Annotated in this window: 59 protein-coding genes, 10 tRNA genes and 1 riboswitch (1 of these 70 running past the window's edge); of the genes, 17 read left to right on the forward strand and 52 right to left on the reverse strand. The window is 35.2% G+C overall.

All coding sequences use genetic code 11. From position 1 onward, the window contains the following. Positions 1 to 196 precede the first annotated feature (196 nt). Positions 197 to 2,038 (reverse strand): DUF262 domain-containing protein, encoded by a 1,842-nt coding sequence (locus BFS35_RS11635; RefSeq protein ID WP_099576779.1) that lies wholly within the window; start codon positions 2,036 to 2,038, stop codon positions 197 to 199. Positions 2,039 to 2,234: 196 nt separating this feature from the next. Here BFS35_RS11635 and BFS35_RS11640 point away from each other — a divergent pair, with 196 nt between their 5' ends. Next, entirely contained in the window at positions 2,235 to 3,020 is a 786-nt protein-coding gene (locus BFS35_RS11640) for a putative hydro-lyase (protein ID WP_099576777.1), read from the forward strand. A gap of 48 nt (positions 3,021 to 3,068) precedes the next feature. Here the strand turns inward: BFS35_RS11640 and BFS35_RS11645 are convergent, their stop codons facing one another. The 13 genes from BFS35_RS11645 to BFS35_RS11705 form a co-directional block, all read right to left on the reverse strand. Beyond that, a complete protein-coding gene (locus BFS35_RS11645) occupies positions 3,069 to 3,338 on the reverse strand; it encodes a zinc ribbon domain-containing protein (RefSeq protein ID WP_099576775.1) in 270 nt (89 codons plus the stop codon). Continuing rightward, complete coding sequence (gene fmdA / locus BFS35_RS11650) at positions 3,338 to 4,525, reverse strand: formamidase (protein ID WP_099576773.1); 1,188 nt, start codon at positions 4,523 to 4,525, stop codon at positions 3,338 to 3,340. The genes BFS35_RS11645 and fmdA overlap by 1 nt, the downstream gene beginning before the upstream one ends. A gap of 130 nt (positions 4,526 to 4,655) precedes the next feature. Then, positions 4,656 to 4,859, reverse strand: coding sequence for a hypothetical protein (locus BFS35_RS11655; protein WP_099576771.1), 204 nt, complete (start codon positions 4,857 to 4,859; stop codon positions 4,656 to 4,658). A gap of 172 nt (positions 4,860 to 5,031) precedes the next feature. Next, positions 5,032 to 5,784 carry a ZIP family metal transporter gene (locus tag BFS35_RS11660; RefSeq protein ID WP_099576769.1) on the reverse strand — a complete coding sequence of 251 codons (753 nt, stop codon included), beginning with the start codon at positions 5,782 to 5,784 and terminating at the stop codon, positions 5,032 to 5,034. A gap of 106 nt (positions 5,785 to 5,890) precedes the next feature. Then, positions 5,891 to 6,253 (reverse strand): hypothetical protein, encoded by a 363-nt coding sequence (locus tag BFS35_RS11665; protein WP_099576767.1) that lies wholly within the window; start codon positions 6,251 to 6,253, stop codon positions 5,891 to 5,893. Positions 6,254 to 6,342: 89 nt separating this feature from the next. Then, positions 6,343 to 7,989 carry an FAD-binding dehydrogenase gene (locus BFS35_RS11670; RefSeq protein WP_099576765.1) on the reverse strand — a complete coding sequence of 549 codons (1,647 nt, stop codon included), beginning with the start codon at positions 7,987 to 7,989 and terminating at the stop codon, positions 6,343 to 6,345. A gap of 90 nt (positions 7,990 to 8,079) precedes the next feature. Further along, complete coding sequence (locus tag BFS35_RS11675) at positions 8,080 to 9,294, reverse strand: NRAMP family divalent metal transporter (protein ID WP_099576763.1); 1,215 nt, start codon at positions 9,292 to 9,294, stop codon at positions 8,080 to 8,082. A gap of 19 nt (positions 9,295 to 9,313) precedes the next feature. Beyond that, positions 9,314 to 10,066, reverse strand: coding sequence for a LamB/YcsF family protein (locus BFS35_RS11680; RefSeq protein ID WP_099576762.1), 753 nt, complete (start codon positions 10,064 to 10,066; stop codon positions 9,314 to 9,316). 2 nt (positions 10,067 to 10,068) lie between these two features. Then, on the reverse strand, positions 10,069 to 11,418 hold the full coding sequence (accC, locus tag BFS35_RS11685; RefSeq protein ID WP_099576759.1) for an acetyl-CoA carboxylase biotin carboxylase subunit: 1,350 nt from the start codon (positions 11,416 to 11,418) through the stop codon (positions 10,069 to 10,071). An 11-nt stretch (positions 11,419 to 11,429) separates the two neighbouring features. Beyond that, positions 11,430 to 11,861, reverse strand: coding sequence for an acetyl-CoA carboxylase biotin carboxyl carrier protein (locus BFS35_RS11690; protein ID WP_099576758.1), 432 nt, complete (start codon positions 11,859 to 11,861; stop codon positions 11,430 to 11,432). Next, a complete protein-coding gene (locus BFS35_RS11695; protein ID WP_099576756.1) occupies positions 11,861 to 12,832 on the reverse strand; it encodes a 5-oxoprolinase subunit C family protein in 972 nt (323 codons plus the stop codon). The genes BFS35_RS11690 and BFS35_RS11695 overlap by 1 nt, the downstream gene beginning before the upstream one ends. Beyond that, positions 12,832 to 13,539 carry a 5-oxoprolinase subunit PxpB gene (gene pxpB / locus BFS35_RS11700; RefSeq protein WP_099576754.1) on the reverse strand — a complete coding sequence of 236 codons (708 nt, stop codon included), beginning with the start codon at positions 13,537 to 13,539 and terminating at the stop codon, positions 12,832 to 12,834. Before pxpB ends, BFS35_RS11695 begins: the two co-directional genes overlap by 1 nt. 177 nt (positions 13,540 to 13,716) lie before the next feature. After that, positions 13,717 to 14,427: a transaldolase gene (locus tag BFS35_RS11705; protein ID WP_099576752.1), complete on the reverse strand. Its 711-nt coding sequence runs from the start codon at positions 14,425 to 14,427 to the stop codon at positions 13,717 to 13,719. A gap of 182 nt (positions 14,428 to 14,609) precedes the next feature. Here BFS35_RS11705 and BFS35_RS11710 point away from each other — a divergent pair, with 182 nt between their 5' ends. From BFS35_RS11710 to BFS35_RS11725, 4 genes are all read left to right on the forward strand, one after another. Continuing rightward, the gene (locus BFS35_RS11710) at positions 14,610 to 14,909 is read left to right on the forward strand and encodes a hypothetical protein (RefSeq protein WP_099576750.1); all 300 of its coding nucleotides are present in this window, start codon (positions 14,610 to 14,612) and stop codon (positions 14,907 to 14,909) included. A gap of 40 nt (positions 14,910 to 14,949) precedes the next feature. Continuing rightward, a complete protein-coding gene (locus BFS35_RS11715) occupies positions 14,950 to 15,300 on the forward strand; it encodes a fluoride efflux transporter FluC (RefSeq protein ID WP_099576748.1) in 351 nt (116 codons plus the stop codon). Next, a complete protein-coding gene (locus BFS35_RS11720; protein WP_240628438.1) occupies positions 15,297 to 15,620 on the forward strand; it encodes a fluoride efflux transporter FluC in 324 nt (107 codons plus the stop codon). The genes BFS35_RS11715 and BFS35_RS11720 overlap by 4 nt, the downstream gene beginning before the upstream one ends. A 103-nt stretch (positions 15,621 to 15,723) precedes the next feature. After that, the gene (locus BFS35_RS11725) at positions 15,724 to 17,838 is read left to right on the forward strand and encodes a 5'-nucleotidase C-terminal domain-containing protein (RefSeq protein WP_240628440.1); all 2,115 of its coding nucleotides are present in this window, start codon (positions 15,724 to 15,726) and stop codon (positions 17,836 to 17,838) included. A 39-nt stretch (positions 17,839 to 17,877) separates the two neighbouring features. Here the strand turns inward: BFS35_RS11725 and BFS35_RS11730 are convergent, their stop codons facing one another. Next, positions 17,878 to 18,792, reverse strand: a complete 915-nt coding sequence (locus tag BFS35_RS11730; protein ID WP_099576746.1) for a nuclease-related domain-containing protein — start codon at positions 18,790 to 18,792, stop codon at positions 17,878 to 17,880. A gap of 244 nt (positions 18,793 to 19,036) precedes the next feature. Here BFS35_RS11730 and BFS35_RS11735 point away from each other — a divergent pair, with 244 nt between their 5' ends. After that, positions 19,037 to 19,225, forward strand: a complete 189-nt coding sequence (locus BFS35_RS11735; protein ID WP_099576743.1) for a hypothetical protein — start codon at positions 19,037 to 19,039, stop codon at positions 19,223 to 19,225. 176 nt (positions 19,226 to 19,401) lie between these two features. Here the strand turns inward: BFS35_RS11735 and metK are convergent, their stop codons facing one another. Continuing rightward, positions 19,402 to 20,595 carry a methionine adenosyltransferase gene (gene metK / locus BFS35_RS11740; protein ID WP_099576741.1) on the reverse strand — a complete coding sequence of 398 codons (1,194 nt, stop codon included), beginning with the start codon at positions 20,593 to 20,595 and terminating at the stop codon, positions 19,402 to 19,404. A gap of 108 nt (positions 20,596 to 20,703) precedes the next feature. After that, a riboswitch (SAM riboswitch) is annotated at positions 20,704 to 20,815 on the reverse strand. Positions 20,816 to 21,004: 189 nt separating this feature from the next. Between metK and pckA the strand changes: the two genes are divergently transcribed. Next, positions 21,005 to 22,594 carry a phosphoenolpyruvate carboxykinase (ATP) gene (gene pckA / locus BFS35_RS11745; protein WP_099576739.1) on the forward strand — a complete coding sequence of 530 codons (1,590 nt, stop codon included), beginning with the start codon at positions 21,005 to 21,007 and terminating at the stop codon, positions 22,592 to 22,594. 178 nt (positions 22,595 to 22,772) lie between these two features. Here the strand turns inward: pckA and BFS35_RS11750 are convergent, their stop codons facing one another. Next, on the reverse strand, positions 22,773 to 23,522 hold the full coding sequence (locus tag BFS35_RS11750; RefSeq protein ID WP_099576737.1) for an alpha/beta hydrolase family protein: 750 nt from the start codon (positions 23,520 to 23,522) through the stop codon (positions 22,773 to 22,775). After that, on the reverse strand, positions 23,506 to 23,976 hold the full coding sequence (gene ytkD / locus BFS35_RS11755) for an RNA deprotection pyrophosphohydrolase (RefSeq protein WP_099576735.1): 471 nt from the start codon (positions 23,974 to 23,976) through the stop codon (positions 23,506 to 23,508). The genes BFS35_RS11750 and ytkD overlap by 17 nt, the downstream gene beginning before the upstream one ends. A 44-nt stretch (positions 23,977 to 24,020) precedes the next feature. Here ytkD and BFS35_RS11760 point away from each other — a divergent pair, with 44 nt between their 5' ends. Both BFS35_RS11760 and yidD read left to right on the forward strand, forming a co-directional pair. Continuing rightward, the gene (locus BFS35_RS11760) at positions 24,021 to 24,794 is read left to right on the forward strand and encodes a hypothetical protein (RefSeq protein ID WP_099576733.1); all 774 of its coding nucleotides are present in this window, start codon (positions 24,021 to 24,023) and stop codon (positions 24,792 to 24,794) included. A 9-nt stretch (positions 24,795 to 24,803) separates the two neighbouring features. Beyond that, positions 24,804 to 25,034, forward strand: coding sequence for a membrane protein insertion efficiency factor YidD (gene yidD / locus BFS35_RS11765; protein WP_199798128.1), 231 nt, complete (start codon positions 24,804 to 24,806; stop codon positions 25,032 to 25,034). Between the two features lie 47 nt (positions 25,035 to 25,081). Here yidD and BFS35_RS11770 read toward each other — a convergent pair whose 3' ends face one another. From BFS35_RS11770 to BFS35_RS11800, 7 genes are all read right to left on the reverse strand, one after another. Next, on the reverse strand, positions 25,082 to 26,062 hold the full coding sequence (locus tag BFS35_RS11770) for an enolase C-terminal domain-like protein (protein ID WP_099576729.1): 981 nt from the start codon (positions 26,060 to 26,062) through the stop codon (positions 25,082 to 25,084). Further along, positions 26,043 to 27,446, reverse strand: coding sequence for an o-succinylbenzoate--CoA ligase (gene menE, locus BFS35_RS11775; protein ID WP_099576727.1), 1,404 nt, complete (start codon positions 27,444 to 27,446; stop codon positions 26,043 to 26,045). The genes BFS35_RS11770 and menE overlap by 20 nt, the downstream gene beginning before the upstream one ends. A gap of 168 nt (positions 27,447 to 27,614) precedes the next feature. Then, complete coding sequence (locus tag BFS35_RS11780) at positions 27,615 to 28,622, reverse strand: nuclease-related domain-containing protein (protein WP_099576725.1); 1,008 nt, start codon at positions 28,620 to 28,622, stop codon at positions 27,615 to 27,617. 110 nt (positions 28,623 to 28,732) lie between these two features. Continuing rightward, a complete protein-coding gene (gene menB / locus BFS35_RS11785) occupies positions 28,733 to 29,551 on the reverse strand; it encodes a 1,4-dihydroxy-2-naphthoyl-CoA synthase (protein WP_099576723.1) in 819 nt (272 codons plus the stop codon). Next, a complete protein-coding gene (menH, locus tag BFS35_RS11790; protein WP_099576721.1) occupies positions 29,544 to 30,338 on the reverse strand; it encodes a 2-succinyl-6-hydroxy-2,4-cyclohexadiene-1-carboxylate synthase in 795 nt (264 codons plus the stop codon). The genes menB and menH overlap by 8 nt, the downstream gene beginning before the upstream one ends. After that, entirely contained in the window at positions 30,325 to 31,998 is a 1,674-nt protein-coding gene (menD, locus tag BFS35_RS11795) for a 2-succinyl-5-enolpyruvyl-6-hydroxy-3-cyclohexene-1-carboxylic-acid synthase (RefSeq protein WP_170137313.1), read from the reverse strand. Before menD ends, menH begins: the two co-directional genes overlap by 14 nt. After that, positions 31,985 to 33,289 carry an isochorismate synthase gene (locus BFS35_RS11800; protein ID WP_099576717.1) on the reverse strand — a complete coding sequence of 435 codons (1,305 nt, stop codon included), beginning with the start codon at positions 33,287 to 33,289 and terminating at the stop codon, positions 31,985 to 31,987. The genes menD and BFS35_RS11800 overlap by 14 nt, the downstream gene beginning before the upstream one ends. A 143-nt stretch (positions 33,290 to 33,432) precedes the next feature. On the opposite strand from BFS35_RS11800, the gene BFS35_RS11805 reads away from it, so the two are divergent. After that, positions 33,433 to 34,353 (forward strand): 1,4-dihydroxy-2-naphthoate polyprenyltransferase, encoded by a 921-nt coding sequence (locus BFS35_RS11805; RefSeq protein ID WP_099576715.1) that lies wholly within the window; start codon positions 33,433 to 33,435, stop codon positions 34,351 to 34,353. Between the two features lie 48 nt (positions 34,354 to 34,401). Here the strand turns inward: BFS35_RS11805 and BFS35_RS11810 are convergent, their stop codons facing one another. From BFS35_RS11810 to BFS35_RS11875, 14 genes are all read right to left on the reverse strand, one after another. Next, positions 34,402 to 34,662 carry a hypothetical protein gene (locus BFS35_RS11810; protein WP_099576714.1) on the reverse strand — a complete coding sequence of 87 codons (261 nt, stop codon included), beginning with the start codon at positions 34,660 to 34,662 and terminating at the stop codon, positions 34,402 to 34,404. Between the two features lie 15 nt (positions 34,663 to 34,677). Next, positions 34,678 to 35,145 carry a PH domain-containing protein gene (locus BFS35_RS11815; RefSeq protein WP_099576712.1) on the reverse strand — a complete coding sequence of 156 codons (468 nt, stop codon included), beginning with the start codon at positions 35,143 to 35,145 and terminating at the stop codon, positions 34,678 to 34,680. Between the two features lie 216 nt (positions 35,146 to 35,361). Continuing rightward, positions 35,362 to 35,450 (reverse strand) — tRNA-Ser (locus BFS35_RS11820). 45 nt (positions 35,451 to 35,495) lie between these two features. Further along, positions 35,496 to 35,567, reverse strand: a tRNA-Glu gene (locus BFS35_RS11825). 4 nt (positions 35,568 to 35,571) lie between these two features. Further along, positions 35,572 to 35,646 (reverse strand) — tRNA-Asn (locus tag BFS35_RS11830). Between the two features lie 7 nt (positions 35,647 to 35,653). Next, positions 35,654 to 35,727 (reverse strand) — tRNA-Gly (locus BFS35_RS11835). Positions 35,728 to 35,735: 8 nt separating this feature from the next. Further along, positions 35,736 to 35,811: transfer RNA gene (locus BFS35_RS11840), tRNA-His, on the reverse strand. Between the two features lie 18 nt (positions 35,812 to 35,829). Further along, positions 35,830 to 35,902 (reverse strand) — tRNA-Phe (locus tag BFS35_RS11845). 4 nt (positions 35,903 to 35,906) lie between these two features. Continuing rightward, a tRNA-Asp gene (locus BFS35_RS11850) sits at positions 35,907 to 35,982 on the reverse strand. 7 nt (positions 35,983 to 35,989) lie between these two features. Beyond that, positions 35,990 to 36,063, reverse strand: a tRNA-Met gene (locus BFS35_RS11855). 226 nt (positions 36,064 to 36,289) lie between these two features. Continuing rightward, the gene (locus tag BFS35_RS11860; RefSeq protein ID WP_099576710.1) at positions 36,290 to 37,210 is read right to left on the reverse strand and encodes a ketopantoate reductase family protein; all 921 of its coding nucleotides are present in this window, start codon (positions 37,208 to 37,210) and stop codon (positions 36,290 to 36,292) included. Positions 37,211 to 37,452: 242 nt separating this feature from the next. After that, positions 37,453 to 37,541: transfer RNA gene (locus BFS35_RS11865), tRNA-Ser, on the reverse strand. Between the two features lies 1 nt (position 37,542). Beyond that, positions 37,543 to 37,617: transfer RNA gene (locus BFS35_RS11870), tRNA-Asn, on the reverse strand. A 79-nt stretch (positions 37,618 to 37,696) separates the two neighbouring features. Beyond that, entirely contained in the window at positions 37,697 to 38,254 is a 558-nt protein-coding gene (locus BFS35_RS11875; RefSeq protein ID WP_158554314.1) for a competence protein ComK, read from the reverse strand. Positions 38,255 to 38,498: 244 nt separating this feature from the next. Between BFS35_RS11875 and BFS35_RS11880 the strand changes: the two genes are divergently transcribed. Next, positions 38,499 to 38,708 carry an IDEAL domain-containing protein gene (locus tag BFS35_RS11880; RefSeq protein ID WP_099576706.1) on the forward strand — a complete coding sequence of 70 codons (210 nt, stop codon included), beginning with the start codon at positions 38,499 to 38,501 and terminating at the stop codon, positions 38,706 to 38,708. A 75-nt stretch (positions 38,709 to 38,783) separates the two neighbouring features. Here the strand turns inward: BFS35_RS11880 and BFS35_RS11885 are convergent, their stop codons facing one another. The 4 genes from BFS35_RS11885 to hemE all read right to left on the reverse strand — a co-directional run bounded on the left by BFS35_RS11885 (position 38,784) and on the right by hemE (position 43,209). Next, entirely contained in the window at positions 38,784 to 39,770 is a 987-nt protein-coding gene (locus BFS35_RS11885; protein WP_099576704.1) for a lipoate--protein ligase, read from the reverse strand. A gap of 67 nt (positions 39,771 to 39,837) precedes the next feature. After that, entirely contained in the window at positions 39,838 to 41,214 is a 1,377-nt protein-coding gene (gene hemY, locus BFS35_RS11890; protein ID WP_099576702.1) for a protoporphyrinogen oxidase, read from the reverse strand. A 15-nt stretch (positions 41,215 to 41,229) separates the two neighbouring features. Then, a complete protein-coding gene (hemH, locus tag BFS35_RS11895; protein WP_099576700.1) occupies positions 41,230 to 42,150 on the reverse strand; it encodes a ferrochelatase in 921 nt (306 codons plus the stop codon). Beyond that, positions 42,151 to 43,209 carry a uroporphyrinogen decarboxylase gene (gene hemE / locus BFS35_RS11900; RefSeq protein WP_099576698.1) on the reverse strand — a complete coding sequence of 353 codons (1,059 nt, stop codon included), beginning with the start codon at positions 43,207 to 43,209 and terminating at the stop codon, positions 42,151 to 42,153. Between the two features lie 139 nt (positions 43,210 to 43,348). On the opposite strand from hemE, the gene BFS35_RS11905 reads away from it, so the two are divergent. Continuing rightward, the gene (locus BFS35_RS11905; protein WP_099576696.1) at positions 43,349 to 43,867 is read left to right on the forward strand and encodes a hypothetical protein; all 519 of its coding nucleotides are present in this window, start codon (positions 43,349 to 43,351) and stop codon (positions 43,865 to 43,867) included. A gap of 22 nt (positions 43,868 to 43,889) precedes the next feature. On the opposite strand, the gene BFS35_RS11910 is transcribed toward BFS35_RS11905, so the two are convergent. Both BFS35_RS11910 and BFS35_RS11915 read right to left on the reverse strand, forming a co-directional pair. Further along, positions 43,890 to 45,107: an ABC transporter permease gene (locus BFS35_RS11910; RefSeq protein WP_158554315.1), complete on the reverse strand. Its 1,218-nt coding sequence runs from the start codon at positions 45,105 to 45,107 to the stop codon at positions 43,890 to 43,892. Further along, complete coding sequence (locus BFS35_RS11915; protein WP_099576781.1) at positions 45,100 to 45,834, reverse strand: ABC transporter ATP-binding protein; 735 nt, start codon at positions 45,832 to 45,834, stop codon at positions 45,100 to 45,102. The genes BFS35_RS11910 and BFS35_RS11915 overlap by 8 nt, the downstream gene beginning before the upstream one ends. A 140-nt stretch (positions 45,835 to 45,974) precedes the next feature. Here BFS35_RS11915 and BFS35_RS11920 point away from each other — a divergent pair, with 140 nt between their 5' ends. The 5 genes from BFS35_RS11920 to BFS35_RS11940 all read left to right on the forward strand — a co-directional run bounded on the left by BFS35_RS11920 (position 45,975) and on the right by BFS35_RS11940 (position 49,154). Next, positions 45,975 to 46,400 carry an HIT family protein gene (locus tag BFS35_RS11920; RefSeq protein WP_099576691.1) on the forward strand — a complete coding sequence of 142 codons (426 nt, stop codon included), beginning with the start codon at positions 45,975 to 45,977 and terminating at the stop codon, positions 46,398 to 46,400. A gap of 59 nt (positions 46,401 to 46,459) precedes the next feature. Then, positions 46,460 to 46,816 (forward strand): YtxH domain-containing protein, encoded by a 357-nt coding sequence (locus BFS35_RS11925; protein WP_099576689.1) that lies wholly within the window; start codon positions 46,460 to 46,462, stop codon positions 46,814 to 46,816. Between the two features lie 190 nt (positions 46,817 to 47,006). Beyond that, complete coding sequence (locus BFS35_RS11930) at positions 47,007 to 47,552, forward strand: HTH-type transcriptional regulator Hpr (protein ID WP_099576687.1); 546 nt, start codon at positions 47,007 to 47,009, stop codon at positions 47,550 to 47,552. A gap of 33 nt (positions 47,553 to 47,585) precedes the next feature. Continuing rightward, a complete protein-coding gene (locus BFS35_RS14285) occupies positions 47,586 to 48,161 on the forward strand; it encodes a DUF3267 domain-containing protein (RefSeq protein WP_099576686.1) in 576 nt (191 codons plus the stop codon). Positions 48,162 to 48,227: 66 nt separating this feature from the next. Beyond that, positions 48,228 to 49,154 carry a peptidylprolyl isomerase gene (locus BFS35_RS11940; RefSeq protein WP_099576684.1) on the forward strand — a complete coding sequence of 309 codons (927 nt, stop codon included), beginning with the start codon at positions 48,228 to 48,230 and terminating at the stop codon, positions 49,152 to 49,154. A 108-nt stretch (positions 49,155 to 49,262) separates the two neighbouring features. On the opposite strand, the gene yhaM is transcribed toward BFS35_RS11940, so the two are convergent. The 7 genes from yhaM to xdrA all read right to left on the reverse strand — a co-directional run. Further along, positions 49,263 to 50,204, reverse strand: a complete 942-nt coding sequence (gene yhaM / locus BFS35_RS11945) for a 3'-5' exoribonuclease YhaM (RefSeq protein WP_099576682.1) — start codon at positions 50,202 to 50,204, stop codon at positions 49,263 to 49,265. Beyond that, complete coding sequence (locus tag BFS35_RS11950) at positions 50,201 to 53,125, reverse strand: ATP-binding protein (RefSeq protein ID WP_099576680.1); 2,925 nt, start codon at positions 53,123 to 53,125, stop codon at positions 50,201 to 50,203. Before BFS35_RS11950 ends, yhaM begins: the two co-directional genes overlap by 4 nt. Continuing rightward, complete coding sequence (locus BFS35_RS11955) at positions 53,122 to 54,300, reverse strand: metallophosphoesterase family protein (protein ID WP_099576678.1); 1,179 nt, start codon at positions 54,298 to 54,300, stop codon at positions 53,122 to 53,124. Before BFS35_RS11955 ends, BFS35_RS11950 begins: the two co-directional genes overlap by 4 nt. 96 nt (positions 54,301 to 54,396) lie before the next feature. Beyond that, positions 54,397 to 55,860, reverse strand: a complete 1,464-nt coding sequence (locus BFS35_RS11960) for a coproporphyrinogen III oxidase (protein WP_099576675.1) — start codon at positions 55,858 to 55,860, stop codon at positions 54,397 to 54,399. Between the two features lie 96 nt (positions 55,861 to 55,956). Next, positions 55,957 to 56,325, reverse strand: coding sequence for a YlbF/YmcA family competence regulator (locus tag BFS35_RS11965; RefSeq protein ID WP_099576673.1), 369 nt, complete (start codon positions 56,323 to 56,325; stop codon positions 55,957 to 55,959). Between the two features lie 67 nt (positions 56,326 to 56,392). Beyond that, positions 56,393 to 57,523, reverse strand: coding sequence for a DUF445 domain-containing protein (locus BFS35_RS11970; RefSeq protein WP_099576671.1), 1,131 nt, complete (start codon positions 57,521 to 57,523; stop codon positions 56,393 to 56,395). Between the two features lie 86 nt (positions 57,524 to 57,609). Continuing rightward, positions 57,610 to 57,671, reverse strand: partial view of an XRE family transcriptional regulator XdrA gene (xdrA, locus tag BFS35_RS11975; protein ID WP_099576668.1) — the final stretch only. It continues 403 nt past the right edge of the window; the window shows 62 of its 465 coding nt (coding positions 404–465); the start codon falls outside the window, past its right edge; it ends in the stop codon at positions 57,610 to 57,612.

Genomic DNA, 57,671 nt, shown 5'->3' on the forward strand with positions numbered 1-57,671 from the left:
ATTATAGAGATAATTGCGTCCTTTTTATATCCAAAAAATCAAAAAACGGGCTGAAGAAAAGATTTGTATCTTTTCATCAGTCCGTTTTATTATAGAACCTTAAATTTTAACTTTTGGGGATTTATTACAACATATTTAATGTTTTTCAAATTAGTATTTTTTATAAATAAAACTTAAATAAAGGTGAAATTTTATATCATCTGATTACAATATCGTAATATTCAGAAATTAGTTCTTCTCTTCTTTTATCAATAGCTTCTTCATCTTTAAATGTCTTCAATTTTTCAATAAAAGCTTTTGTCGCATCAATATGAGATTTGTCATACATTTTTTCCTTATCACCATCATTTTCATGGTACTGAGCTTCTAATAATATTATATTACCAATAGAATATCTATTATTTATAGACGTAGATTGGTCAATTATATGTTCTAAAGTTGCGTCATCTATGAAGTTAAATGCACCATTCTGATTTATATTACCAGAATCTTTTTGTACTTTCTTTGAAATGGTACTTAATATCAATTTTATTAATCGCCAATCTTTTTGTTCCTTACTATTCATTTTTGATACATTTTTACTTTGATAATTTATATTACTATTATTTATAACAACTTCTTTAGATGGAAGTTTTTTTCTTAGTTCACTGTATAATTCTTCAATAACAGAATCCGCTTCAGCTTTATCCATATTTCTAAATTTTTTTCCATATTTAAAATATATACTTCTAATTTTATTACTGCTAGCTGAGACTAAAATAAATAAAGATTGATATTGAACTAATTTACTAATTACATTTTTAAACTGTTTTGAGGAAATTTTTTCATTTAATCTTGCATCGAATAGTCCAAGTAATAAAGATCTTACTTGAGTCACATCAAACTCATTCAATAGTATTAAATTCCTTTTTAATTCTTTATTTACATTTTTACTAAAATAGTTTTTTTCACTGAATAGTTTATCGTTATCATCTGGATTAATCATAATTCTATAGTGTTCTGATTCTCTTAAAAGGTCGTTAATAAATGTAGAATATGAAATTATATTTGAATCGATTCTATTAATAAATTCATTAAAAACTTGATGTTTTGGGATACTTTTATACATTGAAGAAAAATAATGAATAAAGAATGTGGTTAGACCAGGAGCATTTTTTTCCGAAACATTTGCTTCAATGGCTTTCCAATTCTCTTTTACAGAACTAGTTGAATCGTCTAATAATTCAAATATTTCATTTTTTATTAAGTCTGGCCCACTTAAAGGTAAACCTCGATAATTAAAATTTCTATACATAACATTAGCTGATTCTTCATCCTCAGAATATATTATTATTACAGTCGAATTTAAAAGTTGTGTACCCAAATTATCTAGAAAGTTAATATACTTAAAGCCTTTATAAGTATTCAATAAATTTATTTCTGCCTTATTAAGTTTCGAACCTTTCAATCTTTTAGAGATATTTTCGATTGATAGTTCTTCTAAAAACCAATTGTATTTTTCTAGAATATAATTTTGACTTTCATTTTTAGCCTCATGTTTTACACCGTTCTCTTTATGCTGATTAATATTTAGTATGTTAACAGGTAATATAGGCTCTAATTTCTCATTAATGACCCTTGCTTTTTGAATGTATTTCCCTTTTATTGGTTTATTTGACATTAAAGCTTCATTAAAATTATGGTCATATTCAAGATGATAATTACTTTTTTCTTTTTCGATTAAATCTCTAATTGCTGCTAAAAATAAAGTCATCGTTGTTAATCTTTGCTGACCATCGATTACTATTCTACTTTCTCTTTCTGAAGAGTAATCACCTACCACTAGAATTGTCCCAAAAAAGTAATCTTCCATTTGATCTTCACTGTTAATCATTAAACCATTGTCAAAATTAGCTTTGCTTACTGTTAATAAATCATCTAAGAAATGTTCAAAATTTTTATTTTCCCATGAATAATCTCTTTGAAAATTAGGTATTTGATAAGTTTGTGCACTAGATAATATTTCTTTTATTTTTTTATCTTCTGGATGGAATTTCATATATTCTCCTTATATTTGTATTTTATTATATTATAATATATTTTAAATTATAAGTTAATATTACTTTAAAATTTAAATATATAATATGAAACAAATTATAATAAGATTATATTTATAGTATTTTATAGTCATAATTTTGAAAATTCTATATATTTTATATACACTAATTATAAACCATCCAAAAAGGAGTGCTACTATGAATTTACAATCTGCTCTTCCATCTGAAATTCGAGCTTTGATTCGCGACAACAAACTCATCCAGCATACGTCAGGCATGGCTAAGGGGTACATCCAGGCGAATGTTGTAATATTACCTAATAAGTATGCATACGACTTCCTCAAATTCTGCTATCGTAATCCAAAGTCATGTCCGCTTCTCGACATCACTGAAGTTGGCGAACATTCCTTCCCTAAATACGGTCCTGATGCTGATATTCGTACGGATGTTGGTGAATATTATGTTTATCGTGACGGTGTCCATGTAGAAACGCGTCATGATATTAAAGATTTATATGGTAAGGATATGGTTGCTTTTATTATTGGTTGTAGCTTTACGTTTGAGCATGCTTTACTGGATGCTGATATTCCTGTTCGTCATATTGAAGAAGGTCATAATGTACCGATGTATATTACGAATATTCCTACTGAGCAAAGTGGTGTCTTCCATGGTCCTACTACTGTTAGTATGCGTCCTATGTCAATGGCTCAGGCGATTCGCGCGACTGAGATTACAACGCATTTCAAAGGTGCGCACGGTGCACCGCTTCATATCGGTGATCCTGCTGCTATTGGTATTAAGGATATTAGTAAACCAGACTTTGGTGAAGCTGTTGAAATTCGCGACGGTGAGGTTCCTGTGTTCTGGGGTTGTGGTGTTACACCTCAATCTGTGTGTTTAAATGTTAAACCTGAACTGATGATTACACATGCGCCTGGTTACATGTTTATCACAGATATTAAGGAAAGTGAATTATTGTATTAAAGAAAATGCCATAAGCATAGTCAATATACTATGCTTATGGCTAATTTTTTACACCGTCCATGACATTGGATTCGGATTTCTATTCAGTTGTTTCACATTACTCTTAGGTAAATGCTCACGTTTAACGACTTTCGGTGTCATGCCGCTATTAATTCTTTTGTATAATTTCGGATCCATCTGATTCATTCTAAAACTTTTAAACACTCTATGCGTCATTGCTTCACACGTTGGACATTTATCTTCCTGTAAATTACTGCTCATCGATTTCCATACATCATATTCTCCACAAGTTGCACAACTAAATGTATATTTCGGCATTATTCATCCAGCTTCGGAATAATGTTATTTGTAAATATTTCTTTCGGTAATGACAATGTACAACATGCGTTTGGAATATCAACGATACCACCAATATTACCTTGTACTGGTGCAGATCCGAGTAACATATACGCTTGCTCTCCTGTATAACCACATGTCTTCAGGAACTCAATCGCATTTAAACAAGCATTACGATAAGCTGTATTTGCATCAAGATATAACTGATCTCCAGAGAACTCATTCACTGAAATCCCTTCGAATACTAAATATTCATTGTAATGTGGCATCACTGGTCCTGGCTGGAATGCAGGGTTCTTCTTAATCTTATATTTCTCCATACCGCCTTTAATAACGTTCACCTTTAATTCAATCCAACCCGGAATCTCAATCCCTCCACAGAATGTAATTTCACCATCACCTTGTGAGAAGTGCAGGTCACCGACTGATAATTTAGCACCTTCTACAAATACCGGGAAGTAGACGCGTGATCCTTTAGATAAGTTCTTAATATCACAGTTACCACCATTCTCTCGAGGCGGTACAGTTCTTGCACCTTCTTTAGCAACGCGGTCAAAGTCTGCACCTTTCAATGTTCCTAATACACATGAATCTGGATCTGGTAATTCAGCTAATGCCGGTACACGATTTGGATTCGTATCAACTAACGCTTTCTCACGTCTGTTCCATTCATCAAGCATTTCCTGACTCGGCGCCACACCCATCAGTCCAGGGTGAATGATACCAGCGAACTTTACATTCGGTACGTGTCTGCTTGTCGCATAGATTCCTTCGAAATCCCAGATTGACTTCGCTGCTTTCGGATAGTGATCTACTAAGAAACTTCCCCCATTTTCTTTAGCAAATATACCGTTGAAGCCCCACTCATGCGCACTAAATGTTCCGATATCTAAAATATCTACTACTAATAAATCCCCCGGTTCTACACCATTTACATGTACTGGTCCACTTAATACATGCACACGTTTTAAATTAACCTTTTCAATATCAGATGGATCATCGTTATTCTTAATCTGCCCATCCGTCCAATCCAAACATTCCATCTTAAAGACCTCTCCAGGTTCAACTGAGAAAGCTGCCGGAATATCTGGATGCCATCTGTTATGTCCAGGATGTTTTTGTTCGTGCATTTTCTTCGTTAAATCAATTTCAAATATTTTCTTAGCCATAAAAAATATCCCCCTTGAAAAATCAATTTAATATTACACTTTTAGTGTATTCTAGTTTTCAGAATTTTTCAAATTTTAATGGGATATTTTTATGATAGGAATTCAACAAAAAAAGACCCCTTCAGGTCTTTTAAAGTTTATTATCTTTCTCCGTCAATTGTTGCTCCAATACTTTGATTCTCTTCTCAAGTTCCTTCTTTTTAAGTGCTTCTAATTCAAACCTATTATCTGTTTTCTTTTTATGATTATCAATCATCCTTCTAATTGATAGACCAATTTTAATCGCTATCAGAAATAAGAAAATATAAAAAACAATGAGCCAAAATGTTTCCATATTTTTCACCACCATCTTATCTTTTTATTTTATCCTTATAATACCATTTAAATATAAAAAATACATTTTATTCATTAAAAATAACAAGCAATTGAAGTTCTTCAAGTGCTTGTTACTCTAATTTTAAAATATTCATATTTTATTATTATATGTTATTAAAAAAAGCTGTATATTACCCCAGCTGATTCAGCAATATCGATGTTATCACACCAAACGCTGTCATCAGTCCGACAAGTCCGCCGCCTTCTTCATATGCTTCGGGCATCATTGTTGATCCAATCATCGTAATAATACCACCTGCTGCAAAGCTTGAGATCATTAAAATGACACCTAGACTTGCATTGTCAAGGAAGACATATCCAAATAACGCACTTAATCCTGCAACGATTGTTACAACTGCAAACAGGAATATAATCTTCCCTTTCGATTGTCCGCTTTTTAACATCCCAGTAGTACTCGATAATCCTTCAGGTATGTTACTGATAAATATTGCGATAAGTAATAATAGACTAACACCTTTCCCGCCTATTAAACTCATACCAAGCATCATCGATTCTGGTATCGCATCCATTACTGTCCCGATAAATATACCAAGTCCTGAATCATTTTGACTTGTTTCTTCTTCTTTAACTAACTCATGCTGATTCGAACGCTTTCTGTGTTTACCACCGTGATGCGCAATCACCGCTTCTAATATCGTAAACGTTAACGCGCCTGCGATAAAGCCAATCACTGTATTGATGATGTGACTTTTCTCCGTCGCATCCTGAAGAAGTTCAAATGTTGCAGCTCCGATTAATATCCCTACACCAAATGCCATAATAAATCCTAATACTTTTCTAGGTATTTTTACGACCATACTCACAATCGCGCTTAATAATACTGCAAATCCTGATAATGCACCCCAAAAGAATGCACTGCTCATCGTCTCACCTTTTTCTATTGTAATAAATGTATTGTGATGAGATTTTTGTATTTATTTCTATCTTTATTTTTCTCCATAAGAAAAAGACCCCGTAAGGTCTTTTACGCTAATCTATTGTAAGTCCTTCACCAACAAATGTCTGATATGCTTCATACATTCTTCCTGGTACACCGCTTTCAGCACTGTTATAACGATTGAAGTTCTTATCATTCACTACTTCTTTGATCATCTCAATCGTATCATCACTTCTCGGATCTTCAATCTTCTTCCCTGTCGTTTCTTCAGCAATAACAAATAATCTTACTAAATATCTCGTATATGAATCATCTTTATCGAGTGTAATCTCTAATTCTTCTGTTAGTTCTTTACTCGTCTCCACAAAACATCTGAAATCTTCAAAGAAGTCTCCAAATCTTATCAATACATGTCGATAATGTTCATCTGATAGCTTCATATATCTGAATGCCAATTGCTTAACCACCCTTAAATTTTAGTCATTTCTAGTGTATCACTTTTGTAAGCGCTTGAAAATGTCGAATTTATTTATCGTGATAATACTTATGCTTCGTCTATGCCATGTGCTGCTCTAATGCCACTAAATATACATCCACCGAGGAAAGTGCCTTCAAGTGCGCCGTATCCGTGTACGCCGCCGCCTCCAAATCCTGCGACTTCCCCTGCAGCATATAGACCGGTAATCGGTGTATCCTGCTGACTGATAACCTGACTGTTTAAGTCGGTTTGTATTCCGCCTAACGTCTTACGGCTGATAATGTGCAGTTTAACAGCGATTAATCTTTTAGATTCGAGTATTTTATGTGGTTTAGCGGTTCTAATCAGCTTGTCTCCTAGAAACTTTCGTGCACCGTGAATAAATGTCACTTGTGGATCTTTACTGAACGGGTTATCGAGTTGCAGGTCACGTTCTATAATCTGTGTCTTAATGTGATCTGCGTCTAGTAATTCACTGCCTGCTAATGCGTTCATCTTACGTACAAGGTCGTGAATATTCTCTGCAACGATAAAGTCTTCTCCTTTTTCTTTAAATGCTTCTACGGGTCCTGTCGCATTTGAAGAAAGGCGTTCTTTTAATAGTAGTTTAATGTCTTTTTCTGTGAGATCCGGATTTTGTTCAGAGCCTGATAAGACGAATTCTTTCTTTAATATATCTTCTGTTAATATAAACCATGAATAGTCATAGCCTGTCTTACAGATGGTTTCCAGCGTATGCAATGTATCAAATCCTGGATAGTCTGGTGCTGTCAAGCGATTACCTAATGCATCAAACCATAATGATGATGGTCCGGGGATGATTCTAATCCCGTGGTTATTCCAGATCGGTGTATGGTTGATAATGCCTTCAGTATAGTGCCACATGCGGTCTTTATTCACGAGTTTCACGCCTGCTGTTTCACTGATGCCTAGCATCTTACCATCTGTAGAATCCGGCACACCTTGTATCATCGTCTCTGGTGCTTTACCGAGTCGGCGTGGCCAGTTCTTCTTAATCAATTCGTGATTTGCTCCGATTCCGCCTGTCGTAATAATGAGATATGGTGTATCAAATTTGAACTGATCAATAATTTCACGGTTAGATGGTTCACCGCGCTCTGCTTCACTTGGCTTGAGTAAATTACCTTCAATCGAAGTTATCTTATTGTCTGTAATATTTAACTGTGTCACTTGATGTCGTTCTAAAAAGCGGAAGTTCCCTTTCTGTTCTTCAGCTAATACATAGTTCACAAATGGTTCAATCAGGCCAGGGCCAGTTCCCCATGTAATATGGAAACGTGGTACTGAATTGCCGTGTCCGGATGCACTAAATCCTCCACGTTCTGCCCATCCTAATATCGGTGTCAGTTTAATCCCCATACTTTCTAAATAGGCTTCTTTTTCAAATGCTGCAAATTTAATATATGCTTCTGCCCATTGTTTCGCCCAGTAATCTTCCGTATCTAGACGGTCGAATTGTGCTGTATTTAACCAGTCGCGTTGAGCGAGTTCATAACTGTCTTTTACACCTAGTCTTCTCTGTACTTTTGAATTGACTAAGAATAATCCTCCGAAACTCCAGAATGCTTGTCCACCGATTGCTGTCTTCGGTTCCTGATCGATCATCGTCACGTGATGTCCATTTTTCAATAGTTCTGTTGCAGCAACTAATCCTGAAAGTCCTGCACCAATAATTGTTACCTCTTTTTTCATGATCAATTCCTTCTTTCTTTAGACAGTCTTAATATGATTATAAACGAAAAAGACAAAGCATGAGTGTTCACGCTTTGTCTAAATCATATTTTATTGATTCCATAGATCGATCAATGATTGAATCGACATAAATCCTGCACCGATTGTAGCAAGTACTGCAATCACACCTAAAATAAGTAACCACGTTGGATGTTTATAATCTCCAACGATACGTTTATTTTTAGATGCAAAGAGGATTGCAGTTAATGTAATCGGTAAGATTAATCCGTTAAATGCGCCTGCTAATACTAATAATTTCACTGGTTTACCTACAAGTAAGAAGACGATTGTAGAGAATACGATAAATGAAATTACGACGATATTATTGTGTTTCGTAAATACTGGATGGAATCCTTTTAAGAATGAAGCTGACGTATAAGCTGCACCGATAACTGAAGTCAGTGCTGCAGCTAATAATACTAAACCAAAGATTTTAGGTCCGATTGGTCCTAAAGCATGTTGGAACGCAGAAGCCGGTGGATTCGTTGGATCTAACTTCACACCCGTTGCTACTACACCTAACACTGCTAAGAATAAACAGAAACGCATTAATCCTGTCGTTAAGATACCTAAGTTTGCTGCACGAGATACGAATGGTAAATTTGCTTTACCAACCATGCCGTCATCAATCAGACGGTGCGCTCCAGCAAACGTAATGTATCCACCAACTGTACCACCGACAATTGTTACAAGTGGCATTACAAGTCCTAATGGATTATCGGGCATTACCATCTTCGTTAAAGCTTCCCCATATGGCGGTTGAACTTTAATCATAACAAATGCTACTGTCAGTAACATTACTACACCTAGAATTTGTGTTACAACATCCATCATCTTATTTGCACTTTTATTACTAAATATAATGATTGCAAGTATACCTGTAATCACTGCACCAATTCTAACATCGACATCAAATAATGCATTGAAACCGAGTCCTGCTCCGGCAACGTTACCGATATTAAATGCTAGTCCTCCAAGTACGATAAGTATCGCGATAAAACTTCCTAATCCTTTAAATACTTCATTTGAAATATCTTGTCCACGTTTACCTGTTACGGTTAACACACGCCATATATTTAACTGTGCACCGATATCAATAATGATACTCAGTAAGATCGCAAAGGCAAAGCTTGCCAGGAATTGTTCTGTAAAGATTGTCGTCTGTGTTAAGAAAGCTGGTCCGATTGCAGACGTCGCCATTAAGAAGATTGCGCCGAACAGTAATCTGCGCTGCGCTGATGTCATTTTTGGTTTCTCGTTATTCATAATAAGCCCCTTTTCTTAGTTAGATTGTAGTAATTTCTATATTTTTTTGTAACAATGTATCACGAATCTGTTCAACAAAAGCTAATGCTTCTGGTCCATCCCCATGGACGCAAATTGAATCTGCCTGAATTGGTATTAACTTACCTGTTTCTGTCTTTACTTGGTTGTCTATGATCATGCGCAATACATGTTCAACCGCTTCGTCTACATTATGAATCATCGCATTATTCGCTTTACGAGAAACAAGCGTGCCTTCATCTGTATAATTACGATCTGCAAATACTTCGTTGATCGCTGTTAAGCCATTTTCCTGTGCGACACGTACTAAATTACCACCCGCAATACCCATTACCTTTAATTTCGGATCAAATTGCTTGATGGCATTCACGATAGCCTGCGCAAGCTTTTCATCATTAAAGGTTGCATTGTAAAGTGCACCGTGTGGCTTAACATGATTTAATTCGACTTGATGTTTATTACAGAATGCCTGTATTGCACCAAGCTGATACGTAACGAGATTCTCAACTTCGTCATAGCTCATATCAACTTGTTTACGGCCAAATCCCATGAGATCATTATAACCAGGATGTGCACCGATGCCGGTATTATTTTCCTTACACAGTGCTACAGTACGATTTAATACATTGAAATCCCCTGCATGCATACCACAAGCGATATTAGCAGAAGTAATTAAAGGTATAATCGCTTCATCATTGCCAATCGTGTAATTACCAAAGCTTTCTCCTAAATCTGCATTTAAATCAATTTTCATCATTAGCCCTCCAGGAAGTGATTTTTCTCTAAGAATTTAATATCGATTATATTTTCCTGATATCTTGGATGCTGCATAATACGATACTGATAATCCAGGTTTGTCGGGAAGCCGGTAATCACCGTCTCATCAAGTATAGATAACATTCTGCGTATCGCTCTATCACGCGTCTGCTCAAATGTTATAAATTTACCAATCATTGAATCATAATACGGAGAAACCATACACTTTTGATATAAGAATGTATCGATCCTTACTCCTGGTCCACTAGGTAAATTTAAATATTCTACTTTCCCCGGACTTGGTCTAAATCCGTGATCCGGGTCTTCAGCGTTAATTCGACATTCGATGCTAAAACCATTAATCTGAATCTCATCCTGCACAAGCTCGAACTTATCGTATAATGCGATATTAAGTTGTGCTTCGATAATATCGACGCCAGTTACCATTTCGGTTACCGTATGTTCCACTTGAACACGCGTATTCATCTCAAGGAAATAATACTCTTTTGTAGACTCAACGTATAAGAATTCTAGCGTACCTGCACCACGATAATTAATATTTTTCGCTGCGTTGACGGCATCACGCGTCATGCGCTCTCTTACTTCATCCGGTACGATAGCAGCAGGCGCTTCTTCTACAAGTTTCTGATTGTTACGTTGAATAGAACAATCACGGTCGTAAAGATGTACTGCATCTCCTTTACCGTCACCAATGACCTGCACTTCAATATGTCTTGCAGTCTTTATAAATTTTTCTATATAAACACGGTCGTCTCCAAATGCTTTCTTTGCTTCTGATTTAGCCGCATTAAATAAATTTTCGAAATCTTCCATACGGCTGACGATACGCATCCCTTTACCGCCACCACCAGCAACCGCTTTAATCACCATCGGTACGCCGATTTCCTGTGCTTTCACCTTCGCTTCAGCAAGTGTCGGTATTACATCTTTAGACCCAGGAATTACAGGTACACCAGCAGTGACCATCGTCTTACGTGCTTCAGCTTTATCACCCATCTTCTCGATTGTTTCAGGTGTAGGTCCGATGAATACTAAATCATGTTCTGCGCATAGTCGTGCAAAATTGGCATTTTCAGCTAAGAAGCCATAACCCGGATGAATCGCATCTGCACCTGTAATTTCAGCTGCAGCGATCACATTATTCATATTCAGATAACTTTCTGTTGAACTAGATGGACCGATACAAACTGCTTCATCTGCTAAAGTAACGTGTAAGCTATCCACATCTGTCGTAGAATAGACAGCAACCGTCTTAATGCCCATCTTCTTACATGTTCTAATAATTCGAATCGCAATTTCTCCTCGATTGGCAATCAATACTTTCTTCAAAGTGTCACCCCCTATTTTTCTTTAATTGTCACTAACGGTTCATCATAGCCTACAGCAGTACCGTTCTCGATATGAATCGCTTCAATAACACCATCAACGTCAGCATGAATATCATTCATTACTTTCATCGCTTCGATGATACCGATACGGTCACCTTTTTCAACTTTGTCACCGACACGGATAAACGGCTCTTTTGATGCTTCATCCTGCATATTATAGAATGTTCCTACAAGTTGAGACTTTTGAACGTGATGTCCATGGTCGACAACTTCCTGAGCGGGTTGTTGTGTTACTTGTCCTGGTACTTGCTGTACCGGATAGGCCTGAACTTCTTTAATTGCTTTTTCGATGTAGTATTCGTTATCGCCTTCTTTTACCGAAATAACTTTTAGTTCATTACTATTCATCATATCAATGAGCTGTTGTAATTTATCTGAATTCATTATGATTCCGCCTTCTCTAATAAGTTTTGGATTTTTTGACTCGTGTGTCTGATATCAAATGCATGCATGCTTACTTCATTTATAATTTTCATCATCTTTTTCTTCTCAGCTATCGCTTCTTCTAAAGTGCCTTCAACGAGACGAATCTCACTCCCAGGACCTTTTTGCACAAGTGTAGGGATATCACTGAAATATACTGTTCCTAGCTTTGCATATCCGCCGACAGTTTGACGATCATTCATCAGTATAATCGGCTGACCGTCAGACGATACCTGGATTGAACCGAGCTGAACCGGTTCAGAGATGATATCATAGTTCGTCTTCACTTCTAATATTTCACCTGACAGACGGATACCCATTCTATCTGATGTATTAGAAATTTCGTATGTGCTTGATAGTGATGCCGCTAAATTTTTAAATCGGTCATATTGACGACCTGGAATAAAACGAATCGTGCTTACTTTATCGATAAAATGCGTGTTAACGCGTCTCGTTTCAACAATTTCCGGTTGATTGAATGCAAGAAAATCATCTTTAATCAACGTACGTCCGTCTAATCCGCCTAGTTTAATCTTCATATGCGTTGAATAGCTACCCTGAACTTTCGGTAGATTAAAACCACCTTTGACCGTCAGGTAAGTACGGTATCCATTTTTAGCAGTCTTAAATGTTAATATATCGCCGGCTTTTGCGTTATATACACATCGATTAACTACAGGCGTATCATTTAACTCAGCAAGCATATTACCGCCAGTAATAATAAATGCATTATCTTCAGTAAATTTAAAGATGCCACCCTGCATCGTCATCTCAATACTCATATGATCTGTATTACCAAGCAGATTGTTACCTAATAATAATGCACGATAATCCATTGCGCCTGCTGGTGATAAACCAACATTTTGAAAGCCTGTGCGTCCGAGATCCTGTATTGTAGAATACATTCCCGGATGTATGACTTGAAGTCCCATTATTGTACCTCCGTTTCAATTTCATAAGTGCCGTTATTTACAGCCTGTTCAATTGCATCATATTCATCTTTTGAGATGCGTTTAAACTTAATATAATCTCCAGCTTCATAGTAAACTTCTGGATCGCGCTTCGGATCGAATAACTTTAATGGTGTCTTTCCGATAATGTTCCATCCCCCAGGTGAAGCTAATGGATAGATACCAGTTTGTGCATTTGCTATACCTACAGAACCCGCAGGAATTTCTTTACGCGGTGAAGCTTTGCGGGGTGTTGCAATCGACTCATCTAATCCTCCTAAAAATGGAAAGCCAGGCATAAAGCCTAACATATAGATAAGATAAGGTTTACTTGTATGTATTTGAATGATTTCTTCTGTCGTTTTATTATGTAATGAAGCCATTTCATCCAGATCAAGATTGAACGGTGCATCGTAACACACAGGGATAACGTATGTCTTAGTCTGCTGTTGAGCTGTCGAAGATATTGTAAGACTCTCTATTGCTTCACTTAACGTTTCATGATCTGTCACTGTATCATCGAAATAAATAACGAGTGTGTTATAAGAAATGACAAGCTCTAATATGCCACTGATAGCGCTATTTTGTATCGCAGATTTTAACTGGATCACCTGCGCATTAATCTCAGGATCAATACGCTCTTCAAAGACGACGCTCATACAGTTCTCATTGATATTTACAATATTCATGATGTAACCCCTTTCTTTTTTACCTAAATAATCATATCATAATAGTCTGATAATTTTAAATACTTATTTTGAAAGTTTAAAGTAATGAAGAGGAATATTAATTAAACATATATAGATATATATAAATATACCTTATAAAAAAACCATTACACAATTTGTGTAATGGTCTAAGGTGTCTTATAAAATGCTTAATCCACTTGATTGAATGTCTTTAGCAAATCCTTTAACTGTATCTACTGATAATTCATCGATGTCACGACCGATATTCGGAATCTTCTTCACAACGTCCCCTGGACATGTGATAATGTCGCAGCCGATTTCATCTGCCTGAATAACATTGTAAAGCTCGCGACATGATGCCCATAAAAGTTTCACGCCTTCTTTTTCGTGACAAACTTTTACAGCAGCACGCATTAATGGCATAGGATCTACACCAGTATCTGCGATACGACCAGCAAATACTGAAACGTAGGTTTCAACACCTGGTTTAATTGCTTTAACGATATCTGTCACCTGTTCAATTGTATAAACCGCTGTAACATTTAATTTAATATCCTGTTCAGATAATTTCTTGATTAATGGAATCATAGATTCGCCTTTCGTATTCACGACAGGAATCTTAACAAATACATTTTCACCGAATGACTGAATGATTGCTGCTTCTTTCTCCATCGTTTCCATATCATCACCGAATACTTCAAATGAGATAGAAGCATCTGGTATTGCCTTAACTGCAGCTTCTGCAAAAGCTTTATAATCTTCTACACCAGCTTTAGCCATAAGTGATGGGTTTGTCGTAAATCCATCAACTGTCTGGTTTTGGTAAGCTGTTTTCATTTGTTCGATATCCGCACCATCAGCAAATACTTGCACATTTAAATTTTTCATTATTATTCCTCCACATTTAATGTAAACACTTCTACTTATTATAATCACATAATGTATGATATTGCTAATGATTGAGTATACTTGTTTGTTTTTTCAATATATTTACTATTCTTTTCATAATTTTATATTTTTGTTGTCATTTGATGTGGTAAAATAAAATGATTAATGAACGGAGGAACATCATGAAAGCGAACAAATATGTTTACTTCTCTATATTTTTTGTTATCTTAAGTATCTTTTGTAACGGTTATAATCCCGTGCTGGCAATACTTTTCGGTTCTATCAATGCCATCATACTGTTTACCGGACTAGTAAGCTGTATTTTACTTATTATTAGTATTGTCTTAATTGATAAAGCTTTGAAGCAGCCTGAAAACATTTCAAGCGGTTTATATAAAGTCGCGAAAATTTGGCCATGGGTCATCTTAGTTGTTATTCTCTTACAACTTGCTAGTATCCTATTTAGATTTGGTATTATTTAAGGATTGATTCGTCAATCCTTTTTATTTTGGAGGTTTTTATATGATCTATCTTTGGATTGCATGTATGAGTGTCTTCGGTGCATTATGCAGATATAGTATAAGTTTAGCGCTTCATGCACCGCTGTATACAATTATCGTGAATCTCATCGGCGCATTTGCTTTAGGGTTTTCTACAACTTACTTTAGACGGCTATCCTGGTCATCGCACATAAAGACTGGAATTACTACCGGTTTTCTAGGAAGCTTCACAACATTCTCTGCACTGAGTAAAGACGTTGCCGATCTCTATTTAGCACATCATTATCTTTCACTTTTCATCTATTATAGTATTAGCATCTTTGGTGGTATCATATGTGCTGTTATCGGTATGAAATGGGGTGACAGAAATTGATCTATGTTGCAATCGGTGCACCATTCGGGGCTATGTTACGATATTACATCAGTCAGAAGATGAATGGGCGTTTTCCATATGGTACACTGTTCATTAATTTATTAGGTGCAATGTTGTTAGGCATTGTTGCACGTTTTGATATGACAACGATGCTATTACTCGGTACTGGTTTTTTAGGCGCATTTACAACATTTTCTACGTTGAACATTGAGATTGTTAAACTGTATGAAACGCATAAAAACTGGTGCATTTTCTATATAGTGATCACCTATATTTTTGGCCCGTTACTCTACTTGTTTGCATATACATTTCATTTATAATTTTTTTGTAAATTTAGCGTAATTTTTTCTTAAAATTATCACAGCTCATGTATTTATACATTATTATAATATTGAAATTAAAATTTATTTTGGAGGGAACACCGTGAAACGAATTGCATCAATGGTATTAATGTTAACGTTATTAATCTCAATGCTTTTCCAAAGTCCTTATGCACTTGCAGACGTGACGACAGAACAACCAACAACTGAGGCACCAACTACTGAAGTAGCAACGACCGAGAAAGCTACAACTGAAGCTCCTACGTCAGAAGCACCAACGACTGAACAAGCAACAACAGAAATACCTGCTGGACCGAACTCAGTAAAGATCTTACATACAAATGATATGCATGGTCGTTTAGATGCTGAAGATGGCCGTGTTATCGGCATGGCAAAGGTAAAGACAATCAAAGATAAAGAACAACCTACATTGATGTTTGATTCTGGGGATGCTTTCCAGGGCTTACCATTATCTAACTTCTCAAAAGGTGCTGACATGGCAAAAGCGATGAACGCTGTTGGTTACGATGCGATGACTGTTGGTAACCATGAGTTTGATTTCGGTTTTGAAACTGCAATGAACTATAAGAAACTATTAAACTTCCCTATTTTAAGTTCAAACGTTTATAAAGATGGAAAAAGTGTTTATGCGCCTTCTACAATCATCGAGAAAAATGGTAAGAAATATGGTGTCATCGGTGTAACAACGCCGGAGACTGCTACGAAGACGCACCCGAACAACATTATCGGTGTATCATTCCTTGATCCAGTTGCATCTGTAACTGCAGAAATGAAAAAGTTACAAGGAAAAGTTGATGCATTTATCATCTTAAGTCACTTAGGTATCGACACAACGACTAAAGAAGCTTGGCGTGGTGATAATTTAGCGACTAAGATTGCCGGCAACAAAGATTTTAAAAATAATGCAATCGTAATATTAGATGGACATTCTCACTCAGTCATTGAAAATGGTGAATTAAAAAATACTGTGATGCTTGCTCAAACAGGTACGGCACTTGCAAACATCGGGACAGTCACATTTGATTTACAGGATAAAGTTGTAAGTAATATAAAAGCCTCAATGGTTAAAGAATCAGATACGAAAGAAGTTACACAAGATGCTGCAGTTAAAGCTATCGTTGATACTGCAAAAGATAACTTTGGGAAAGCAACTTCTGAAGTCGTATTCCACAATCCAGTACAACTTCAAGGGGAACGTAACGACGTACGTACGCGTGAGACAAACTTAGGTAACGCGATTGCTGATGCAATGGAAGCATATTCTGTTAACGGATTTGATACAGCTGGTGATTTCGCTGTAACAAATGGTGGTGGTATCCGAGCTTCTATCGAAGGTAATAAAGATGTAACAATCGGAGATATTATTAAAGTATTACCTTTCGGAAACACTATTACACAAATTAACGTCAAAGGTTCTGAAGTAAAAGCAATGTTTGAACACGCTTTAAGCGCACCTGTTATTGAAAAAGACGGAAAAACAGGATTAGATGCAAACGGAGCTTTCTTACACATCTCTAAATCAATTAAAGTTCATTATGACATGACTAAACCTGCTGGTGAACGTGTTTATGCAATTGAAGTATTCAACAAAAAGACAAACAAATTTGAACCATTAAACAATACTAAAACATACAAAGTTGTAACAAATGATTTCTTAGCCGTTGGTGGCGATGGTTATACAATGCTTGGTGGACCTCGTGAAGAAGGACCATCATTAGATGCAGTTGTACGTCAATACTTTAAAACTGCTGATATGACAGCTTATACAAGTGAAGCATTACAACGTATCTTAGCAGGAAACGCGAGTGCGTATCAACCAGTTGAATCCGAAGAAGTAACGACTGAAAAACCGACAACTGAAACTGTAAAACCTCAAATTGACGTATCAACAGAAGAAGATGGAAGCGAAGGATTCATCATCAAGACAGAAGATTCTACTGAAGAACCTGTCGTATTAGAAGCTACGATGGCTGCTCATGATGATAAAGTCATTCCATTTGAAACTGTTGCAAAAACTAATGAAACAAATTTAGATACGACAATTCAAGCGGATCAAGTTGCAGATGATACGAACAAACCTGCAATCACTGAAGCGGTTGAGCAATTACCGATTACTGGTGAAGCAGCTGGTACAGGTGCTGCTGCAATCGGATTATTAGGGTTAGGATTATATTTAGTGAAACGTAAATCTGCATAACAAATAAGCCTTGAGTGAATTTCACTCAAGGCTTATTTGTTACGGATTTAAATGTTCAATTTGGTCCATAATATTTTCAAGTTCTTCAACTTTATACTGGAATCTACCGTGGAAGACAAATTTTTCGAAGAATGTTTGCAGTTCTTCTTCACCTACAATCACCTTCACTCCATTATCTCTCGAATAATTAGTGATATGTTCACTACCAACACCTTCTGCATTATAGTACGCAATCGGTGTTACCGGATATGGTAACTCAAACACTTTCTCTAAACGTTCTGCTTTTAATTTCAATGCTTCAATCGAGTGGTTATATGTTCTGAATTCAGCATTACCTTCTTTGTTCTTATCCAGAACAATTGTCTGTTCAAGTTTCGGATCAAGCTCTAATATGTTAAACACACCTTCAAGCATCGGTTCACCAGCAAACTGCATTTCACTTACACCGTGGTAAATATGACCAGTCCAGTAATTAGAATCTATCAGATAGATACCTGTTCTCGTTAATACAACATGATCAAGTTTATCAGTGCTCTTCACACGTTTACCAGGAATATAAATATTAGCAAGTACGTGCATATCTTCAGGACGAATACGTTCTTCACGAATAAATTGTTCTTTTAACTGAATTAAAGTTAGGTCAGTTAAATATTCACCTTTATCTTTCGAGAACATCTTTAAAGATTCGATATGTGATGATTTCTCATCAATTGTTTTCTGTAATGTTTCTTTTTGTTCTGCTAGTTCTTTTTTATATTGAAGTCGAGACTTTTCACTCTCATCGTGATACTCATCTGATCTAATTTTCTGTGCTTTACGAAATTCTTCTTCTTTACGCGCAATTGATTTTTTCTTGCTGGATAATGCGAGTAACCATAAGACGAAGAATAATAAAGCCAGGACACCTAAACCAATTAACACATAAAATAAAGTACTTCCTACTTCTACTGACATATCATTCACCTTTCTAACCGTATTTCCTTTATTATAATGAAATTTCAGAAGAACTTCATCGAAAATATGAAAGTAATTTGTGAAAGTTTACTCTAATTAAAAATATAAATAAGAAATTAATATTCTGAACAAAGATTAACAATGTTTAATAAAATATAAATTCTAAATTAATAATGATATGAAATAATTTAAGTGTCCTAAAAATATTTTTGGGCAAAATTAAATTTTCTCGGAGGATGATACCATGGCAATGTATAAACGTTTATTATTAGCAGGTACTTTCGCATCAGCATTATTATTAGGTGCATGTGGTGAAGAGGAAAAAACAGACGACGCAAAAACTGAAGATGCAGCAACAACTGAAGAAGAAACGACTGAAGATGATGCTGCTACAGAAGAAGAGACAACTGAAGAAGAAACTGAAGAAGCTTAATATTTTTTTATTGACTATCTCGCATGAGGTAGTCTTTTTTCATCCTACGAATAAAGCTAAAACGGTGGAATAGAAGTTACCACTACGACAAAAACCGAACAAAAACTATAAATCAAAGAACGATTTATTAGTTTTGTCCGGTTTTTGCTAGTGGCAGAACACTTCTATCCCTACCTCTATTTATTTAAATTTGCTTTTAAATCTTCAATTTTATCTGTCGCTTCCCATGGTAAATCAACGTCTGTACGACCGAAGTGACCGTAAGCAGCTGTTTGTTTGTAAATTGGGCGGCGAAGATCTAACATCTGAATGATACCTGCTGGACGTAAATCGAATGTTTTACGTACTGCGTCAACAAGTTGTTGTTCAGTGTATTCAGATGTACCATAAGTTTCAACTGAAATAGATACGGGTTGTGCTACACCAATCGCATAAGCTAATTGTACTTCACATTTGTCAGCTAGACCTGCTGCAACGATGTTCTTCGCAACATAACGCGCTGCATAAGCACCACTACGGTCAACTTTAGTCGCATCTTTACCAGAGAATGCACCACCACCGTGACGCGCATATCCTCCGTAAGTATCTACGATAATTTTACGGCCAGTAAGACCGGCATCCCCTTGAGGTCCACCGATTACGAAACGACCAGTTGGATTGATGAAATATTTTGTTTCTTCATCGATTAATTCAGCTGGAACAACTGGTTTAATAACGTGTTCTTTAATATCAGCCTGAATTTGTTCTAATTCAATTTTCTCATGGTGTTGAGATGAGATAACGATTGTGTCGATACGTTTAGGTTTACCCGCTTCATCATACTCAACTGTAACTTGTGTCTTACCATCTGGACGTAAGTATTCTAAAGTACCATCTTTACGTACTGCAGTCAGACGACGTGCTAATTCATGAGATAATGAAATTGGTAACGGCATTAAGCTTTCAGTTTCATTACATGCAAATCCAAACATTAAACCTTGGTCACCTGCACCGATTGACTCGATATCAGAGTCAGATAAGTCGCCACGGTCTTCTAATGCACGGTCTACCCCTTGTGCAATATCAGGAGACTGCTCATCGATTGCAGTAAGTACTGCCATCGTCTGAAAGTCATAACCGAATTTAGCACGTGTATATCCGATTTCTTTTACAGTATCACGCACTACTTTAGGGATATCAACATAAGTTGATGTAGTAATTTCACCTGCGATTAAGGCCATACCTGTTGTTACTGATGTTTCACACGCTACACGCGCTTTTGGATCTCCTGTAAGAATTGCATCTAAGATTGCATCTGAAATTTGGTCAGCAATTTTATCTGGATGTCCTTCTGTTACTGATTCTGACGTAAATAATTTACGATCTGTCATTTATAAACACTCCTATTAATATATATTTCACGGTTCAAGCTATAAATAAAAAATAGCCCTCTCTCCTATTAAGAGAGAAGGCTAATTATACATAATTAGTCCATTCTGCTCTTATCGTTCAGACAACTGTCTGCAAACGGTTTGGCACCTTACTTAACAATGAAGTTAAGGGTTGCTGGGCTTCAAAGGGTCCATGTCCCTCCACCACTCTGGATAAGAGAATCCGCAAGTTAGATAATACTAAACTTTTTGTACACTGTCAATATATCGGATTGATTCACAAATTTTCTGAATAATACTTTATCTCTAAAATTTTATTTATATTTAATGTAACACTTGAAACCTTATGTTATACTATTTCATGAAACTGCTTACATCAGCAGAAAATATAAACTTGGGGGACCTTTTAATGAGCGAACAAATCTTTGGTAAATTAGACAACTTATTAAAGAGTGATATTGTGTTAAATCAATTATCAAGAACACAGTTAATCAACGAAATTTTAGCAAATCGTGAAGGTGTATTAACAGAATCAGGGGCTGTTAGAACTGAAACTGGTAAGTATACAGGTCGTTCACCTAAAGATAAATTTATCGTTGAAGAAGAAGAAACAAAAGACCAAATCGACTGGGGTACAATCAACCAACCTATCTCTGAAGAAATCTTCTTAAAATTATTAGACCGCGTTTTAGACTACTTAGGAACAAAAGATAAAGTTTATGAATTTAATGGTTATGCAGGTGCAGACCCTGCTACACAATTAAATTTACGTGTCATCAATGAGTTAGCTTGGCATAACTTATTTGCACGTACGATGTTTATCCGTCCTGAAACATTTAATGAAGGTATCTTAATCGATCCTGACTTCACAATCATTTCTGCACCACACTTTAAAGCAGATCCTAAAATCGACGGTACAAAATCTGAAACTTTTATCATCACTAGTTTCAAACATAAAATCATCTTAATCGGTGGTACTGAATATGCCGGAGAAATGAAAAAAGGTATATTCGGTGTTATGAACTACTTATTACCAACACAAGGTGTAATGAGCATGCACTGTTCAGCAAACGTTGGTGAAAATAAAGATGTAGCGTTATTCTTCGGTTTATCAGGAACAGGTAAAACAACTTTATCAGCTGACCCACACCGTAAATTAATCGGTGATGACGAGCATGGCTGGAATGATAACGGTGTATTCAACATCGAGGGTGGTTGCTATGCGAAGACGATTGATCTTTCTCGCGAGAAAGAACCTCAAATCTATGATGCGATCCGTTACGGTGCGATTTTAGAAAACGTTAAAGTTGATGAAAAAGGTTTCCCAGACTATGAAGACAAATCATTAACAGAAAATACACGTGCAGCATACCCAATTGAAAATATTGATAATATCGTATTACCATCAATTGCTGGTCATGCGAAAACAATTATCTTCTTAACAGCAGATGCATTCGGCGTATTACCTCCGATCTCTAAATTAACAAAAGAACAAGCAATGTACCACTTCTTAAGTGGATTTACATCTAAATTAGCAGGTACTGAGCGCGGTGTAACGAGCCCACAACCAGTATTCTCAACATGTTTCGGTTCACCATTCTTACCTTTACATGCAACAGTATATGCGAATATGTTAGGTGAATTAATCGACAAGCACGGTTCAGACGTATACTTAGTAAACACTGGATGGACTGGTGGAGAATATGGTGTAGGTAGCCGTATGAACTTAACACATACGCGTTCTATGATTCGCCGTGCAATCAGTGGAGAAATTAAAAATGCTGAATTCACGCAAGATCCAATCTTTGGATTACACGTACCAAACTCAGTGCCAGGTGTTCCTAAAGAAATCTTAATGCCACGTAACGTTTGGGTATCTCAAGATGCTTACGATGAAAAAGCAAAGGATTTAGCATTACGCTTCCAGGAAAACTTTAAGAAATTCGGTGAAAAGTCAGCTGAAATCGAAGAAAAAGGCGGCTTTATCTTTAGAGGATAATAATAAACATAAAGGCTGGGACAGAAGTGTTCTGCCACAAGCAAAAACCGGACAAAACTAATAAATCGCGCTTTGATTTATAGTTTTTGTTCGGTTTTTGTCGTAGTGGCAACTGCTGTGCCGCCGTTTAAGCTGTTAAACAGAAGAGGGCTAAGACTTATGTCTCACCTTCTATTTTTTATTCTACAGCTAACATCCATCTATAAATTTCTTGTAGTATCATCCGTTCATTATCAGGTCGAAGAACGTGTGCTTCACCTTCTAAGTATATCGCTTTATGCTTTATACCTAAGTTTTTAAGTCTTTCTTCAAGCATCTTGCCATGCGCGATATTAACCTGTTTATCTTCTGTTCCGTGAATAATCATAATTGGCGGACTGTCTGCTTTTATCAGATTAATACCTTCGCGTTTATCATAGGCGGCTTTATCTGTAATCGGACCGACGATGCGCTTTAACATGCTGCGCAAGTCTAGTCGTTCATCATACATATAATAAATACTCGATACGCCGCCCCATGTAATAAAAGATGTCACGTCACTATTCTGATACGTAACGAGCCCTTGAATACCCCCGCGTGAAAATCCTATAAAATGTAATGGTACATCTGGATACTTTGTTCTAAGTATACGCACAAGTGCATATACATCCTCACGATCACCTCCTCCAAACTCATCCTGACCATTATGATGCGTTCCGCGGTAATAAGGTGCTGCAACGAGTGTATTCGGATAAGCAAAGCGCATCAGTCCAGCTGGTCTTAGCGTCCCTACCTGTCCTTTTCCACCGCGAAGATATATAATGATACGCTCAACAATTTTCGGTTCATATAATAATCCTTTAACTTCAAATTCATCAGACTGATATGTAATCTCTTGAAAACTTATTCCTTGATAAGAAGCAGGTATTAATTTACTCGTAATGAACATCAAAACGCTCCTTTAGTGTATCTAATATGTACAGAATACAGTTATCTTTTAACAGGAAACTTTTATCTTCTGTCTGAATATCATTCAGAGCCTTTGCAATTACCGGACCATCTGTTTCCAGATAATCTTCACGTTTGTCGATATGCGCTACTTCTACATAGAAGACATCTTTACTGAATGGTGACTGATCATATACGGTATAGGTGCCTATAAACTCATAATTACGCACTACACCACCAGTTTCTTCATATAATTCACGATGCATCGCTTCAATAGGTGTTTCATCATGTTCAACTTTTCCACCCGGGAATTCAATACCTCGAATTTTATTATGCGTAAGTAGCATATTACCCTTAAAGTTTGTTATTATTAGTACATGTTTACTTGTTGGTATATCAGTCTTATCTTTTATTTCAAGCATTACTTTATTACCAACATGATCTGTAAAAATCATTAATCTGCTCCATTCATCACAAAATTATCTATCTAGAGGTTACTATGAAAAAACTAACTGTATTTTTTATTATTTTAACATTAATTATTACCGGTTGTGCAGCACCACAGGAAAAAAAGAAACCATTGACGAAGGACCAGATTATCGCTCGAATGCAGAAGAATATTAAAGCAACAGACAGTATTTCTCTTGATGCCACTAATAAGACAACGATTTCATATGATAAGTTCACAACAAAGTTTACACAGGATACAGCATCTCAATTTGATACGATCAATAAAAGTGCGCTACTTATTAAAGCTGATTCAAATAACACGAAATATCCTGTAAAGTCTGTTATATTCAATATGGATGAGGGGAATATAGAAGCCTTTCCTGAACCTCAATATTTAAATTATCGTGCTCGTAATGCTGATATTCAGTACTTTTCAAGTGTCCAATCAAATATGGTCAATTTAACAGATATTGTTCAAAATGTCGTCAAAAAAGAAGTTGATAATATAAAAACGACGGATAGCAGGATTCAATATCAAGGTAACTCTCAAAATTTAAAACATCTGTTTGATTACGGCGTCGATTTCTCAAGCATGAATCAAGTATCAACATTCAATGATTTAACGGATATTAAAATTCAGAGTGGTTCATTTGATGTTGAATTATCACCCGTGAAGAAGCTACCCAAAACAATGTCTTTCGATATCAAGGTCAATGCTAAAATTAAAAACAAACCTGTTACGATATTAATGACACAAGAAACGCATTATAAGAACTTTAATAAGACAAATGTTGCTATGTATAAAGCAGATGAAATAGATTAGGAGATTATTATGAAACAACTATTATTAGCTGGTATTAAATTTTACAGAAATTATATCTCACCAATGACACCACCCACATGCCGCTTCACACCGACATGTTCCCAATATGGATTAGAAGCAATTGAAACACACGGTGCATTAAAAGGAAGCTATTTAACGATCGTAAGAATCCTTAAATGTCACCCGTTTCATCCCGGTGGCTATGACCCAGTCCCAGACAAAGAACATCATCATCATTAAAAAAGGAAATTCCAAAATGGAATTTCCTTTTTACCTATACAGCTTTATTAATCGTAAGCAGCTAATAATGTGAGATGAGATTTCTTTACTTTTGGTACTGATATGACCAGTTGGTTGCCTTCGATTATTTCATCATATTCAGTAAAGTCATGCGCAAAATAAGTACCTTTCGGCGTAATGTCCGGTACAGTCTGAAACGTTTCACCGAGCAGTGCAGTGAAATATTTGCTGAGACCAAATTCATACATGCCGCCGGATACGAGCTTCATTTCTGATAAGTTTTCTTTTATCTTAAGTGCACTAGTCACGCCACCTAATCTACTATATTTAATAACAGCAGTATTAACGCCTATATTATAAAATTGTTGTATCGTATGCGCATCAGTCGCACTTTCATCGATGGCAAGATTAATCTTCGGATTCAAGCGATGTAACAAACGATAATCTTCAATCGAACTGAACGGCTCTTCAAAATAAAGAATGTCATACTCAGAAAGTTTACTGATCAAGTTAAAATGATTTGCATCCATTAACCTGTTTGCGTCGATGACGATCTCTATATCACTCGTCTTTCGAATCGTTTGAACCTGCTCTAAAATATTGTCATGCATCTTTAATTTTACACGTGTAGCGTTCGGTTGAATAACACGCGCATCATGATGCAGCGTTTGACCGATCAACACAGTCACTGGCTTTAGCGTATTAAAATATTGATACGCAATGATATCAAAACAACTGGATGCATTGGGTTTTTCAGGATCAAGTAAAGTATTGAATGCTTCTATTGAAGATATCGGTCTATTTTTTATTATTTGAAACTGATTGACGAGTGATTGATAAACCGTTTCTATCGTTTCAAAATGATACCACGGTGTCTCAAAACTATTTGCTTCCGCAAAATATTCCACACCATCAATTACGATACCTGCTACAAGTACCTTACGCTCATTTAAAGTAATAAGATTTGTCTTGATCGGCGCTTTAAATGCTGCAGCATATGAATAAATATTAAGATTTGAGATATTCATGCACAAACCATTCCTTACATTGATGACGTGATATTTTTCCGTTCGATGTTCGTTTTAAATTATTTACTCGAATAAATTGTTTAGGATGCTTATATTTTGCGATATTATTATTTAATGCATTCTGAATAGTTGCAGCCATATTACCATCCGCTTCATATAAACAAACCGGCACACTGCCCCACTCGCTGTCTTTAATACCAATAACACAAGCTGCATGTACAGACGTATGACTGAGTATGACCTGCTCAATTTCTGAAGGATATATATTTTCTCCACCTGAAATAATTAAATCTTTACGACGGTCTAATATATACAGGTAATCATCTTCGATATACCCGATATCTCCTGTTAAGAAATATCCATCTATGAATGCTTCTTGATTTGCACTTTCCGGATAAAGATAACCGTGCATGACATTATCCCCACGTACGCCAATTTCCCCGACCTGATTCACTGCATTAAATAATTGGATATTTTGATTGATCTGGCCTACACTCTTTGGGTACTTTTGAATATCTTTTGGCGATGCTGTAATCATCTGAGAACATGTTTCAGTCATGCCAAATGATGTATAGATGGGTAGGTCAGCACTTTGTGCCTGAATAAGTAAGCGATCATCTAGTTTAGCGCCACCAATCAGTATGCCTTGAAGTGCATATTGCTGGTTAAGTCCTTGTCTTAAGAGACGTTCTAACGTTTGGGGTACAAGAGAGATATGCGTAATCTCTTTATCTTTAATGTCATCGATAATCTGCTTTGCATCAAACTTTTCATGCAATACGACAGTGCAGCCATCAATCACTGCACGTAATAATATACTCAAACCACTTATATGAAACAACGGGAGAACATCCAGCCAAATTGAATCATGGTCATACGTAAATATCTGTTTACAGTTTCCGGCACTTGCTAAATGATTAATAAAGCGTTGAGGTACTGCTTTCTGAACACCAGTCGTCCCTGAAGTAAACATAATAGATAATATATCTTCTGGATGATTCGGTTTAGCAGTTAATGTTGAATGCTGATTTATTGCCTTTCTAACAAACTCTGATTTATGGATAGCAGAGATGTGCGTGTAAGTATTATTTGAAAATAAAAGCTCCGTATCCACAGACGCCATTTGCTTTCTCATTTCATGTTCAGTCAGATGCTTATTGATCATCACTATTTCAATATTCGCAATTATCGCAGCATGAATAAAATAACAATCCATTAATGTATTTTCCGCTACAAGCGCAACACGATGATGTTGAAGTTGATCGAGTTCGTATGCTACTTTTTGAGCTTGTTCGTAGAGTAATTGATAAGAAATATGTTGATCTTGATAAAAAATTGCTGTTTTATCTGGATATCGATTTGATGTTGTCTTAAGCCACTGCATAATTCCACGTCCTCTTAGTTAATATAATTATCATATCAAAAAGAAGAAGTTTATACATCGGAATGCGCTTTGGTGCTAGATGTTGATATATATTGTTTATCAACATCTATGACATGATATACTCCCGACCTTCATTGCTAGATGTTGATATATTCCGTTTATCAACATCTACGACATGATATATTCCCGATCTTCTTCGCTAGATGTTGATATATTCTGTTTATCAACATCTAGCGATGAGGTTCTATACTCTACTGATGCTTCAAAAATTCCCTTCACTGTTTTCTTAACTGTATATTTGCGTCCTTTATTCTTTCCATACGTTTCAAATTCAGATTTCAGTACATTTCTAATCGTTGTTTTACCTATACCGGTATATCTACTAATATCAGCCGTAGTTACAGCATCATTTTTCAGGATTTTTATCGTTCTAAATGCATCAAGTACCAATTTATTTTTTGAAGTTTTATATCCACAATCACAACGTACAATTCTTTGACGTCCAGACACTATCGGCAAAAACTTTCGACATTCCGGACACTTCATACCTGGTTTTAAAGCATTGAAGGGATAATAATGTATGCGTTCATACTTACTATTAGGATGATGATGCTTTTTTAATAATTCTCCAATATATAGCTCTTCATTTGTCGGTTCACCCTTGCCTAACATTTTCACAATTCTTGAGACGTCTGTTGAATATAATAGCTTATCAGTATGTTCTAGCCCACTCAATTCAAATGTAGGATTTATAAATAACACATAACTTTTCACCTGATAATCGATATTATTTTTATAACAGAAATACTTTAACTTCTTCTCTGCTTTATCGAGTTGTACTAATGGATTGGCATTCACATAATTATTCTCACTCACAAAGTTATTATTACTAAATGTATACGGTCCGGCAAAATTTTTTATATCAATATGTATAATAAATCTGTCTTTAATCAACAAAAAGTCAAATTGCACTTCGCCATTACTCCTGATTCTCACATTCCATAACTTCACGCCGCCACGTGTACCTTTCAATGCCTCATAGCATATTCTCTCTCCCATATACCCACGTTCAAATGTATATAACTGTGATTCATCAAAACTGTCTAATTCTATACGATTCTTAACTTCCCACAAATATTGTTCATAATCACTAAAATCATATAATTTCAGGAACATATCATCACCTCACATATAATATACAAATGAACACAAAAATTAACAAATTAATTTTACGTAAATTTTGTTAACAAAAAAAGCACCCCAAAAAGGGTGCTTCACTCTCTTGCTTATGGGAATTTAGGGAACTGATCGAAGTTCGGCTGACGTTTTTCTTTAAATGCGTCACGACCTTCTTTCGCTTCATCACTTGTGTAGTAAAGTAATGTAGCGTCACCAGCGAATTGTTGTAAACCAGCTAATCCATCAGTATCAGCATTCATCGCAGCTTTTAAGAAACGTAATGCTGTTGGAGAATGTTGTAACATCTCTTTACACCATTTTACAGTTTCATCTTCAATTTGGTCTAAAGGTACTACTGTATTAACTAAGCCCATATCTAATGCTTCCTGCGCATCATATTGACGGCATAAGTACCAGATTTCACGTGCTTTTTTATGTCCAACGATTCTTGCTAAGTAACCTGAACCATATCCAGCATCAAATGAACCTACTTTTGGTCCAGTTTGACCGAAACGAGCATTGTCAGCAGCGATTGTTAAGTCACATACGATGTGTAATACGTGTCCACCACCGATTGCATAACCACGAACCATCGCTACAACTGGTTTAGGAATAACACGGATTAAACGTTGTAAATCTAATACGTTTAAACGTGGAATATTATCATCACCTACGTAACCACCATGGCCACGTACTTTTTGGTCGCCACCTGAACAGAATGCTAAGTCACCTTCACCTGTTAAGATGATTGCACCTACTCTTTGATCATCACGTGCACGAGAGAATGCATCGATCATTTCCATTACTGTATTCGGTGTAAACGCATTACGAACTTCCGGACGGTTGATCGTAATTTTAGCGATACCTTCAAAAAATTCATATTTAATTTCTTTATACTCTTTTAATGTTTCCCAAACTCTAGTCATGATTTTCCTCCTTGATAAACGATACTATTATTGTATCAAATATTTTTAAATTCTCCACATGAATTGTATGACCCGCTTCAATTATCATATGACGGGCATCAGGCAGTACTTCTACCATACGTTTAGCGATTGATTCAAACTTCTTATCTAAACTTCCTGTAAGCAATAAGAGTGGTTTATTAAAGCTAGGTAAAAGCGGCCAGAGATTTGGTTGTCTGCCTGTTCCATATTCTCTTAATGCTTTAGCAATACCTTGTGGTTTGTGATGCATTCTTATCTCACGCTGTCTTGTTTGAATTTCATCCGTTAGTGGCTGATATGTCTGAAATAATGATAGCTTTTCCCAGTGTTTAATAAATGCCGAATAATCTGTTTCTATCCAAATACTACGTTCTTCATCCTGCTGAATACGCTCTATTCTTAATTGCTCATCTTCAATTCCAGGCGTCGCACTTTCGATTATGAGTTTATCTATTAACTCAGGATAATGCAGTGCAGTAAATAGCGCTATGCGACCACCCATCGAATAACCATACAGAATGATTTCGGAATATTGATTTCTATAACGCGTTAATGTGTGTGTTAGCGATGCTGCGATAGCATCAAATGACCAAGTTTCATTCGTATTAAAAGCTGCTCCATGTCCTGGACATTCTACTAATAACACATCCGTGTGGGACAACAGTCTTTCTTTTGCTGGAAGAAAGGTTTCAACGCTACCCAGGAATCCATGGATCATGACAATAAGACTTTCTTTATCACGATTAAAATATTTATATTTCAGCATTGAGTTTCGCCTTTAAAGTAGTAATTAATGCACTGTGTGCTTTCAAATTCTCTTCTCGGTCAGAAGTGATTTCAATAATATGACCGCTTGCTTTCGGTAATGTGATTTCATCAAATACATTAAATTTCTTATATTTAAAGTCATACAACTTTGCAGTATGTTCAAAATCGAGATTCAGCGGTGTGCCAAATAAACGTTCAAAATGCTTCTTATCTTCATACTGTGGTAAATAACTGAATATACCGCCACCATTATTATTCATCACAACAATATTAATCATATGAGAATGGTGATATTCTGATAACATCTTCTGCATAACAAGACCGTTCATATCATGGAAGAATGAGATATCACCAATTATCAACGTCACCTTTTTATGACGCGACATTCCAAGCGCCGTACTCACAACACCGTCAATACCATTTGCACCTCGATTACAATACGGTTTACCTTCAAAGTTTGTAAAGAATGTATCACAATCTCTAATCGGCATACTGTTGCCCAGGAAAATGACTTCATTCTTCTTGATTTGTTTAAAGATCTGATACATCGCACTACCTTCGTCGAATATCGTTTGTGTGTGCTGCATAATGTGATTGATGACTAAATCATTTAATGTATGCCAGAATTTAATCCATGATTGATTGTTGACTGGTTTCTCTTCTGCGACTTGTCTAAAGAAGTCGTTTGCAGTAATTTCGATAAATAAGTCCGGCACTTTCGGAAATGTATTAGGCTGAATTCTTGGTTGAATTAAAATTTGTGGTGCTGTCTGTGCTTTAATCCACTGATTGATTGCTTTCGATACAACAGCGTTACCGACACGAATTATATAACCCGGCTGAATATCTTTAATGACTTTAAAGATACTGTCTCCTGTTGTCACCACATTTGGATGCTTTAAATCACGAATCTGACTAAGCGGGTCTGCAATAATCGGTATATTATGTATTGTAGAAAAGACAAGTATCTGTGTTAAATCTTCCAGCTGACAATCACCGACGATTATAATGCCTTTTTCCTGACGAATGATTGGTTTGACTGTATTGACATCAAATGTCTTCTGATAACTAACCTGAACCTTTGGATTAATCGTCATCATTTCTGCCAGCTCAAAGTCCGGCATCAATGGTTCTCTGAAAGGTATATTGAAATGTACCGGGCCTTTCATCGGTCCACTGAAATAACGACTAGACTGCATCATTACAGCATCGATAAATTGTATCGATTCGTCTGTATCATCTGCGATTGGAAAGTCACGTTCATATTGTACAAAATTACTAAACATCCCTACTTGATTAATTGCCTGTGGTGCACCGACATTACGCAGTTCATGAGGTCTGTCACTCGTAATCACAACAAGCGGCATATGACTGATAAAACATTCAGACACTGCCGGGGTATAGTTACTTGCTGCAGTTCCAGATGTACAGAGTACTGCAACTGGTTTATTCGTTGCTTTCATTAGTCCAAGTGCATAGAAAGCTGCACTGCGTTCGTCTGGATGAATATACGTCTTCATCTTTGGATGAAGTTCACATGCTATCGCAACCGGTGTTGAGCGTGATCCGGGTGAAATCACTATCTCATGTACACCATAATCATATAATGATTTAACGAAATGAAACACTTGTTTAGTTAACGCGTCATTCATCTTCATTTACTCCTAACATTTCTAACATCGGTTTAAATTTAATTTCTGTTTCATAAACTTCACTCTCTACAACACTCGACTTAACAATACCACATCCTGCATAGAGCATCGCAGTGTTATCCTGGATAACCATCGAACGGATGGCAACGATAAACTCACCTTCATCATTTAAATCAACATATCCTAGGGGTGCACCGTAAAGACCACGCCCTTCATTTGCCTCCGCTAAGAAATCCATCGCCGCGCGTTTAGGAAAGCCACCCAGTGCAGGTGTTGGATGCAAACTTTCAGTTACTTCTAATAATCCACCACGATTCAACTTCGCATTGATCGGTGTATATAAATGATAGAAAAATTGATTTTCTAATATATCCGGTGATTGTTTTAAAGTAATCTCATTTGTAAACGGTGCTAAATCTTCCTTTATACTTTCTACAACGATTTTATGTTCATATAGATTCTTTTCATCATCCAGTAACTTTTGTTTCGCATTATCAATACTTTTGCCCATCGTTCCGGCAATGGCATTTGTATGAAGGATGCCATCCTGCACCGCAACAAGCTGTTCAGGTGTCTTTGTAATAAATGTTTGTGCACCAGACTCTATTAAAGCAAAATAACTCACTTCATGATTTTTCATCGCCTGATTGATGAGTGGCAAAATATCAATATCTCTTTCCATCGTAATCTTTCTTTTTCTTGATAGCACAACTTTTTCAAGTTTATCTTCCTGCATCATCGATATTGCTTTATGTGCATTAGATTTAAATAACTCCAGATCAATATCTTCAGCAGATATTATTTTGTTATCAGGTACTTTGCCGCCAGTATGATGTCTTAATGCATCAATTATCTGTATTTTATCTGAAGACTGATCAACAAATATTATTGAAGCGTGTCCATTGCTTTCAATAATCTGTATTTTGGGAATGACGAAATGACTCTTTTCATAAGCAGAAAAATTTTTACTTTCATTATTATCAAACTGGAAGCCACCAAAAAGTTTTAATTCATACTGCGAACCATTACCAATATATGCTGCATCCTGAACAATCGCCTTAAACTGTCGTTCGATAAGAACAGGATGAATCGTATCTGCTGTAAGTACTGAATGATGACCGATACCGATTAACTTAAAAGATTTATCTTTATTGATAAAGACATAACGCTCTCCTGCAAATGCATGAAAATAATCCATGATCCATGCAACATTTAGCTGGAAGTCTAAATCAAATTGTTCTATTTTCTTAATTTTATTCGTTGTTAAATGCGTCTCAAACTGTTGATTAATCGGCACATGCTACACTTCTTTCACTTCAAAATAATATACTTACTATTTTAACATTATTCAATCATTATTGGACAAATTATGCTAGATTTGTTGACGATGACTATTATTAAATATAAAATTTATACATTAAGAATAAAAGAGGTATGAATATGTCTGAACATTTACAACAACACACTGGTATTGCAAAGTATTATCACTTAATGCGACCACACACTTTAACAGCAAGTTTCGTACCTGTACTTGTCGGAACAGCATGCGCAAAATATTTCACTGATATCCGTATTGATTTATTGATTATCATGCTTATTGCCTGCTTACTAATACAAGCGGCAACAAATATGTTTAATGAATATTTCGATTACAAACGTGGACTGGATGATCATACTTCAGTCGGAATCGGTGGTGCAATCGTAAGAAATGGTATGAGTCCTAAGTCAGTATATAATTTAGCGATTGCTTTTTATATTATTGCCGCCATATTAGGTCTTTATATTTGTTCTCAATCGTCATGGTTAATCTTACTTGTTGGAATTTTATGTATGGCAGTCGGTTATTTCTATACAGGTGGTCCCGTTCCAATTTCATGGACACCATTCGGTGAAATCTTTGCAGGATTCTTTATGGGATTTGTAATCATTATGATTACATTCTACATTCAGGTAGGACATCTAGAATGGTACCCTGCAATTATGTCAATTCCAGTTTCAATCAATATCGGCATGATTAATATGGCCAATAATATTCGTGACCGTGTAAAAGATAAAGCGAGCGGCAGAAAGACATATGTTATATTAGTCGGTAAAACAATCGCAATTATCACAATGGCATTATTATACTTAATCAGTTTCCTTGTAGTACTGTATACAGTATTCTTTAAACCATATGGTTCACCATTCCTATTACTTGTATTGTTAAGCTTTAACTTACCAATCAAAGCAGTAAATCGCTTCTTTAAAGGCAATACACCGATTGAACTGATGCCTGCAATGAAAGTTACCGGACAATTCAACACCGTATTCGGTTTCTTATTTGCACTAGGCTTATATCTCGCAGCATTAACTGCAATTTAAAAAAAATCGTGAGACTACAAAACAGTCTCAGATTTTTAATTACTTTTTTTATTTTTGATTGAAGAATTCTTTTAGTCTTGCTACAACTGCTTGTGCATCTTCTTCTGTGACATCACGTACACCAGATTTTGTTAAATCGATTACGTAGCTTTGTGCATCATAATGCACATCGATAGAAGTTCCGTTCACATCATAGCTGCGTGGTTGAATCTCCTGCACTTTATCTTCTTCGTGATTTTCACGGTAATCAGAACCAAACTGGCCTAATTTAAGTTCAGCATATGATACGAGTTTATCGATATTCGCCATTGTTAATGTCCCCCTTTATATTGTCTCAGACATTTTAATTCTAATAAATTCCACAATTTCAGGCAAGTTTTTACTTTTTATCATTCGTATAGTTACTGATTTTTCACTTAATTTCTTTCGTTTATATTTGAAGAATAACTCTCCATATTCCCCTTCAGTATCAGGCTCAAAATCAATGTTTACTAAATCAGCATATTTAATTACTTCATAATATATACGCTTTGATTTCATTTTACTATGGACCATAGAAATACGATCATCTAATAAAATAAACAAACCATGTTGATTCAAATTAATATGACTATAAGTCGCAAAATGAATCAGTTCCTTATTTTTAATATCTTTGCAGATTACTTTTAATAATTTAATAAAGAAACGACGCTCAGATTTTTTAATTCTTTTAAAAATTTTTGAAAAGCGTTTATATCTAACTGGATAGTTAATTTCTGATAACACTTTACGTGTCGAAGCTTTATCTTTCATTTCATCACCTTATGATTTCTATTTTGTATTATAATTCACAATTAACTTTAGAAGTATAATATTTGAATAAGTACATTATACATGCTTTCTACATTAAAAAATAGATAGTAAAGTAACTTTTATTTGTAGGTATATACGTAAAATAAACGTAGGTATTAAACTAAATAAAACTACTGATGATTTCATTAAAGAATCAACAGTAGTTTTATTATTTAACGGATCGTGAGAGATTCGAACTCTCGAAACGCTTGTGACGTTTACACACTTTCCAGGCGTGCTCCTTCGGCCAACTCGGACAACGATCCATAATAATTAAAAAAATCAGAAGCGATATTTCACTTCTGATTATATGACCCCTACGGGATTCGAACCCGTGTTACCGCCGTGAAAGGGCGGTGTCTTAACCGCTTGACCAAGGGGCCTAAATGGCTCCACAGGTAGGACTCGAACCTACGACCGATCGGTTAACAGCCGATAGCTCTACCACTGAGCTACTGTGGAATAATAATGGAGCGGGTGATCGGAATCGAACCGACAACATCAGCTTGGAAGGCTGAGGTTTTACCACTAAACTACACCCGCGTTACAAATGGGGCGACTGATGGGAATCGAACCCACGAGTGTCGGAACCACAATCCGATGCGTTAACCACTTCGCCACAATCGCCAAATTTATTTAAAAAGATGGCTCAGGACGGAATCGAACCGCCGACACATGGATTTTCAATCCATTGCTCTACCGACTGAGCTACTGAGCCAAAATGGCGGTCCCGACGGGAATCGAACCCGCGATCTCCTGCGTGACAGGCAGGCATGTTAACCGCTACACCACGGGACCACTTTAATTGCGGGAGGCGGATTTGAACCACCGACCTTCGGGTTATGAGCCCGACGAGCTACCAGACTGCTCCATCCCGCGATAATAATATGTTGTCTCTCGTAAAAAGAGTACTTTTAAAATATATCATTTTAAGTTTGTGAACGCAACATTAAAAAAGTGTAAATTTTATCTTTAGAGGCGGTTTGCATCCGAATATTGTATAAAAGGGTGTTTTTAATATTGTTGCTGAATATCTAACTTATACTAACCATTATAAAACCAGACATGTTAATACATGTCTGGTCAGAAATCAAAATCCATTCTATTATTTTTCAATTTGATGTACTAAATGCGTTAAAATATCACAATATGGTGTTTCAATCCCTGCTTCATCTCCAAAGCGACTGACAGCACCAGTTAAGAAATCAACTTCTGTCTTACGTCCATTATGAATATCTTGAGTCATAGATGGATAATGCAGACCAACGACATCAGGTGAGTACATTTTATGGAATTTCTCCATTGTTGCATCTAAATCAAGCTTTGCACCTTTTGTTGCCCCTACTGCAATGATTTCCTTAACTAATGGGATTAACATTGCATCTGCTTGTTCATATGCACCAAATTCCCCGATACGTTTATCCGTTACTGAACAGTATGTGTTAAAGCAGCAGTTCACTAAAGCTTTATTCCAGATTGATGTCACAATATCATTACTGATAACACCATTAAGTTTCGCTTCATCTAAAATGACTTTCAATTTTTCAATGAAAGCATCCACATGTCCATCAGGATATCCAAATTCAATATTACCAGTACCTTCTAAAATTAATTCACCAGGTCCTTTTAAACCTGCTGACCACATTGTTACAGCCAGTATAACTTGCTCAACAGACAATTTCTTCAGCAGCATATCACCATGACCTAAACCATTCATCAGTGACATCACTTTCGTTTCTTTTGTAATAACACCTTGTTTGATTAAATTATCGATCGTTTCTTCAGCTGTTAATGCTTTTGTTAATAAAATCACCAAATCTGCTGGTTCATTGTAGTCATCCATAAACACTGCCTTAACTTTATGGTTTGTTGTTTCACCATAAGAATGAACAGTAACACCTTTATCGTTCATCGCATCAACATGATCCTGCCATTTATCAAGCATCACCACATCTTGTCCACTCTCAGTTAAATAAAGACCAACACGTCCACCCATTGCACCGGCGCCTGCCATAACTATTTTCATACTTTCTTCCTCCTCATTTGATTATCTAATATTATTTTATCACAGGAATAAGTAAGTTTGTTAAAACATTCACATACTTTGTTATGTATTAATTTATACTCTTATAGATAAAATTAATACATCTATGAGTGACCATAATATTAAAAATATAATGAGTTTACTATAATCCAAAAATTCAGATTATTCAATAATTTGTTTAGAACATATAAAAAAACACTTAGCATTCACTAAGTGTTTTGTAACGGAGATGGAGAGATTCGAACTCTCGCGCCGGTTACCCGACCTACACCCTTAGCAGGGGCGCCTCTTCAGCCAACTTGAGTACATCTCCATGGCTCCACAGGTAGGACTCGAACCTACGACCGATCGGTTAACAGCCGATAGCTCTACCACTGAGCTACTGTGGAATAATTTCAATCAACAAATACTATTATATCAATTGAAATGAATTGGTCAATACTTTTGGTAAATATTTTTATGGAACATTTACACCTTTTTCTCTAATAATGCATACATTGCTAACATTTCGAATAGATTTGCCCTGCATTTGTCAAAATGCACTGCTTCCTGCGTATACATTTCCTGCTTTAACGCCTTTGCTCTTACACAATATTCCAGCTTAATCCCATGCAAATACTGTGTATTAAAAGTATACGTTGTCACCGGAAAAGATACTTGTGACTGATCATCAAATTCTACAACAGTATCATAATATTCACCTGCGTGAAATCGATTTACATAGTGAACATTGATCCAGGCCATATCGTTACTTCTATCACTGTGCGTCGGAAAGAAATATGTTTGTGTACCAGGCTGTACGATAATCGGTGGTTTTGTATAAATTTCTGCAATCATCTTCGTAGATATTTTTCTCGCTTTATATGAAGCATGATAAAAGAATAATGAGTCTTCAATGATATGTAATGGCTTCTTTTTAAATATAAATGTTTCTCTTCCGTATTCACCAATTTCAGAAAGTACACTTCTACCATCTCTATACGCCTTAATATACATCGTCTTTTCATTAACAATATATTTCTCCATATCAACTTTCTCCTTTGTCAATATATTGATAATATTATACACAATTCCAATTAACATTTGTTAACTTTCTTAAATTTTTAACATAGTTTACATTAGAAAAAGATATGTTTACAAAGTTAAAAATATGGTTATATATTATTAATCAAAACGAACAAATGTTAATTAATATAATTTTCTGAATACTATTGCAATTTAGAATATTATATAATATACTCGTTTTAATACATTTTAGGAGGTAACACTTATGAACTATAATCAACAAACACAATTAAATGGTCTTGAAACTTTTGTATCTAATCTTAATAATTTATATATCGAGCTTATCATTGACGAAGCTGTTAAAAGCCACCAAAAGAAATTATTAAAAGAAAAGATTGATTTGTCTTTATTAAATCATAACCAGGAAGCATTTCTAGAGTATACGAGTGAATTGAAAGCTCTGGAGGAAATTTAAATTGAATACGATAAAATAAAGCGCCAATACCTCAAAAATTAATTTTAAGGATTGGCGCTAAAAATTTGTCTTTTTTTATTTTGCAACTAAACTTAAAAATTCTTCTTCCGTTACTCTACCGAAGTAATGTCCAAAGTCTACTGTATCTAGCACTGCCTTCACAGCCTTTTGATTATGTGGTAATCCTTTAAGTTTCTGTTCGATTTCAGTAACTTCACCTACACCGAAGAAATCACCGAATATTTTAATATCATCAATCATACCTTTTATGACATTAATCTTAAGTTCTAACATGCCACCAGGAAATTTCTGTTTGACTTCATAGTTATATTTTGGATTTTTTCCGTAATTCCAGTCATAGTTACGATATTTCTGGTTACTGGTTTCTTCTATCTTCTTCCAGTCTTCTTCCTGAAGCTGATATTCTTCAATCTCACCATCGAATATTGAATTCAGTAATGTCTGTTTAAAATCTTCCATCGACATTGGCGCTTCAAGAAATTCCTGAATATTTGCTACACGAGAACGAATAGATTTTATACCTTTTGTTATGAGTTTCTTCTCACTTACGGTTAAACTCTTCACGACTTCTTCAATATCACTGTTTAACATCAGTGTGCCGTGCGAGAACATGCGATCTCCTGATTGAAACATCGCATTACCTGAAATTTTACGTTCGCCAACCTGAAGATCATTACGTCCTGTCATCTCAGCTTTGACACCTAATTTATTAAGTGCCTCTACGATTGGCATCGTAAATTTCTTAAAGTTATGGAAACTGTCTTCATCAGCTTTTGTTACGAAGCTAAAATTTAAATTACCTAAATCATGATAAACTGCTCCACCACCAGAAATACGACGAACAACATGAATATTTTGTTCATCAACATAAGATTGATTAATTTCGGCAAATGTATTTTGATTCTTTCCGATAATGATTGATGGTTCATTAACATAGAATAAGAAATAGGAATCATCTTTCGGTAAATGTTTCAATACGTATTCTTCCATTGCTAAATTCAATGAAGGATCCGTTATATTATTATTATGAATAAATTTCATAACATCCTCCTAAAGTGTGTCTGTATTTCATTATAATGCTGTTGATTTATTTTAGACAATGTTTTGATTATTCATGTGCGATTTGTATTGCAGCGCGTTGTCCTTGTGCGACGCAGTCTGGCAGTCCTACAGCTTCAAAAGATGCTCCGGTAATCACTAAACCCGGATACTGTGTCTTAATATAATGCTGAATCGCGCGAATGCGATCAATATGGCCTACTTCGTATTGTGGCATACTGTTAAATAATTTCGTCACAATTGTAAATTCAGGTTCACCTTTAATTTCCATCATTTTATCTAAATCATTGCGCGCAAGTTTCACAATCGCTGCATCGTCATTCTCTTTAACCACATTGCTGCCAGGACGACCAACATACGCACGTAACAGTGTCTTACCTGGTGGTGTTGTATGAGACCATTTCTTGTCTGTCCACGTACACGCAGTGATGACGGTATCAGAGTTTTTAGCGATGACGAATCCTGTCCCATTTTCTTTATTATTCACCTGACTGTCATCAAAAGCCATTACAACGGTAGCCACACTTGTCGTCTCCATATAGTCGAAATAGTTTAATGGTCCATCATTAAGCCAGTTGCGAAATACTGTATGAGGAACCGTAATGATGACTTTGTCATAGTATACTTTCTCTCCATTTACAGTAATCTGATAGCCTTTATCTAATTTCTCAATACCATCAACTTTATGATTATATTTAATAGAGATACCTTTTTGTTCTAAGTCTTTTACGAGCGCCTCTATAAAACTCATTAAGCCATTTTTAAATTGTCTAAATTGTCCTTGAACTGGTCCTTTACTTTTAGGTGCTTTCTTCTTATTAGCACGCATTCCTTTTATAAGACCACCGTGCTTTTCTTCAGTTGCTTTAAAGTCCGGAAATGTAGATTTTAAACTTAACTTATCAATATCAGCACCATATATCCCTGATAACAATGGTTCTATTAAGTTTTCTAAAGTTTCATTGCCTAAGCGTCGTCTGAAAAAAGCACCGACTGAAACATCCGGTTCCATCGGTTTTGGTTGAATCAAGTAATCCATTCCTGCACGCAATTTTCCGATTGGTGAAATAAGACGTGTTGTTAAAAATGGTTTCATCTCAGTCGGAATACCTAATATTGAACCACCAGGTATCGGATAAAGTTTATTTTTGACATAAATATATGATTTTCCGGTATTATTTATTACTATGTCATCTTTTAAACCAATTGCTTCAGCAAGTTCTGTCATAATCTTTTTACGTCCGAGATATGATTCTGGACCTAATTCTATCGTATACCCGTCTTTTTGGTAAGTTTTTATCTTACCACCTGGTACGTCACTCGCCTCTAATATATCAATCTCAATCGATGAATCTTCTTTTTGCAGATAGTATGCTGCTGATAATCCTGTAATACCTGCGCCGATTACTGCACATTTCTTTGCCATGTTAAACACTCATTTCTATTGATTTAATACACTTTGAATTTCATCCACCATCGCACCGATAAAACGTTCATCCGTATTAGGCATCGCAGGGCGATAATATTTTACATTTAAATCGTCACACACAACTTTGCACTCGTAGTCATTATCATATAATACTTCTAAATGTTCGCAGACAAATCCAACTGGTGTATAGATAAAATGTTCATATTGCTCTTCTGCGTGTAATTTACGTGTTAAATCCTGTACATCAGGTCCTAGCCATGGATCTGGTGTATTACCTTCTGACTGCCATCCAGTTTCAACGTTTAAAATTTTAGAATTGTCCATAATCATTGTTGCAGTATCTTCTAATTGATCTGGATAAGGATCGCCTGCTGCTTTAATTTTCTCCGGTAGACTATGCGCACTGACGATCAACACTGTCTTTTCCCACTCAGACTCTGGAATTGTAGCTAGTGTGCTGTTCACTCGATCTGTCCAGAAATCAATAAATTTATCCTGATTATAGAATGATTCAACATGTTTAAGTTGAATACCATATTTGTCCGCTTCTTCTGCGGCACGTTTATTGTAACTTCCTACTGAGAAGTTAGAATAATGTGGTGCTAAGACAATTGTTACCGCTTCAGTAATGCCATCATTATGCATTGCTTCCACTGCATCTTCAATAAAAGGTGCAATATGCTTTAGACCGATATATAATTGATAGTCATCACCTGTAGCTTCATTTAATGCTTTCACTAAAGCTTCTGCCTGGCGTTCTGTCGTCCCTGCAAGCGGCGAAATCCCACCGATTGCTTTATAACGATCTTTTAAATCCTGTAAACTTTCTTCAGATGGTTTTCTACCATGTCTAATATGCGTATAGTATGGTTCAATATCCTCTTCTTTATATGGCGTACCATAAGCCATAACGAGTAATCCCTTTTTAGTCATTCATACTTCCCCCAAATTTAAAGCTTTATATTTTGCTGAATAATCATGTACAAAAGCACTTACACGACGTAAAGTGTCCGGTTGAACTTCTGGGAATACACCATGCCCTAAATTAAAGATATAACTGTCTGACTGTAATCCCTGATCTAATATACGAACTAAGTGGCTCTCTATGACTTCCCATGGAGCAAGTAAGATCGCAGGATCGAGGTTGCCCATTAACGTCTTTGTAATGCCTTTAGCACGTGCTTCTTCTATTTGCAGTCGCCAGTCTAATCCTAATACATCGACAGGTAAAGCATTCCACTCTTCGATCAAGTGACTTGCACCGACACCAAAAGTAATGACTGGTACTTGTTTTTCTTTTATCCCAGCGAAAATTCTTGTCATATGTGGTGCTATAAACTGATGATAGTCTGCTTTATTTAATGCACCAACCCATGAATCAAATACTTGAATCATCTTACAACCAGCATCGATTTGTGCGTGCGTATATGTAATACACATATCAGCTAGTTTCTCCATCAGCATATGCCATGCTTCAGGTTGCTCATACATCATCGCTTTTGTTTTGTTGTAGTTCTTAGATGGCCCACCTTCAATCATATAACTCGCTAAAGTAAACGGAGCACCAGTAAATCCGATTAATGGAACATTCAACTGTTCTTGTGTTAATAACTTGATCGTATCTAAAATGTAAGGTACATCTTTTTCCGGATGAATCTCACCTAAACGAGATACATCCTGGATCGTACGGATCGGGTTATCGATAACCGGTCCAATACCAGATTTAATCTCTACTTCAACACCAATTGCACCAAGCGGAGACATAATATCTTTATAAAGAATTGCTGCATCCGTGTTATATTGATCAACCGGTAACTTTGTTACATATGCACAAAGTTCTGGATCATGTGTAATTTCAAATAAACTATGTGTTTCTTTAATCTTTCTGTATTCAGGCTGACTTCTTCCTGCCTGACGCATAAACCATACCGGTGTATGGGCTGCTTTTTCCCCTCTTGCTGCTTTTAAAATCGTATCGTTAAATGAATTCAAACAAACTTCCCCCAATTTTTTCGTATATAGTCTGATTTTATCATAACAATTATTATAAAGTATCATAAAAAACTAATGTCATTAAACTGACATAAATCTTGTATTTTGGGTATACATAAATAAAGAGAGGATGATAACGATGTATACTTATATAACTTATGGTTCGAGCTTTTTCCTGGATAAAATAAAAAAGAAATATTCAAAACGACAAATATTATCTTTCTATAATGAAGATAACGCTTATTTATATGAAGAAACAGATGATAAATCAGTTTTTAGTGCACCTCAGTCATTCACGAACGTTAATAACGATGGTAAACTTCTTGAGAAACCGACTTTATTATTATATTTTATTGTGAAAGAAGCGCGTCAGGAAGTCTTTGATACTAAACCATTACCATTAGAAAAACTAAGCGATTACGACGGATATCAGGCTTTCCGTCTATTACGCCCTAAACGTGGTGAAACATATGTTGCGACTTTCCAGTTTGATAGAAAGAGTCAGATAGATGACTTTAGAAAGAGCAGCTTCTTCAGAGAAAACTTCAGTAAAGAAGCATTGTCTATGTATCAATCAGAAGATATACTGGCTAATATCTATTATTCAAAATATTTATATGTTGAAAAACCTGAAGGGTTAACAGAAGCAGAAGATTAAAAAAAGGATTGAGACACATGTCTCAATCCTTTAATAAATTCATACGTTTTTCAATTTTTTCTGTTACATTACGCATCGTCCATAGCATTAGCAGGAAAAAGACAGCGGCATAATACAAATGCGCCGGATATAATATCATATAGATGACCGCAATGATAATTGTTGTAAGCCATACGAGTTTACGCATAAACTGTTTGAAACCAGTTAACACTAAACTTTCCGGCACCGGCCAAACTTGTGGCCACAACTGAAATGCCTGTTGTTTATAAAATTGCGATGTCTGTAAGACGATCGCATACACTAAAAATGCGCCGATAATCATTGCAATGATCTCTTGATTCACAATCCACATCACTACAGCTGCAATTAAGATTAATCGAATGATAATCCATAATGCATCACTACTGCGCAGAAAATTTCTTATAAATAAAAACTCAAACATATGTTGCTGATTGTACTTTGATTTATGCTTAGGTAATAAGACATCAAGTACACGACGGCGTTTAACGGTATCTTTCATACCTTTTACATCTGTAAACATATTAATCGTCTTATTTTGTTGATGTGTCAATCGTTCTTCATAATCAATCATTGCATGCCAGTTTACTGTACGTTGCTGTGTGTGCTTATTAAGCAGATAAACAAGACCAATCCCAAAAAATATAATCGGAATGATTGTAAACGGTAAACCTTCAAGCGAAGTATAAATACCCGACAACGCCATCAAAAAGATCAGTAGACTGATTAAATGTTGCTCTATATCTAACTTCATCATTAAAAAACGGATCCAGATACCTATGACTATCATTACAATCCCTAAAATAACAGCACAAATATATCCTATCATCGAGGAATCTGCTGCATTAAAATAAAGCGGTATAAATAAAGCTGCTACAATGACAAAAATAACAATTCGAATCAAAGCACTTCTTATCATCGCTGATTTAAAATAAGCATCCATATGCAGTTCAAAATTCAGTAAAAAAATCTGATCTGCCGGTCTGATGAATGTTCTGATATTCGTAATGGTCAATACAGCAAGTGCTACTGCAATAATTAGATGATAATTGATGTGAGGTGATAAGTGTTTCACCATTTGTGAATACTGTAACATCAATGCACCAAAAGCAATTGATAAGAACACGACAAAATGACCGTTAAAGATAAACTTACTATAATAAGCTATCTCTTTTTGGTTCTTCTCGCGCCTTTGATTAAAAAGTTGAACTGCCTTATTCATGCGCATCACCTGTTGCATAAATATAAATTTCATCCAGTGTGGCATTTGGCATATTAAACTGCATTCTTAAATCATTAAGCGTACCTTTACCGATTAATTTACCATGGTGCATCAGTAAAAATGAGTCACAATAACGTTCTGCCGTCGTTAAAATATGTGTACTCATCAATACAGTACGGCCCGCTTCTCTAGCTTTCACCATAAGGTCAAGCATCGATTGTATCCCTAAAGGATCTAGTCCTAAAAAGGGTTCATCAATTATATGAAGTGATGGTTCCGGGATAAATGCACAAATAATCATTACTTTCTGTTTCATCCCTTTCGAGAAATGAGCAGGAAATTGTTTCAGTTTATCTTCTAAACGAAAGATCTTTAATATCGGCATCGCGCGTTCCATCGCTACCTCTGCATCAATATTATAAGCCATCGCAGTCATATCGATATGTTCTTCTAATGTTAATTCATCATATAATACAGGTGATTCCGGAATATACGATAGTTCTGAGCGATATTTAAATGGGTCGCTAGAGAGTTTATAGCCATTAATTTCAATATCACCTTCTAACGGACGTAGCAACCCTAACATATTCTTAATCGTCGTACTTTTACCGGCACCATTTAATCCGATAAGTCCGATAATCTGACCTTGCGCTAATTCAAAATCTATATTATGAATAACAGGCTGATTACCATATCCCCCTGTTAAATTACTCACTTTAACTGTCACATGCATTCTCCGTTCGTCTTAATTTAAATTTATTGTATCAAATAATAATTATTTCTCATAACGAATTGTGATTGAATGAATAATTTCAATAATTACATTATAATAAACAAAATAGCAAATTATATAAGGAGGCGTTTTCAATGTGTGAAACAGTTTTCGGAAAAATATTAAAAGGTGACATTCCTTCATATAAAGTTTATGAAGATGCGTATACATATGCTTTTTTAGATATTTCACAAGTATCAAAAGGTCATACACTTGTTATCCCTAAAAATGCAGCTGAAGATATCTTATCAGTAGACCCTGAAGATTTAGCAAAAGTCATTCAATCTGTACAAAAAGTTGCGAAAGCAGTTGATGCTGCATTTAGTCCAGCAGGAATCAACATTATTCAAAATAACCGTGCTTTCGCTGATCAATCTGTATTTCACATCCATTTCCATATCATTCCACGTTATGAAGATGATATCGATGGTTTCGGTTACAAGTGGGAAACACATGCGGATGCATTCGATGAAACAGCAATGCATGAATTAAAAGATGCAATCAGCAATGCGATAAAATAAGCATGTTATTTTAAATTATGGGTATAGACTAGTACAAGCAAATTGAGGAGGATCAATTTATGAAATTTTCACGTATATTATTAGGATTTGGTGTAGGAATCGCAGCAGGTGCAGCAACATCAATATTAAATGCTCCGAAGTCCGGTAAAGAATTACAACAAAACTTTAAATCAACAGCATATGATACTAAAGCTCAGGTGAATCAGTTAAAGATTGAAGCAAATGAAGTAAAAGATGCTGTCTTCAAAACAAAAGATGCTTCACAAGAAGTAATGAAAACGATGACAGAAGAAATTAAAGATATGATTGCACATTATAAATCTGATATTCAGCCAAATATTGAGAATTTAAAAGGCAATATCGATAATTTAAATAATCGTAAAACTGAAATTATGGATACTTTATCTAAAAAATAAAAATATAAATTGAATTGATATTATCTGCTATTTATATTTTTAAAAATTCAGAAAAATACCTTGTTTCACAAATGTATTATGGTAAAATATTATTATTCTATAGTAAAGTATGATGTTATCATCATACTTTTTTTAATTTAACTATAGCAATAATATAATTTTAATATACAAGTGAAAGGATGGCAGCGTTATGAAGCGTGAAAAAGATGTAATTGAAAAAATGCTTTTTACACATAAAGTATCTCAGTTGAGTAAAGCTTTATGGAAAACCGTGGAAAAAGACTGGCAAAATTGGATTAAACCATATGATTTAAATATTAATGAACATCATATACTGATTATTATTAGAAATCTTGAGAAAGCAACAATCTCACAAGTAAGCCAGTATGGTGTGATGCATGTTTCAACTGTGTTTAACTTTGCGAAAAACCTTGAAAAACGCGGCTATTTAACGATGCCTAAAAGTGAATTTGATAAACGTAACACGTATCTTGAATTGACAGAAAAAGGGAAAGAACTACTGTATGAAACATATCATGGTTATAAAGAAACGGATGATCGTATTTACGATGCAGCAAATAAATATAATGACATTATGCATGACCTTCCATCTTTCACTGAATTAAAATATATCGTAGCGCAAATCTACGGTGACGACTTTATAAAGCACCTTGATAAAAGTCATAATGACCTATTAAAAGTTTTACTTGACGAGAACGAAACTGATAATGCATAATTGCTAGGTAAATTGACCGATAGGAGAATTGCCATGTACTTATGTAATAAAAACTTTAACTTTCGAGCAACATATGGCTTACAGCGCATATTGCTTATTTCAGCACTTACTTCAATCTTAGTTTTTATTGTAAGTTTTGAATTATTCTCAAGTGTTTTTGGTAAACATTTCTCTGATCAGTACTTTTTTCTTTTTATAGCAGCATGCTTATTGCTATACCCCTTTCATAAATTTTGTCATATGATACCTTTTATGAATGATATGAAATCAATGATCTTACAAAAAACAAATAAATCTAAATTTTTTCCGTTATTTAATATAAGAATCAATCATCCGATTCACAAAATAAAATTTGGGATTTCACTGATGCTGCCGTTTGTCATAATAACTTTCATCACGTTATATTGCGCAGTGGTATTGCTACAATTTGCTCACTACTTTCTATTTATATTTTCTATTAACGTCGGGATGTCATTTATTGATTTTATATACTTAAAATATATTATCAATACACCGAAAGGCTCTTACATCGAAGAACGTAAATATGGTTTTGAAATACTGACAAAACATGAACTTTCAACGAATTATCATGAGTGCAATATTAGATAAATTGTAATCTAATATTGCTTTGTGATATATTAGAACAGAAATTTGTAAGTAAAAAGGAGAATATGTATGACGAAACTTAAAAAAGTAATGCTACCTGCAGCATTATCTCTATCTGTTTTAGGATTATCTGCATGTGGCAATAATGGTGAAACTTTAATATCTTCTAAAGCTGGCGATGTTACTACATCAAACGTGATTAAAGAGATGGGCAAAACTGAAGTAGCTAACACAGCATTCCAAATTTTAATTGGCGATATTTTAAAAGATAAATATGGTAAAAAAGTAGACGCGGATAAGATTAAGAAATCTGTAGACGAAGAAATTAAAAAATACGGTGGCGAGAAGCAGTTCCTGCAAATTCTACAACAGCAACAACCAGGAATGACTGTTGAACAATATAAAGATACACGCGTGAATGATGAATACCGTAAAAAATTATTAGAAGATACAGTAAAAGTAACGGATGCAGATGTAAAAGAAAATGCAAAGAAAGCATCTCACATCTTAATTCAAGTGAAATCTGATTCGAATAAAGATGGTTTAAGTGATAAAGCTGCGAAAGCAAAAGCTGAAAAGATCTTAGCACAAGTTAAGAAAAACAAAGCTGACTTCGCTAAAATCGCTAAAAAAGAATCTGGTGATACAGGTTCTAAAGCAAACGGCGGCTCATTAGGCTATGTTGTTAAAGGACAAACAGTTGAACCGTTTGAAAAAGCATTATTTAAATTAAAAGAAGGCGAACTTTCTGGTTTAGTAAAAACTGACTTTGGTTACCACATTATCTTAGCGGATAAACAAGATGATTTCGATAGCCAAAAAAATAGTCTAAAAGAAAAAGTACGTCAAACTAAAATTCAAAAAGATCCTAAATTAATGGTTGATGCATACAAAAAGCTGCTTAAAGACTACGATGTCGATTACAAAGATAAAGACATTAAGAAAATCGTTGATGAGCAAATTTTAACAGCACAAGCACCAGAAGTAAGTCAGTAATTTGAAGAACATCTCTATCTTGGATAGGGATGTTTTTTTGATACTAAAAATCCCATGATATCAATAATTCCTTATTGATATCATGGGATTTTATTTTTCTAGAGCATATTAGTCCAGATTGATCGGTTTATAAAATTGTCTGTTCTCAAGTGCGAAAATGCGTTCTGAGAAATTACCCTTCTCTACTTTTTTCATATGCTTATCAAACATCTGCATACGTGCATCAATATTATCAATAAAGTTTAATATCTCCGCTTCTTTAACCATCGGCAATTTCGGTGAACCATATTCATATTTACCATGATGACTTAAGATTAAATGACGAAGCAACATAATTTCTTCTCCATCAATATTATGTTCACGCGCAACACTCGCAACTTCATCACTCATAATTGAAATGTGGCCTAATAGATTTCCCTCAACCGTATAACTTGTTGCGACTGGACCGGACAATTCTTTAACCTTACCCAGATCGTGCAGAATAATACCTGAATATAATAAACTCTTATTAAGTGATGGATAAATATCACATAATGCTTTCGCCTGCTTTAACATCGTCAGCACGTGATATAACAATCCTGAAACGAAGTTATGATGGTTGCTACTCGCAGCCGGGAATGTCATAAATTCATTTTGGTATTTCTTTAATAATAAACGCGTTACACGTTGTAACTTCGCATTCTCAATTTCTAGCAGATAGTCCATCAGCTCATTCATCATATCATCTTCACCAAGTGGTGCTGATTCTAAAAAGTGCTCAAGCTTCACACCATCTTCAGGTGTCGCTACTTTAAACTGATTGACCTTCATCTGTATTCTGCCACGATAATCAATGACATCACCTTTAATTCTTACTAAAGTTTCAGGTGTGAGTACTTTTATATCGTCTTCAGTAACAGTCCATACTTTCGCTTCCAGATCTCCACTTTTATCTTTAAGGTATAACGTTAAATAAGGCTTCCCTTGCCCTGTTACGCCTTGAATTGCTTTGTGAATTAAAAAGTAGTTATCTACAGAAGCACCCGGTTTTAATGTTTCAATGGTTCTCATTTTTTAACCTCCTTATTTATTCTCTCCAGTGTAATGGTATTTTTATTTGTAACCACAGTTGATCTATTACAAGTGTAATAAATAATTTGGTTAGATTTTAACTTCATCATATATTCTAATATACGCTCACGTCTCGTTCTATCAAAATGCACAAAAGCATCATCAATAATAATCGGGAACGGATAATATTTATTAAGCGACTGGATCAAGCTTAGTCGCAATGCAATATAGAGTATTTCTTTCGTTGATTGCGATAATTCTGTTGGATGGTAAACTTGACCATCGCTCGCTTTGACAACAAGATGTTGATCTTTATACAGCACTTGTATATATCTATCCTCAGTCAAATACTTAAATATCTCAGTTGCATCACTGATAACATATGGCAGTCTTTTTTCTTTAACAGCTTCAATATGTGCGTCAATCAATGTTTCAATGTAATTGACCGCCGTAAAATCATATATCAATGTATTTAATTGATTTTTCTTAATCTGTAATTCATATTTTAGACGGGATAAACTATCATCACTCTCAATTGTTTCCATCTGCTCGTGTATTACTGTTAATCTTTCATTCACTTGCGCTAAGTCTCGCTTTAACTGTTCAATATGTGCTTCAATAGCATTTTGTTGTGCTACTAAGTCAATTGTCGTAACATAACTTAATGCCGTATTATCATCATATGAGAAGCCTTGATCGGTAAGTGAGCGACTTAATTTATCAAACTGAGCTAAATCACGATGATAATCGTTAAATATTTTTTCCTGTGCATAATATTCTGGTTCATTGCTTACTTTAGCTTCATCAAAAAGCGTTTTGAGTTCCTTATTGAACTGTAATAATTGTTCCTGCATGATTGCTATCTCTTTATTTAACAGTGCTATTTGATCATTATTTTTGTTAAACTGAAACTTATTCTTCTCATCTTTCGTCTGCATCGTCTTTAAATCATGAAATAAGCTGTCGATATTCAAATCAACCGGTACTGTTTGTCTGAAGCGATTAAATGTTTCGTTAAATTGTAATATATGTTGCTCGGTAACTTTATGTTTACTATTCAACGTTTCTAATTCTATTGCCAATGCATTGATCTTATTAATTTGCTTGATGGCGAGTGTAAGTCGAGTTACCAGATAATCTTCCGGTAAATTCAGTTTTACTCTTATATTTTGTAAAGTTGAAGTCGATTGTTCAATACGCTTATTAATATCTTGTAAACTGTGATTTAACTGATGGTATCTATTTTTTTCGCGAGCTATTTCACGCTTACCTTCACTCATACGCTGTCTGATTAAGCGTTGTTCTTCCAGATCAAAGGATAAATCGAAGTTATCCTGCAAATCTTTTACTTTATGATTAAGATCCGTAACTTCCTGCGCTAAAGATTGATTGAAATGTAAATCTGGTTTTTTGTTCATCATTAACATGACGATTGTAATTACAGCTAACACACAAAATACGCTTAGCAAGATATATTGCGGTATGAGAAATGAATAGATTGCCCCACCGATAAACAATAACATCATCAACAACAGACTACCTTGCTGAAGTTTATATTGTTTTAACTGTCTCGCTTCAAAAGTGGCTGCTTCTTCTTTCATTGTATCGTAAAGCTTTGTTTTATCTATTAAATCTGTCTTACTCTTTTCAAGTTGTAAAGATTTTTCGAAACGTTCATCATGCACCTTTACATGTTCCAGATCATGAAGCGCCTGCTCTTTTTTTGCAATCGTATCTTTAACAAAATTAATCTCTCGATCTATCTGTGACTTTTCTAGTGAATCTTTTTCGAGTTGATTGATTGTTAAACTTGCTTGTTCATTTACTGATGGACCTGCATCTACGAGATGATACTCCTCCCAGCCAATATCTTTCATCAAAGTTGCCTGTTCGTTTGTCAGCTGATCGATCATCTTTGAATGGTGAGAAAGATCTGACTGATAGTTCCGATATGACTGTTCTTGTTTCAGCAAGTCATTCGATTGTTCTATTACCGTATTCTCCAGCAATTGTATCGTGCTGTTTTCTACTGTGAGCTGGTTGAGTCTTTCCTGACGTAGTTGTAAATCTCGATTAACTTGATGTTGCTGTTTTTTGAGTGCTTCAAATCGATCAATCCCCTGCTCAGGGAAAGTTGGTGGTGTGATATTCAACTTGTGTTCGAGTGCTTTCCATTCCTTCGCTTGATCGTGAAACGCGATTTCACGTTGTTTACGTTGTAATACTTGATTAAGTTCTTTAAGGTGTGTCTTATATTCAGCAGACTCACGTGTTAATTTATCTTGTTCAGATAGTAATGTATCATACGTTTCAAACAGAAGATCTTTTTGACGAATTTGAGACTCCAGAACTTGTAATGCTTCAGTTGCTTTATTTATTTCACCCGAAACGTCATCATTTAATAATCGTGATTTTTCTTGTTTGATATGTTCTGTCATTTGCGTAAACTCCGTACTGCCAAATGCTCCGGCTTGCAAAAGGTACGCCTGTAATTTATCTTCAGTCAGTTTTCGATGCACTTCCTGTAATCCTAATACATCGAACGAAAAAATATTTTTATACGTTTCTTTTGAAATATGGTTTAATAACTGATTTAACCAATGCACATCTTTTTGTTTGCCATCAAGCAATATTATCGCTTCTTCTTTTTGATGTACATAATTGCGTTCGATCGTTACTATCTCCCCTGATTGTAATTCAAGCGTCATCTTACCTCCGTACTGTGGTGAAAATCTCGGCTCAAGTCTCGGTTCATATTCTCCGTCTTTAGGAAAACCAAATAATAAAGCATGGATGAACGCCTGCATCGTTGATTTTCCAGTTTCATTCTCACCATAAATCTGAACAAAGTCTGAATGAATATCAAATTTTCGATGTTCTAATCTACCGTATCCATATATTTCAAGTGACCTTATCTTCATGATTCATCCCTCATCATTAACTTTAATCTTGACTCTCCGTGATTAAGTAACATTTGATGCACATCAAAACTTATATCATCTGCGTAACGTTCAACACTTGATCGCTGTATCGGTACACGTGCCTGGTTGAATAGCATTTCATTCTCTAAATGTTCTGTATTAAATTCACTGGCTAGCGTATGTACTTCAAATGTCTGCTCAAGCTCGATATCATCAATCCAGACAAATTGTGATTCATTTGATTCATACATTTGTACCTGCTTGAGAATGCTCTGTATTAAATGGCTATCAATTAATGTTTCAAAGGGATTGACAAGCTTTAACTGATACATACTTTTCCCTGAACTTCTTATACTGTTCTTAAAATCAGTAATATCCTGATAAATGGCATGTTTGCCGATTTCATTTAATGTTAACGTTACACGTTCAAAACGGATATGTTCTGTCGGTATAAATTTAACGTCAAGTGTTGTATGATCACCTTCAACAAAAAGATATCCTTTTCGACCGGTATCAGAGAAGTGTGTGCCTTGCATCTTGCCAGGATAATGGATTTCAGGCAGATCATTAAGTCGTTTCTTATATGGTAAATGTCCTAATGCCCAGTAATGATATAATTTTTCGTTTAAATCTTCTATTCTAAACTCTGTGGCATTGAAGCCTTTAATCTTATGATGTATGCCATGCAGCATTCCGATATGAATGGATTGATCCACTTCATTCACTGGATAACTGTCTAATTTATTTTCATATGTTGTTTGTTCTTTATAACTAAAGCCATGAATAAATACTCTTTGTCCATTATGCGTAATCAGTTCGTATGACTGTACATCTTCAGAGAATATAACTACATTATTCGGATACTTTGTATATGTCTTTTGGGATAAACTATCTTCAGTACCAGCAATGTAATACACGAAAATATGTGCTTTATTTAATCGTTCAAATTGCTGTTCAATAAATTTATCCGCTCTAATATTTCTATTTTTACTCGAATATAAATTCCCACTAATGAGTATAAAATCAACTTTCATCTCTATCGCATCATCAACTAAATTTTTGAAACTTTCAAAGGTTGCTCGGTATACATCCTGCATAATATGTTCCGGCAAGTTACTTTTCAATTCAAATGGCTCGTCTAGTAATAAGTCTGAACAGTGGATAAATTTTACCATAAACAGTACCTCACTTTTCTTGTTACATCATATTTTACATTAAATTATATAAAATTGTTAGACAAGTCGAAAAAAAGCACCTAAAGTGATTTCACATTAGATGCTTGTGTAACATTGCGTTAATTTTTCAATCTTTTTGTCAGTATAACTTTCATAACTATTGTTATATGATTTTGGGTCTTTTGGATTTAAAAAGTTTTCAATCTTACCGGTAACAGGATCGATGAGCTTGCTTGATGCACCACAACCGAGTCCAATAATACTTTGTACTTCTTCCATGATCAAAATATTATATAAAGAAGCTTCACCTTGTTTAGAATAACCTATGTTCTCAAGATTTCCAAGTATGTTTTTCTGACGATATAAATAATACGGAATATAATCATTTTCTATAGCAAATTGCCTTGTCATGTTCATCATATGAATGATTTCATCTCTTGGCGCTACCGGATACTTTGCTTTATTACGTGTCATCTCACTCGCTGTTTTAAAGCTTAACGTATGTACCGTTAATGACTCTGGATTTAATCTTTTCGTCTCGTGCAATGAGTTTTCCACTTCAACGCGTGTTTCATTTGGTAATCCGATAATTAAGTCCATATTAATATTGTTCATATGATGTGCGCGTGATAGATGAAACTTATCAATCGTTTCCTGTACACTATGATGTCGCCCAATTGCTTTTAAAGTAGCGTCTGTAAAGCTTTGTGGGTTAATACTAATGCGGTCGATATCATAATGATTAAGTACATTCAGTGTTTCTATATCAATCGTATCAGGACGTCCTGTTTCCACTGTAACTTCACGTACATGCGTCATGTCAAACGATGCGTATACTGTCTCAAGTAGTAACGATAGATCTTTCCGTTCAATCGACGTCGGCGTACCACCACCAAAGTATATAGAAGTCACTTTAATATCATTATCTTTTAACCATGCTGCAGTATGCTTTATTTCGTGTATCAATCCTACTAAAAATTCTGGCACCTGATCTTTAAATACACGTATTGCATATGCTGGGAATGTACAGTATGCACATTTAGTTGGACAGAAAGGAATTCCAATATAAATACTTACTTCACGTTCAAGCTGATAAAGATCAGGCATAGCAGTTAATTGTGTGTGTACGATATCTCTCATCAAGTCAATTTTCTCAGGAGAAATTAAATAATCACGCACTAATATTTTCGTAATTTCTTCATGCGTTAGTCCTTGTCTATAATATTTATGATATAGTTTTGTCGGTCTTATGCCAGTCAGTGTTCCCCAGCTTTGAACAATGCCTGTATGGTCAGTTAATATCGTAATCAAAGTCTCACCAAGTGCCTGTTTCATATCGCGCTTTGTAACACCGTTTCTTTTTGCAGATTGCGTATATGTTGTATCTTCGATTGTCATTGTTGTCGTAACGACCGTCTCATCTTTTTGCTCAATAAGAAGATTGATCTGATTATCTCCAACACCTTCAAATAAGTAGCTTTCTTCATAATACAGATTGATGATATTTTTAATATAGAGTTGAATTGATTCAAATTGTTCATGCTTTAAATAAAACTTCATTGTATCCCTCACAAAAAAATAAACAAAAAGCATATCACTTTTTGTTTATTTGATAATTTATTTAATTATTGTACTTGAAAGCTTAAATTTTAGCAATTAAGCTTCAGGCGTATCTTCAGTTTGTACGCCATATAATTCTTCTAAAGGTTTCATGATAACACGATTAATTTCCTGAATCATGAAGCTCATTTTTTGTTCTGCTTCCATTAATTTAGAAATGTTTTCGTCTTTTTCGATTAATTCAGCAGTTGACTGTGCTGCATTTAAATCGTCTTCAGTAATTTCCTGACCAGACATTTGTTTTTCCTGTAAATTTAACTGAATCTTTCTGAAATCATCAAAGATTTTCTTTGATTCAGGGTTATTGTTTACTGCAGAATAGTGTTCTTTAATCGCATTGTATTCGTCACTTTGACGTAATGCACTTTCTAAACGGTTTGCTTCATCATAAATATTAACTGACATAATCATTCTCCTTTGAATTTACACATAATTTAATTGTTCGTAATAAATATACCATAAACGGCGGTCATTATACAAAGAGAGCGATTACACCTTGTACTAAACCGATAATGCCTCCGAGTAAGAAGCCTAAAAATGTAATCATCTTTAATTCCTTGTTTGATATTTCAATAACGAGTCGCTCTAAAAAAGATAATTCGAAGTTATCAATCTGTTGTTTGACGATTTCAGCGATATGTACTTTCTCTAAAATTTCTGCAATATTATCTGATGTTTTAGAGATTGCATAATGTACAAATCTATCGCTACCTTCACCTTCCATATATTCAAAAGCCTTTGGTGCAAGTATGACGAGTGGTGTAGAGGTATAGCGTTTTAAGTCGACTTGAGCAATGATTTGCGCGATTAAATTTTCTTTAATCGTGTCTATTTCCTGATGACTGATAAAGTCAGACGGTTGTTTTGCTAACAACTGGTGATACTCACGATTCACTTCAGTAGCGATGATATTATTTAACTTTTCTTCTCTGCTTAATGCATTAAATTCTTTGATGACGCGATCTGCAATCATCTCTTTCGTCATAAACATTTGAATCATGCTAACAACGCGACCTTTTTCCATAAAGAAACGATCGATCATTTGCATCATATCATCATAACCTTTTGCAGAATTTACATAGTCACGTAATTTTTGCATGATCATTGGTGGCAGACTTTCAACTTGTGTATCTATCTTTCCACGTAAATCAACTGGTAATAAATTTGCTATCGGTTCATCTTTGTGCGTTAAAACTGCATGATCGATGACTTGAGAAAGTTGATAACGTAATTTCTCATTGCCAAGCGCACTTACATCTATATTAAAACGTTTAGCAAAGTCGTCGACTGAATATCGTCCTGTCTTTAACGTCTGAATTTGACGTACGATAAAGTTTTTAATAACCCCTTCTGTTTGCGGGGTCATCAACTTTTCTTTAAAGATTTCTGGTGTGAGTAAATGTTCTGTTACCATCTCTCCCATCTTAACTGACAGTTCGTTACGGCGTTTCGGAATGAGTCCAGGTGTAAACGGTAATTGTTTACCAAATAAAAATTTAGGTTCAAATGGTCTAAATAACATCTTTATTGCGATATAATTTGTAAATCCACCGATAAGTGCACCGATGAGTCCCATAAATAATACGATTAATACTGCGTTCAATATGCCACCTCTTTATTTTTAATACTTATTAGTTTAATACCTCTATATAAAAAAAACAAACGCTGGATAAGCGTTTGTTTAGTATATTATAAACTTACTAAATTTTCGTTTTTCTTCTTATTAAAGAACATTTCAGCTTCACGTGCTT

Origin of the sequence: Macrococcoides goetzii (genome assembly GCF_002742385.2) — a bacterium.
Classification (GTDB): Bacteria; Bacillota; Bacilli; order Staphylococcales; family Staphylococcaceae; genus Macrococcoides; species Macrococcoides goetzii.

Coding starts and splice junctions, on each gene's coding strand:
- BFS35_RS11965 (WP_099576673.1), bottom strand. CDS start 56,325: ATGTCAGTTAATATTTATGATGAAGCAAACCGTTTAGAAAGTGCATTA.
- BFS35_RS11920 (WP_099576691.1), top strand. CDS start 45,975: ATGTGTGAAACAGTTTTCGGAAAAATATTAAAAGGTGACATTCCTTCA.
- BFS35_RS11670 (WP_099576765.1), bottom strand. CDS start 7,989: ATGAAAAAAGAGGTAACAATTATTGGTGCAGGACTTTCAGGATTAGTT.
- BFS35_RS11730 (WP_099576746.1), bottom strand. CDS start 18,792: ATGTCAGTAGAAGTAGGAAGTACTTTATTTTATGTGTTAATTGGTTTA.
- hemH (WP_099576700.1), bottom strand. CDS start 42,150: ATGACTAAAAAGGGATTACTCGTTATGGCTTATGGTACGCCATATAAA.
- hemY (WP_099576702.1), bottom strand. CDS start 41,214: ATGGCAAAGAAATGTGCAGTAATCGGCGCAGGTATTACAGGATTATCA.
- BFS35_RS11875 (WP_158554314.1), bottom strand. CDS start 38,254: ATGGAGAAATATATTGTTAATGAAAAGACGATGTATATTAAGGCGTAT.
- pxpB (WP_099576754.1), bottom strand. CDS start 13,539: ATGAATATTGTAAATATCAATGAGAACTGTATGAGCGTCGTCTTTGAA.
- BFS35_RS11810 (WP_099576714.1), bottom strand. CDS start 34,662: ATGGCGAATATCGATAAACTCGTATCATATGCTGAACTTAAATTAGGC.
- BFS35_RS11655 (WP_099576771.1), bottom strand. CDS start 4,859: ATGGAAACATTTTGGCTCATTGTTTTTTATATTTTCTTATTTCTGATA.
- BFS35_RS11715 (WP_099576748.1), top strand. CDS start 14,950: ATGATCTATCTTTGGATTGCATGTATGAGTGTCTTCGGTGCATTATGC.
- BFS35_RS11770 (WP_099576729.1), bottom strand. CDS start 26,062: ATGAATATCTCAAATCTTAATATTTATTCATATGCTGCAGCATTTAAA.
- BFS35_RS11885 (WP_099576704.1), bottom strand. CDS start 39,770: ATGAAATTTATTCATAATAATAATATAACGGATCCTTCATTGAATTTA.
- BFS35_RS11695 (WP_099576756.1), bottom strand. CDS start 12,832: ATGGGACTTCAAGTCATACATCCGGGAATGTATTCTACAATACAGGAT.
- BFS35_RS11660 (WP_099576769.1), bottom strand. CDS start 5,784: ATGAGCAGTGCATTCTTTTGGGGTGCATTATCAGGATTTGCAGTATTA.
- BFS35_RS11960 (WP_099576675.1), bottom strand. CDS start 55,860: ATGAAGTTTTATTTAAAGCATGAACAATTTGAATCAATTCAACTCTAT.
- BFS35_RS11680 (WP_099576762.1), bottom strand. CDS start 10,066: ATGAAAATTGATTTAAATGCAGATTTAGGAGAAAGCTTTGGTAATTAC.
- metK (WP_099576741.1), bottom strand. CDS start 20,595: ATGACAGATCGTAAATTATTTACGTCAGAATCAGTAACAGAAGGACAT.
- BFS35_RS11690 (WP_099576758.1), bottom strand. CDS start 11,861: ATGAATTCAGATAAATTACAACAGCTCATTGATATGATGAATAGTAAT.
- menE (WP_099576727.1), bottom strand. CDS start 27,446: ATGCAGTGGCTTAAGACAACATCAAATCGATATCCAGATAAAACAGCA.
- BFS35_RS11950 (WP_099576680.1), bottom strand. CDS start 53,125: ATGAAGATAAGGTCACTTGAAATATATGGATACGGTAGATTAGAACAT.
- BFS35_RS11635 (WP_099576779.1), bottom strand. CDS start 2,038: ATGAAATTCCATCCAGAAGATAAAAAAATAAAAGAAATATTATCTAGT.
- menD (WP_170137313.1), bottom strand. CDS start 31,998: ATGAAGATGAATGACGCGTTAACTAAACAAGTGTTTCATTTCGTTAAA.
- menB (WP_099576723.1), bottom strand. CDS start 29,551: ATGACTAGAGTTTGGGAAACATTAAAAGAGTATAAAGAAATTAAATAT.
- BFS35_RS11780 (WP_099576725.1), bottom strand. CDS start 28,622: ATGTTCCTGAAATTATATGATTTTAGTGATTATGAACAATATTTGTGG.
- BFS35_RS11910 (WP_158554315.1), bottom strand. CDS start 45,107: ATGAATAAGGCAGTTCAACTTTTTAATCAAAGGCGCGAGAAGAACCAA.
- pckA (WP_099576739.1), top strand. CDS start 21,005: ATGAGCGAACAAATCTTTGGTAAATTAGACAACTTATTAAAGAGTGAT.
- fmdA (WP_099576773.1), bottom strand. CDS start 4,525: ATGGCTAAGAAAATATTTGAAATTGATTTAACGAAGAAAATGCACGAA.
- BFS35_RS11880 (WP_099576706.1), top strand. CDS start 38,499: ATGAACTATAATCAACAAACACAATTAAATGGTCTTGAAACTTTTGTA.
- BFS35_RS11925 (WP_099576689.1), top strand. CDS start 46,460: ATGAAATTTTCACGTATATTATTAGGATTTGGTGTAGGAATCGCAGCA.
- BFS35_RS11710 (WP_099576750.1), top strand. CDS start 14,610: ATGAAAGCGAACAAATATGTTTACTTCTCTATATTTTTTGTTATCTTA.
- BFS35_RS11705 (WP_099576752.1), bottom strand. CDS start 14,427: ATGAAAAATTTAAATGTGCAAGTATTTGCTGATGGTGCGGATATCGAA.
- BFS35_RS11645 (WP_099576775.1), bottom strand. CDS start 3,338: ATGCCGAAATATACATTTAGTTGTGCAACTTGTGGAGAATATGATGTA.
- yidD (WP_199798128.1), top strand. CDS start 24,804: ATGAAACAACTATTATTAGCTGGTATTAAATTTTACAGAAATTATATC.
- BFS35_RS14285 (WP_099576686.1), top strand. CDS start 47,586: ATGTACTTATGTAATAAAAACTTTAACTTTCGAGCAACATATGGCTTA.
- ytkD (WP_099576735.1), bottom strand. CDS start 23,976: ATGATTTTTACAGATCATGTTGGTAATAAAGTAATGCTTGAAATAAAA.
- BFS35_RS11930 (WP_099576687.1), top strand. CDS start 47,007: ATGAAGCGTGAAAAAGATGTAATTGAAAAAATGCTTTTTACACATAAA.
- BFS35_RS11750 (WP_099576737.1), bottom strand. CDS start 23,522: ATGTTCATTACGAGTAAATTAATACCTGCTTCTTATCAAGGAATAAGT.
- BFS35_RS11675 (WP_099576763.1), bottom strand. CDS start 9,294: ATGAATAACGAGAAACCAAAAATGACATCAGCGCAGCGCAGATTACTG.
- BFS35_RS11940 (WP_099576684.1), top strand. CDS start 48,228: ATGACGAAACTTAAAAAAGTAATGCTACCTGCAGCATTATCTCTATCT.
- BFS35_RS11815 (WP_099576712.1), bottom strand. CDS start 35,145: ATGAAAGATAAAGCTTCGACACGTAAAGTGTTATCAGAAATTAACTAT.
- menH (WP_099576721.1), bottom strand. CDS start 30,338: ATGCTGAAATATAAATATTTTAATCGTGATAAAGAAAGTCTTATTGTC.
- BFS35_RS11805 (WP_099576715.1), top strand. CDS start 33,433: ATGTCTGAACATTTACAACAACACACTGGTATTGCAAAGTATTATCAC.
- BFS35_RS11760 (WP_099576733.1), top strand. CDS start 24,021: ATGAAAAAACTAACTGTATTTTTTATTATTTTAACATTAATTATTACC.
- BFS35_RS11905 (WP_099576696.1), top strand. CDS start 43,349: ATGTATACTTATATAACTTATGGTTCGAGCTTTTTCCTGGATAAAATA.
- yhaM (WP_099576682.1), bottom strand. CDS start 50,204: ATGAGAACCATTGAAACATTAAAACCGGGTGCTTCTGTAGATAACTAC.
- BFS35_RS11640 (WP_099576777.1), top strand. CDS start 2,235: ATGAATTTACAATCTGCTCTTCCATCTGAAATTCGAGCTTTGATTCGC.
- BFS35_RS11735 (WP_099576743.1), top strand. CDS start 19,037: ATGGCAATGTATAAACGTTTATTATTAGCAGGTACTTTCGCATCAGCA.
- BFS35_RS11955 (WP_099576678.1), bottom strand. CDS start 54,300: ATGGTAAAATTTATCCACTGTTCAGACTTATTACTAGACGAGCCATTT.
- BFS35_RS11860 (WP_099576710.1), bottom strand. CDS start 37,210: ATGAAAATAGTTATGGCAGGCGCCGGTGCAATGGGTGGACGTGTTGGT.